Annotated in this window: 47 protein-coding genes (2 of these 47 cut by a window edge); 18 read left to right on the plus strand and 29 right to left on the minus strand. The window is 64.5% G+C overall.

Features of this window, described 5'->3' with window-relative positions; genetic code table 11:
- The 3 genes from WFP36_RS12460 to WFP36_RS12470 form a co-directional block, all read right to left on the minus strand.
- Window positions 1-1,058 carry the 5' portion of a hypothetical protein gene (locus WFP36_RS12460; protein ID WP_336980837.1) on the minus strand. The gene continues 385 nt to the left of window position 1, outside the view, so 1,058 of the gene's 1,443 nt are visible here — the first part of the coding sequence; the start codon lies at window positions 1,056-1,058; its stop codon lies off the left edge, out of view.
- A gap of 123 nt (window positions 1,059-1,181) precedes the next feature.
- The gene (locus WFP36_RS12465; RefSeq protein WP_336980838.1) at window positions 1,182-1,736 is read right to left on the minus strand and encodes a MarR family winged helix-turn-helix transcriptional regulator; all 555 of its coding nucleotides are present in this window, start codon (window positions 1,734-1,736) and stop codon (window positions 1,182-1,184) included.
- A gap of 2 nt (window positions 1,737-1,738) precedes the next feature.
- Window positions 1,739-2,971: a flavin-dependent oxidoreductase gene (locus WFP36_RS12470; protein WP_336980839.1), complete on the minus strand. Its 1,233-nt coding sequence runs from the start codon at window positions 2,969-2,971 to the stop codon at window positions 1,739-1,741.
- A 176-nt stretch (window positions 2,972-3,147) separates the two neighbouring features.
- On the opposite strand from WFP36_RS12470, the gene WFP36_RS12475 reads away from it, so the two are divergent.
- Window positions 3,148-3,765, plus strand: a complete 618-nt coding sequence (locus tag WFP36_RS12475) for a nuclear transport factor 2 family protein (RefSeq protein WP_336980840.1) — start codon at window positions 3,148-3,150, stop codon at window positions 3,763-3,765.
- 48 nt (window positions 3,766-3,813) lie between these two features.
- Here WFP36_RS12475 and WFP36_RS12480 read toward each other — a convergent pair whose 3' ends face one another.
- The 4 genes from WFP36_RS12480 to WFP36_RS12495 all read right to left on the minus strand — a co-directional run bounded on the left by WFP36_RS12480 (window position 3,814) and on the right by WFP36_RS12495 (window position 9,102).
- Window positions 3,814-4,596, minus strand: a complete 783-nt coding sequence (locus WFP36_RS12480; RefSeq protein WP_419716635.1) for a COG4705 family protein — start codon at window positions 4,594-4,596, stop codon at window positions 3,814-3,816.
- Window positions 4,597-4,678: 82 nt separating this feature from the next.
- Window positions 4,679-6,742, minus strand: coding sequence for a PQQ-dependent dehydrogenase, methanol/ethanol family (locus tag WFP36_RS12485; protein WP_336980842.1), 2,064 nt, complete (start codon window positions 6,740-6,742; stop codon window positions 4,679-4,681).
- On the minus strand, window positions 6,739-8,061 hold the full coding sequence (locus tag WFP36_RS12490) for an MFS transporter (protein ID WP_336980843.1): 1,323 nt from the start codon (window positions 8,059-8,061) through the stop codon (window positions 6,739-6,741). Before WFP36_RS12490 ends, WFP36_RS12485 begins: the two co-directional genes overlap by 4 nt.
- Window positions 8,062-8,175: 114 nt before the next feature.
- Entirely contained in the window at window positions 8,176-9,102 is a 927-nt protein-coding gene (locus WFP36_RS12495) for a helix-turn-helix domain-containing protein (RefSeq protein WP_336980844.1), read from the minus strand.
- Window positions 9,103-9,234: 132 nt separating this feature from the next.
- Here WFP36_RS12495 and WFP36_RS12500 point away from each other — a divergent pair, with 132 nt between their 5' ends.
- The 6 genes from WFP36_RS12500 (at window position 9,235) to WFP36_RS12525 (ending at window position 14,762) form a co-directional block, all read left to right on the plus strand.
- Window positions 9,235-9,696 carry a nuclear transport factor 2 family protein gene (locus WFP36_RS12500; protein WP_336980845.1) on the plus strand — a complete coding sequence of 154 codons (462 nt, stop codon included), beginning with the start codon at window positions 9,235-9,237 and terminating at the stop codon, window positions 9,694-9,696.
- A gap of 94 nt (window positions 9,697-9,790) precedes the next feature.
- The gene (locus WFP36_RS12505; RefSeq protein ID WP_336980846.1) at window positions 9,791-11,257 is read left to right on the plus strand and encodes an aldehyde dehydrogenase family protein; all 1,467 of its coding nucleotides are present in this window, start codon (window positions 9,791-9,793) and stop codon (window positions 11,255-11,257) included.
- Complete coding sequence (locus WFP36_RS12510) at window positions 11,257-11,685, plus strand: DUF3237 family protein (protein ID WP_336980847.1); 429 nt, start codon at window positions 11,257-11,259, stop codon at window positions 11,683-11,685. Before WFP36_RS12505 ends, WFP36_RS12510 begins: the two co-directional genes overlap by 1 nt.
- Window positions 11,685-12,134, plus strand: coding sequence for a DUF3237 domain-containing protein (locus WFP36_RS12515; RefSeq protein ID WP_336980848.1), 450 nt, complete (start codon window positions 11,685-11,687; stop codon window positions 12,132-12,134). Before WFP36_RS12510 ends, WFP36_RS12515 begins: the two co-directional genes overlap by 1 nt.
- A gap of 4 nt (window positions 12,135-12,138) precedes the next feature.
- Entirely contained in the window at window positions 12,139-13,740 is a 1,602-nt protein-coding gene (locus WFP36_RS12520) for a GMC family oxidoreductase (protein ID WP_336980849.1), read from the plus strand.
- A gap of 23 nt (window positions 13,741-13,763) precedes the next feature.
- Entirely contained in the window at window positions 13,764-14,762 is a 999-nt protein-coding gene (locus tag WFP36_RS12525; RefSeq protein WP_336980850.1) for an SDR family NAD(P)-dependent oxidoreductase, read from the plus strand.
- A 14-nt stretch (window positions 14,763-14,776) separates the two neighbouring features.
- On the opposite strand, the gene WFP36_RS12530 is transcribed toward WFP36_RS12525, so the two are convergent.
- Window positions 14,777-16,177: a sigma-54-dependent transcriptional regulator gene (locus WFP36_RS12530; RefSeq protein ID WP_336980851.1), complete on the minus strand. Its 1,401-nt coding sequence runs from the start codon at window positions 16,175-16,177 to the stop codon at window positions 14,777-14,779.
- Entirely contained in the window at window positions 16,174-16,704 is a 531-nt protein-coding gene (locus tag WFP36_RS12535) for a heme NO-binding domain-containing protein (protein WP_336980852.1), read from the minus strand. The genes WFP36_RS12530 and WFP36_RS12535 overlap by 4 nt, the downstream gene beginning before the upstream one ends.
- A 462-nt stretch (window positions 16,705-17,166) precedes the next feature.
- Here WFP36_RS12535 and WFP36_RS12540 point away from each other — a divergent pair, with 462 nt between their 5' ends.
- The 3 genes from WFP36_RS12540 to WFP36_RS12550 are packed head-to-tail and all read left to right on the plus strand — an operon-like array spanning window position 17,167 to window position 20,872.
- Window positions 17,167-18,216 (plus strand): polysaccharide biosynthesis/export family protein, encoded by a 1,050-nt coding sequence (locus WFP36_RS12540; protein WP_336980853.1) that lies wholly within the window; start codon window positions 17,167-17,169, stop codon window positions 18,214-18,216.
- Window positions 18,216-19,634, plus strand: a complete 1,419-nt coding sequence (locus WFP36_RS12545; protein ID WP_336980854.1) for a GumC family protein — start codon at window positions 18,216-18,218, stop codon at window positions 19,632-19,634. The genes WFP36_RS12540 and WFP36_RS12545 overlap by 1 nt, the downstream gene beginning before the upstream one ends.
- Window positions 19,589-20,872 (plus strand): O-antigen ligase domain-containing protein, encoded by a 1,284-nt coding sequence (locus WFP36_RS12550; RefSeq protein WP_336980855.1) that lies wholly within the window; start codon window positions 19,589-19,591, stop codon window positions 20,870-20,872. The genes WFP36_RS12545 and WFP36_RS12550 overlap by 46 nt, the downstream gene beginning before the upstream one ends.
- A 189-nt stretch (window positions 20,873-21,061) precedes the next feature.
- On the opposite strand, the gene WFP36_RS12555 is transcribed toward WFP36_RS12550, so the two are convergent.
- Genes WFP36_RS12555 through WFP36_RS12570 form a run of 4 tightly spaced genes read right to left on the minus strand, consistent with a single transcriptional unit; the run spans window position 21,062 to window position 25,284 of the window.
- The gene (locus WFP36_RS12555) at window positions 21,062-22,069 is read right to left on the minus strand and encodes a glycosyltransferase family 4 protein (protein ID WP_336980856.1); all 1,008 of its coding nucleotides are present in this window, start codon (window positions 22,067-22,069) and stop codon (window positions 21,062-21,064) included.
- The gene (locus WFP36_RS12560) at window positions 22,069-23,055 is read right to left on the minus strand and encodes a glycosyltransferase family 2 protein (RefSeq protein WP_336980857.1); all 987 of its coding nucleotides are present in this window, start codon (window positions 23,053-23,055) and stop codon (window positions 22,069-22,071) included. The genes WFP36_RS12555 and WFP36_RS12560 overlap by 1 nt, the downstream gene beginning before the upstream one ends.
- A gap of 28 nt (window positions 23,056-23,083) precedes the next feature.
- The gene (locus WFP36_RS12565; protein ID WP_336980858.1) at window positions 23,084-24,013 is read right to left on the minus strand and encodes a glycosyltransferase family 2 protein; all 930 of its coding nucleotides are present in this window, start codon (window positions 24,011-24,013) and stop codon (window positions 23,084-23,086) included.
- Complete coding sequence (locus tag WFP36_RS12570) at window positions 24,010-25,284, minus strand: oligosaccharide flippase family protein (protein ID WP_336980859.1); 1,275 nt, start codon at window positions 25,282-25,284, stop codon at window positions 24,010-24,012. Before WFP36_RS12570 ends, WFP36_RS12565 begins: the two co-directional genes overlap by 4 nt.
- 294 nt (window positions 25,285-25,578) lie before the next feature.
- Here WFP36_RS12570 and WFP36_RS12575 point away from each other — a divergent pair, with 294 nt between their 5' ends.
- The gene (locus WFP36_RS12575) at window positions 25,579-26,955 is read left to right on the plus strand and encodes a WecB/TagA/CpsF family glycosyltransferase (RefSeq protein ID WP_336980860.1); all 1,377 of its coding nucleotides are present in this window, start codon (window positions 25,579-25,581) and stop codon (window positions 26,953-26,955) included.
- Here WFP36_RS12575 and WFP36_RS12580 read toward each other — a convergent pair.
- The 3 genes from WFP36_RS12580 to WFP36_RS12590 form a co-directional block, all read right to left on the minus strand.
- Complete coding sequence (locus tag WFP36_RS12580) at window positions 26,949-29,042, minus strand: response regulator (protein ID WP_336980861.1); 2,094 nt, start codon at window positions 29,040-29,042, stop codon at window positions 26,949-26,951. The genes WFP36_RS12575 and WFP36_RS12580 overlap by 7 nt on opposite strands.
- Window positions 29,039-32,170, minus strand: a complete 3,132-nt coding sequence (locus tag WFP36_RS12585) for an ATP-binding protein (RefSeq protein ID WP_336980862.1) — start codon at window positions 32,168-32,170, stop codon at window positions 29,039-29,041. Before WFP36_RS12585 ends, WFP36_RS12580 begins: the two co-directional genes overlap by 4 nt.
- A 284-nt stretch (window positions 32,171-32,454) precedes the next feature.
- Entirely contained in the window at window positions 32,455-34,782 is a 2,328-nt protein-coding gene (locus WFP36_RS12590) for a TonB-dependent receptor (RefSeq protein ID WP_336980863.1), read from the minus strand.
- Between the two features lie 445 nt (window positions 34,783-35,227).
- On the opposite strand from WFP36_RS12590, the gene WFP36_RS12595 reads away from it, so the two are divergent.
- From WFP36_RS12595 to WFP36_RS12605, 3 genes are read left to right on the plus strand one after another with little or no spacing between them, the layout of a single operon-like run.
- Window positions 35,228-35,866 (plus strand): cysteine hydrolase family protein, encoded by a 639-nt coding sequence (locus WFP36_RS12595; RefSeq protein WP_336980864.1) that lies wholly within the window; start codon window positions 35,228-35,230, stop codon window positions 35,864-35,866.
- 34 nt (window positions 35,867-35,900) lie between these two features.
- Window positions 35,901-36,728: an urea amidolyase associated protein UAAP1 gene (locus WFP36_RS12600; RefSeq protein ID WP_336980865.1), complete on the plus strand. Its 828-nt coding sequence runs from the start codon at window positions 35,901-35,903 to the stop codon at window positions 36,726-36,728.
- A 5-nt stretch (window positions 36,729-36,733) separates the two neighbouring features.
- Entirely contained in the window at window positions 36,734-37,354 is a 621-nt protein-coding gene (locus WFP36_RS12605; RefSeq protein ID WP_336980866.1) for an urea amidolyase associated protein UAAP2, read from the plus strand.
- An 86-nt stretch (window positions 37,355-37,440) separates the two neighbouring features.
- On the opposite strand, the gene WFP36_RS12610 is transcribed toward WFP36_RS12605, so the two are convergent.
- From WFP36_RS12610 to WFP36_RS12645, 8 genes are read right to left on the minus strand one after another with little or no spacing between them, the layout of a single operon-like run.
- The gene (locus WFP36_RS12610; RefSeq protein WP_336980867.1) at window positions 37,441-38,682 is read right to left on the minus strand and encodes a lipase family protein; all 1,242 of its coding nucleotides are present in this window, start codon (window positions 38,680-38,682) and stop codon (window positions 37,441-37,443) included.
- Window positions 38,672-40,231, minus strand: coding sequence for a gamma-glutamyltransferase family protein (locus WFP36_RS12615; protein WP_336980868.1), 1,560 nt, complete (start codon window positions 40,229-40,231; stop codon window positions 38,672-38,674). The genes WFP36_RS12610 and WFP36_RS12615 overlap by 11 nt, the downstream gene beginning before the upstream one ends.
- Entirely contained in the window at window positions 40,231-40,983 is a 753-nt protein-coding gene (locus WFP36_RS12620) for an SDR family NAD(P)-dependent oxidoreductase (protein WP_336980869.1), read from the minus strand. The genes WFP36_RS12615 and WFP36_RS12620 overlap by 1 nt, the downstream gene beginning before the upstream one ends.
- Entirely contained in the window at window positions 40,980-42,302 is a 1,323-nt protein-coding gene (locus tag WFP36_RS12625; RefSeq protein WP_336980870.1) for a Rieske 2Fe-2S domain-containing protein, read from the minus strand. The genes WFP36_RS12620 and WFP36_RS12625 overlap by 4 nt, the downstream gene beginning before the upstream one ends.
- On the minus strand, window positions 42,299-43,435 hold the full coding sequence (locus WFP36_RS12630) for an NAD(P)/FAD-dependent oxidoreductase (RefSeq protein ID WP_336980871.1): 1,137 nt from the start codon (window positions 43,433-43,435) through the stop codon (window positions 42,299-42,301). The genes WFP36_RS12625 and WFP36_RS12630 overlap by 4 nt, the downstream gene beginning before the upstream one ends.
- Entirely contained in the window at window positions 43,432-45,183 is a 1,752-nt protein-coding gene (locus tag WFP36_RS12635; protein ID WP_336980872.1) for a hydantoinase B/oxoprolinase family protein, read from the minus strand. The genes WFP36_RS12630 and WFP36_RS12635 overlap by 4 nt, the downstream gene beginning before the upstream one ends.
- A complete protein-coding gene (locus WFP36_RS12640; protein WP_336980873.1) occupies window positions 45,180-47,228 on the minus strand; it encodes a hydantoinase/oxoprolinase family protein in 2,049 nt (682 codons plus the stop codon). The genes WFP36_RS12635 and WFP36_RS12640 overlap by 4 nt, the downstream gene beginning before the upstream one ends.
- On the minus strand, window positions 47,225-48,385 hold the full coding sequence (locus WFP36_RS12645; protein ID WP_336980874.1) for a diaminopropionate ammonia-lyase: 1,161 nt from the start codon (window positions 48,383-48,385) through the stop codon (window positions 47,225-47,227). Before WFP36_RS12645 ends, WFP36_RS12640 begins: the two co-directional genes overlap by 4 nt.
- Window positions 48,386-48,709: 324 nt before the next feature.
- Between WFP36_RS12645 and WFP36_RS12650 the strand changes: the two genes are divergently transcribed.
- The 3 genes from WFP36_RS12650 (at window position 48,710) to WFP36_RS12660 (ending at window position 51,775) form a co-directional block, all read left to right on the plus strand.
- Window positions 48,710-49,636 (plus strand): LysR family transcriptional regulator, encoded by a 927-nt coding sequence (locus WFP36_RS12650; RefSeq protein WP_336980875.1) that lies wholly within the window; start codon window positions 48,710-48,712, stop codon window positions 49,634-49,636.
- Between the two features lie 106 nt (window positions 49,637-49,742).
- Window positions 49,743-51,059 carry a spinster family MFS transporter gene (locus WFP36_RS12655; RefSeq protein ID WP_336980876.1) on the plus strand — a complete coding sequence of 439 codons (1,317 nt, stop codon included), beginning with the start codon at window positions 49,743-49,745 and terminating at the stop codon, window positions 51,057-51,059.
- 11 nt (window positions 51,060-51,070) lie between these two features.
- Window positions 51,071-51,775: a helix-turn-helix transcriptional regulator gene (locus WFP36_RS12660; protein WP_336980877.1), complete on the plus strand. Its 705-nt coding sequence runs from the start codon at window positions 51,071-51,073 to the stop codon at window positions 51,773-51,775.
- Here WFP36_RS12660 and WFP36_RS12665 read toward each other — a convergent pair whose 3' ends face one another.
- The 5 genes from WFP36_RS12665 to WFP36_RS12685 all read right to left on the minus strand — a co-directional run bounded on the left by WFP36_RS12665 (window position 51,776) and on the right by WFP36_RS12685 (window position 57,010).
- A complete protein-coding gene (locus WFP36_RS12665) occupies window positions 51,776-52,666 on the minus strand; it encodes a phytanoyl-CoA dioxygenase family protein (protein ID WP_336980878.1) in 891 nt (296 codons plus the stop codon). It lies immediately after the preceding gene.
- Window positions 52,667-52,774: 108 nt separating this feature from the next.
- Window positions 52,775-53,257 carry a hypothetical protein gene (locus WFP36_RS12670; protein WP_336980879.1) on the minus strand — a complete coding sequence of 161 codons (483 nt, stop codon included), beginning with the start codon at window positions 53,255-53,257 and terminating at the stop codon, window positions 52,775-52,777.
- Window positions 53,254-53,586: a hypothetical protein gene (locus WFP36_RS12675; protein WP_336980880.1), complete on the minus strand. Its 333-nt coding sequence runs from the start codon at window positions 53,584-53,586 to the stop codon at window positions 53,254-53,256. The genes WFP36_RS12670 and WFP36_RS12675 overlap by 4 nt, the downstream gene beginning before the upstream one ends.
- Window positions 53,587-53,910: 324 nt before the next feature.
- Window positions 53,911-54,561: a response regulator transcription factor gene (locus tag WFP36_RS12680; protein ID WP_336980881.1), complete on the minus strand. Its 651-nt coding sequence runs from the start codon at window positions 54,559-54,561 to the stop codon at window positions 53,911-53,913.
- Window positions 54,551-57,010, minus strand: coding sequence for a HAMP domain-containing sensor histidine kinase (locus tag WFP36_RS12685; protein ID WP_336980882.1), 2,460 nt, complete (start codon window positions 57,008-57,010; stop codon window positions 54,551-54,553). The genes WFP36_RS12680 and WFP36_RS12685 overlap by 11 nt, the downstream gene beginning before the upstream one ends.
- 288 nt (window positions 57,011-57,298) lie before the next feature.
- Here WFP36_RS12685 and WFP36_RS12690 point away from each other — a divergent pair, with 288 nt between their 5' ends.
- Window positions 57,299-57,671, plus strand: the 5' end (the start) of a protein-coding gene (locus WFP36_RS12690) for a TonB-dependent hemoglobin/transferrin/lactoferrin family receptor (RefSeq protein ID WP_336980883.1). It continues 1,769 nt past the right edge of the window; 373 of the gene's 2,142 nt are visible here — the first part of the coding sequence; the start codon lies at window positions 57,299-57,301; its stop codon lies beyond the right edge, outside the window.

The following is a 57,671-nucleotide window of genomic DNA, read 5'->3' on the forward strand; positions in this document are numbered from 1 at the left end:
GTGCCCGGCCCCAGAACCCGCTCCGCATGAGCAGGATCGCCCAGCAGGAAGAACGCCACGATCGGCAGGACCGGCCCAAACACCTTGATCGCGAAAGTGAAGCCTTCGGTGATGTGGTGGATCACACTCTCCATCGCGCGATGCCCGTCATGCGCGATGCAGGCCAGGATCAGGACACAGATCGCCGCACCGCCTAGCAAGGCGGTCGCCTCGCCGCCATAGATCGCTTTCTCCGGCAGCGCGATCGCGCGGTAGATGATGAGCAGGCCGACGCCGAACAGCAGCAGAGGTGTGAGGATCGCCAGCGGAAGGCCGAAGCGCCCATGCGGCGGGATAGCGGCTCCGACGCCCTCGCCCGCTTCACCGGCCATACCTTCATCCCCTCCGGCGACGACCATGCCCCCACCCGCCAGCGCCTGCGGCTTGCGGCGCATGTCACGGCGCAGGAAGATCACCGTCAGCACCATGGCGACGAGCCCCGTCACAGCGGAGAAGATGACCGTGTAGTAGAGGATCGGGGCGGCATCGATCCCGGCGGAACGGGCCGAGATACGCGTGGCGGCCTGGATAACCGGGTCAGAGGAAAGCGCGATCCCATGGGCTGCGATATTGATTGCCGCAGCCGCCCCCAAGGCGGGCAAACCCGCGCGCAGCGCCACCGGGATCAACACCGTGCCGACCAGCGCCGTCGCGGGAGAAGGCCAGAAGAAGATCGAGCAGACATAGGCCGTGATCGCCAGCACGAAGAAGGCCGACCATGGCCCGACGATCAGCTTGCGCATCGGCGCGATCATCAGTTCGTCCGCCCCTTCGGCCGCCATGGATTTGAGCATGGCGAGCATGATCGCGACCAGCAGCATGATGTCGAACAGGTCGCTGCCCGCCAGCAGCATCGCCCGGAACAGGCTCTGCATGGCGAACACGGCATGGGCGATCACCCCGCTGCCCGCATTGGGCGACATGGCGGCCAGTACCAGAATACCCAGCATCGCCGCGATGACGACGCTGCGGCGAAAGACAATAGTGAGCAGGATCGTGACCAGGATTGCAAGGAACATCCAGTGCGACGGGGTAAACAGCACACGCAATCTCCAGTACCGGCCCAGGGCCGTCCATGTTGGTTCTTGGCATAACGTCCACCCGGCGGTGTCTCTTGCGGACACACGCTCGTTTCACTCGGATCAGGGCCGGCGAGATATTTTAAGGCTCGCGCGACCGAATTTGTTATTGGCTTCAAGCAGTTTGACAAGCGTGGCCACGAAAGCATCGCGCTCGTCGGGTTCCAGGCACTCCAGCAGGCGTTCCTGCGCGCGGAGCATTCCCGGATAGAGTTGACGCAGGACGTCCTCGCCCTGCGCCGTAAGACAAGAAATCACCGCGCGGCGATCCTTCTCGCTGCGCCGCCTTTCCACCAGCCCGGCATCGCTCAGGCGTCGCAGCACATCCGCGACATTGGTGCGGTCGATCCCAAGGCTGTTGGCAATGGCGATCTGGTCCGCATCCGGGTTGGTCGAAAGGATCGTCATCAGCCCGTACTGGACCGGCGTAATGTCCGATCCGGCCAGCTCCTCGAAGAACAGGGCATAATGCAGCTGGTGCAGGCGGCGGATGAGATAGCCCGGCCTTTGCCAGAGCGGCAGCTGCTGCATCAGTTCACGCAATTCGAGATTTTCCTTGCTGGCCTTACGCTCGCCGGAGGCGGGTTTGCCGGTATTTTTTCCGCGCGCGCCGGCCATGATCAGGCGCCCTGCTTGCGGTCATGGCCGGACACGGCCCGGTAGTTGGTGCTGATGGCGGCGAGTTCCTCGGGCGACACGATATCCTCGATCCGCTCGAACGGCCGGTCGCCGCTGCGTTCATAGACCAGCTTCAGGATCGCGTCGGGCGGCCGGGTGCGGTTGGTGCGCACGACATTGGCCGTCGCCTCCAGCCGGGATTCCTCATAGGCGGCGAAAGCCTCTTCCACCTCGCCGTGCCGGGCCAGCGCATCCGCCAGCGCGCGCGCATCGAGGATCGCTTGCCCGGCACCGTTCGAGCCGCGCGGATACATCGGATGCGCCGCATCGCCCAGCAGAGTGACCGGGCCGAAGCTCCAGCGAGGCAACGGCTCCTTGTCGACCATCGGATATTCGAGAATCCGCTCACTAGCCCGAATGAGCGCGGGCACGTCGAGGAAGTCGAAATGCCAGTCCTCGAAGGCGCCGATGAAATCCTCCAGACGCCCGCGGCGGTTCCAGTCCTGCCTGGCGTGGTCAGGCGTCTCGATCTCCGCCACCCAGTTGATCAGTTGGTTGCCTTCCGCGTCGATCGCGTCGCGGATAGGATAGATCACCATCTTGCCATGGCTGAGCCAGCCCGCGCGAACATAGGAGCGGCCGTCGAGAAACGGCTTCCAGCGCGCCACGCCGCGCCACATGTTGACGCCCGAATAGATCGGGCTGCCCTCACCGGGATAGAGCTGCGCGCGCACGGCGGAATGGATACCATCCGCGCCGATCACCGCGTCGGCCCTGACCGGCGGCAGCGCGCGGCCTGCCGTGTCGATGAAGTGGACCGTCGCGGTCTTGCCTTCCTGTTCCACCTTCACGCAGCGATGGCCCGTCATCACTGTGCGAGTGCCGGTCCGGGCGACCAGCGCACCGAGCAGGATGGATTGCAGATCGCCGCGATGGATCTGGATCTGCGGCGCATCGAAGCCCGCTGCAGTGCCCAGAGCCTCGCGATAGGCGACATTGCCGAAACGGTTGAAGAACCAGGAATGGGTTGCGCTGATCCCGGTCCGCTCCAACGCCGGGCCAAGGCCCAGCTCGCAAAGTTCGCGGCTGGCATGGGGCAGGATGCTGACCCCCACACCCAGCGGCCGCAGTTCGGCCGCCGCTTCATAGACCTGCGCGTGAATGCCTGTTTCGGCCAGCATCAGGGCAAGCGTCAGACCGCCAATGCCTCCCCCGATGATGACGACATTCTGCATATTGTATACCCCTTGGCGAGCAACATAAGTGCGAACGCGAGCGCGTCAAACGAAAAAGATGTATGCTGACGGAACCGCCTCGCCCGGTTCGTGATGAGCTGCGCGCGAAGGCAAGCGGGGGCACTGCGGGGCACCTAGACTGGCGGCCCAAGGATCAGGCGAGAGGAGGATGCAGGATGGACGATATAGCTGCTTTGCGGGAGGAACTCCGGGCGCTGAAGAACGATCTCGCCGCGCTTTCCGCCAGGTCCCGCAAGGCGGACGACTATGTCGATATCTGCAACCTGCAGGCCGCCTATGGCTATTATGTCGACAAGGGCCGGTGGGACGATGCGGCGGACCTGTTCGCGGAAGATGCCACACTCGAACTGGCCGGGCGCGGCGTCTATGTCGGGCGGGAACGGGTGCGGGCCTATCTGCATCATCTGCCGCCCTATGGCCGGGGCGTGCTCTACAACCACATGCAGCTGCAGCCGGTGATCCATATCGACAGCGAGGCCGGCACGGCCAAAGGCCGCTGGCGCAGCTTCATGATGGTGGGCGCGCTGGGTGCTGAGGCCCGCTGGGGCGAGGCGACCTATGAAAACCAATATCGGCGCGTGGACGGGCAGTGGCGCATCGCGCTGCTGCATGGCTACATGAACATCTACACCGAATATGAGCAAGGCTGGCACAAGGGGGGTGTGAAGCTGCTACGCTCTATCGACGGCCTCCAGCCCGACCGTGCACCGACAATGGAATATGAAGCCTATCCCGAGCCGGTGATCGCGCCATACCATTACGACAAGGTCTGATTGCGCCGAGCTGTGCCGGGGAGGGCGACGATGCGCCAATTCCCCCTCTTACTGCCGCGTTTCCGCCCTTTGCGGGATCAGCACGATCAGCAGCACGATCGCGGTGATCAGCACGACTGAAGCCAGCGGACGGCTGAAATCCAGCCCTCCCTTCGCCACAGGTTTGTCCAGGAAATCGCCAACAGTTGCCCCCAAGGGCCGTGTGAGGATGAAGGCGGCCCAGAACAGCGCGACATGACTGACTGCGCTGCGCCAATAGAGCAGCGCCAGGATCGCCAGCGCACTGCCGAATATCGCCGCCGCCCCCAGATAGCCGAGCGGTCCATCCGCCAGCCAGTCACCCAGCGCAGTGCCCAGTGTTTGGGAAAAGGTGATGGTCAGCCAATAATAAAGCTCCGCTCGCGGCTCGTGGACGCTCTGGACCGAAATAGTCCCCAATGCGCGGTGCCAGACGAGCAGACAAATCAGCACCAGAGCAAACAGCAGCAGGGAACCACCCGGATAACCGATACCCAGAGACCGCGTGGCGAAATCCGCCATCGTCGTTCCAGCCGTTGTGGATGCGATGATAGTGGACCAGTACAGAAAGGGATGGAACCGCCGCGCTCGAATCTGGATAGCAACCAGCACGACTAATGACGTGAGGAAAATCGCGGAGCCGACCAGATATCCGTTGATACCGCCCTGCCCTGCCTGCGCGGTCGTCTCGCCAAGCCAGCTCATGCTCACCGCATCCCCGGCGGTTTCACCAAGAGTGGTCGCCAAAATCTTGATGATCCAGAAGCCCAGCGTGATCGCAGGAACTTTGCTCAGGCCGTAACGCTCAGACAAATCCATAAGGAACCTCGCACACGGTAGGCCATGAAATTACGCTTCTTCAGGAAAAATAACAGCCGAAACCCTCGCGCCTCGATCAGCGCCCCACGCCGCCCGGCCCGAAATCCTCATAGCTCCGCTTCGCCAGATAGGCCCGGATCGCTTCCGCATCTGCGCGGGTAAGCTTGCCCCTGAAGCCCGGCATTCCATTCGGCGCCAGCGCGCCGTCCAGCAGGATGTCGAAGAAGGCATCGTTCATCACCAGCGGCGAGAGCCGCAAATCGGGATAGGCACCCGCACTGACCGCGCCGCTGCCATGGCAGCGCAGGCAGAAGCGACCGAACAAGCCGTCACCTTGCGCGACGGCAGCCGCATCTCGGGGCATCGCCTGCACGATCGGTTCACGCGCCCCCTGCAGCGGGTTGAATGGAGGGAGCTTGGCCTCGCCGTCCAGCGCAAAGACGAGCAGCCGGTTGGGTCCGATGGACTTGCCTGCCTGAAGCGCCATCACCCCGCCGGTCAGTGGCCAGCCGCCGCCCCATCCAGCCATCACCGCGACATATTGCGTGCCATCCAGCGTATAGGTGATCGGCGGGGCGAGAATGCCGGTCTGCGCATCGAAGCTCCACAGCTTGCGCCCGGTCTCGTCATCATAGGCAACCATCTGGCGCGCAGTATTGCCTGCGAAGACCAGTCCGCCGCCAGTAGCCAGTACACCGCCGTTGAACGGCGCTGCCTGATCCACTTTCCAGCGAGCTTTCTGCTTCACCGGGTCCCACGCGATCAGATAGCCCTTCATCCCGGCATAGAGCGCCTTGCGGTCAGCCTCGCTCATCGTGCCGCCGCCGCTCATCGCCACGCCCGAAGTATAGACGCCCGCGATCTTTCGTTCGGCATCGTTCGGCGCGAAAGGTATGCCCACATCCTGCGCGGGAATATAGACCAGCCCGGTTCGCGGGCTGAACGCCATGGGCGGCCAGTTGTGCCCGCCACCGGAGCTGGGGAACTGAAAATGCGCCTTGCCCGTGCGGTAATAGCGCGCGTCGGGCAGTTCGACCGGGCGCCCCGTCTTCGGGTCCAGCGCGCTGGCCCAGTTCACATTCACATAGGGCTTGCCGGAAATGAACTCGCCGGTCTGCCGGTCCAGCACATAGAAGAACCCGTTTTTTGGCGCCTGCATCAGCACCTTGCGCTGTTTTCCGTCAATCTCCAGATCGGCCAGCACCATGTTCTGCGTGGCGGTGTAATCCCAAGTATCCGCCGGAGTTTCCTGGAAGTGCCAGGCATATTCGCCGGTATCGGCATGCAGCGCTACTATGGAACTGAGGAACAGATTGTCCCCCTTTCCGTCGGAACGCATGCCATGGTTCCAGGGGGAGCCATTCCCGGTACCGATATAGACAAGGTCCAGTTCTGGATCGTACTCGATGGCATCCCACACGGTGCCACCGCCGCCATATTTCCACCATTCGCCTGCCCAGCTGGAGGCGGCCTTTGCCAGCACCTCATCCGAGGCGGCACCGTCCTTCACACCGGGCTTTCCGGGCACGGTGTAGAAACGCCAGCGCAGCTTGCCGGTGGCGATATCATAGGCCGAGACATAGCCGCGCGCGCCGAATTCCGCGCCGCCATTGCCGATCAGCACCATGTCCTTCACCACGCGCGGCGCGCCGGTGATGCTGTAATTCTCTGGCGGCGGGCTTGGCTGGTCGATAGTCTGCACCTGCCACACAGGCTTGCCGCTCTGCGCGTCGAGCGCGATCAGGTGGCCGTCCAATGCTCCGAGGAAAACCTTGCCATCCGCCACTGCCACGCCGCGCGAGACCGGCCCGCAGCAGGAGCGGGCGGAGGCTTCGCGCATGTCGGGATCGTAGCTCCACAGCAGCTTGCCACTACGCGCGTCGAGCACCTGCACGACATCATAGGCACTGACGAGATATATCCGCCCGTCCACCACGATCGGCGTCGCCTCCTGCCCGCGATCCGTGCCGAGATCGTGGAACCACGCAAGGTCGAGGCGGGAGACATTGTCCCGATTTATCTCTTCCAGCGGGGAGTATCGCTGGGCCTCCGCCGTGCGGCCATGCATTGGCCAATCCGCATCGGCGCTGCCGCAAGCCACCAGCAGGCAGGCAGCCGCCAATGCCAGCAGGTGCTTCATACCGTCGCTTCAGCCCGGTGCCGCGCCCGAGCGGCAAGGAATAGCGCCACCCCGCCCAATGCGAAGAACATGGCGAAAGTGCCGATGGCCATCTGCAACCCGCCAGCCGAGGCCGCCGCGCAGGCCGATCCCGGCACCTGCCCCGCCGCGCCCGCACATTGGGCGGCAAAGTCCCCGCCATAGATCATGGAGGATGCCGTATCGCTGACCGTGCCGACCAGCGGCGGGCCCACGCCTTGCCCCACAAGATGGACGATCAGCAGGAAAATGGCCGATCCGGTCGCCCGGCTCCAGGAATCGAGATTGCCGTGCAAGGTGGCGATGGCCGGCCCCATGGCTGTGTAGAAGAAGAACGATCCCACCAGCATCACCGGAATGGCGATAGCCAGTTGCCCACTGACCAGCCCCACCACGAACAGGGGCGCACCGATCAGCGACCCAAGCGCGGGAAAGCCCAGCAGCCAGCGCTGATCCCGCCGGGCGAAATGCTCACTGGCAAAGCCACCCAGCAAGGTCCCAACCAGCGAGGCAATGCCGGAAATGGTGCCGAAGACCAGCCCCGCCTGTGCCGCGTCCAGCCCGTAGCTGCGCGAGAAGAAGGCAGGCAGGAACGTGTTCACTCCGAAGCTGCCCAGGCTGATGCAGGTCACGCCCACCAGCAGGAAGCGGATCGTGGAACTGCCCATCATCCCGGTGAATACCTGCCATGTGCCCGGCCTGCCGCCAGCCTCGAGCGCGGGCGCCACCGTGGCCCGTACCGGTTCCTTCAGGAACAGGAAGCACAGCAACGAGATCGCCCCGCCGGCCACACCGAAGAACAGGAAGGTAGAACGCCAATCGTAATGCTCGGCAATCGCGCCACCCAGAAACGATCCGAGCAGCGAAGCAACCGGCACGCCGAGCATGAAGATGGAAATAGCCGATGCCCGCTTTTCCGGCGGATACATGTCGGAAATCATCGAATGGGGCGGTGCTTCCGTGGCCGCGCTGCCCACTGCCATGCCCAGCCGCGCGGCGAGCAGCTGGCCGAAATTCACCGTGAGCGCCATGATCGCGGTGAAGGCCGATCCGATCAGCAGGAAGGCTGCGGAAATTGTGGAGCGGCGATAGCGTTCCGCCATGCGAGCCACAGGGACGCTGGCCAGCGCGTTCACAACGGCAAAGGCCGTGCCGCCCAGCAGGCCGATCTGGAAATCGCTGACCAGAAACTCCGCCTTGATCTTCTCCGCCACCAGCGCAACGACCACGCGGTCGATAAAGCCGAAGGCATTGAGCGAGGCGAGCAGCAACAGGGCCACTGCACGGTCACGTTGCGTCACTGCATTCCCCCAAGGATCGGGCCGCGCTCGAATGGCGGGCGTTTCTCCCGTTTCTAGCGGCAACACCGCGGGCGAACGTGCCTGCAAGCGCAGAAGTGCGCGTGGCAGCGAAACTCAGTGCAGCACGGCCAGCGCGCGACATTCGCGCGGGGTGCGGCCGAAGCGGGCCTTGAAGGCGCGGCTGAAATGCTGGGAATCGCTGAAACCCCAGTAATGCGCGATTTCCGTGATGGAACGGGCGGCGAAGGCCGGATCGGTCAACTCGCTGCGACAGCGGTCCAGCCGGCGGTTCCAGATGATCCGGGCGACCGTGTTCGCCTCGCCTTCGAACAATTTGTGCAGAGTGCGGCTGGAACAGCCCAGTGCATGGGCGATCAGCGGTACGCCAAGGGCCGGGTCCGCCAGGTTGCGCTCGATGAAATCCAGCGCGGCCGCGCGGCGCCTTTCCTTCATGTCCGGCGGCAGGGCCCTGTCGCCCGCGCGCACGGCGAGTTCCAGCAATTGCACCACTTGCCTGCCGATCAGATCGCTTTCATGGCCGCTCAGTTCCGCGCCGGTCATCACTGCCGCAGATGCCGTGGCGTGCAGCACCTGCACCGCGCCTGACCGATAGCTGCGCGGCAGGCCCCACCACTGGAAGCCGGGGCGCGGGGCGGCCAGGGCCTCGCAGGGCAGAGTGATCGTCAACTGCCGCGAATGACCGGGTGCCTCGAACTCGTAAGGCAGGTCCTTGCGCAAGGCACACCACTGGCCCGGACGAATCTCGATCTCGCGCCCGTGCTGCCGCAGGCGGGTGCTGCCTTCCTCCTGGAAAAAGAACTTCAGTGCGGCCTCTTCTCCCTCTCGGTCGAACCGGGGGGCCTGCGCGATGCGGTGGCGGCCGAGCGAGGCCTGGCACAGTCGTACCGGGCCGAAGTCGCTGCCCCGGATGGATGCCTCGCGGTCGTCATCGATCTCCACCCGGTCCGCGCCGGTGAAGGCCAGCCATTGCCGGCTGCGTTCGAGGCGGCTGCCCGCCCGGGTGGAAAAAACCTTCAGCATCCTGGCTCTCCGCCGGCCACGCAGGGGTCTTGCCCGACCCGCTTGTGTTTATGGCCGTTTCGGCAGAACTAATTGGCGGCGGGCATGCTGTCCAGAAGAGGCGGCGCCCCGAAATGAGAGGATCACACGACCATGGCACTCATCGCAGTGGAAGACGAACTGGCGATCAGGCAGCTTTACGCCCGTTATAGCTGGGCGCTCGATACCGGCGATACAGACGGATATTGCGATCTCTTCACCGAGGATGCCGAAGCGACGGAAGAGACATCCTCCGGCGAACTGGAAGTGCGCAAGGGGCGCGACGAGATCCGCAAGCTGGTGCTGAAGTTCCATGACCGGCCGGACTTCCCCGGACACCAGCACCAGATGGCCCAGTTTCTGTTCGAACCCGATCCGCAAGGGCGGCCCGCTCGCTGGGTAGTGCGCAGCTACGCCTGGGCCACCATCAACCGCCCACCCGAACACCCGATCCTGCACTGGTGCGGTCATGTGCGCGACGAAGTGGTGAAGGTCGATGGGGAATGGAAGATCGCCGCCAAGGATATCATGGGCTGGGCAGGCAAGGTCCTGGAACGGTTCGAGGCGCGCGGCTGACGAAAACGGCGGCTGCGCTTTCAGTCCCGAACCAACGCAGACAGGCAAGTCGGCGCGGGCCGCTGGTGTTAGCCGGATCGTGAAAGGATTCACGATGAGCCAGACTGCCCTGCCCGACTTGCCTCCTGCCCGCCACCATATCGGCGGGGAATGGGCTCAGCCATCGAGCGGGGCGACCATCCCGGTGGAAGACCCTTCCACCGGCGAGGCCGTGGGCGAAATCGCTGCCGGCAAAGCGGAGGATATCGATGCCGCCGTCACTGCCGCCCATCGGGCAATGTATTCGCCGGGAACCCCGCGCTGGACGCCCGCCCAGCGGCAAGGCGCCCTGCTGAAGCTGGCCGATGCGCTTGAAGCACGGGCAGAGGAATTCGCCCGGCTTGAATCGCTCGACGCGGGCAAGCCGATCTTCAACGCGCGGATCGTGGACGTGCCCGGCGCGATTGCCGCCCTGCGTTATTTCGCGGGCTGGGCAACCAAGCTGACCGGAGAGACGATGGAGCTTTCCGCGCCCGGCAATTGGCACGGCCATGCCCGGCGCGAACCGGTAGGCGTAGTGGGCCAGATCGTGCCGTGGAACTATCCGCTGATGGGCGCTGCCTGCAAGATCGGCCCCGCTCTCGCCGCAGGCTGCGCGGTGGTACTGAAACCCGCCGAGCAGACATCCGTTTCAACGCTTCGGCTGGCGGAACTGGCAAGCGAATGCGGCGTTCCGGCAGGCTATTTCAACGTGGTAACCGGTCTGGGCGCAGAAGCGGGCGCGGCGCTGGTGGACCATCCCGATGTCGCCAAGATCTCCTTCACCGGCTCCACTCTCACCGGGCGGCGGATCGCGGAGAGCTGCGGACGGCAGATCAAGCGCTGCACCGTGGAACTGGGCGGAAAATCGCCCGTGATCGTGCTGCCCGATGCCGATCTGGATGCCGCGGCACGCGGGATCAGCACGAGCATTTTCTTCAATACCGGCCAGACCTGCTCGGCAGGATCGCGCCTGCTCGTCCATGCCAGCGTGGCAGGCGAATTGGTGGAGCGGATCGCCACCATCGGAGCAGGCATGGCAATCGGTGCTGCAGGCGATCCCGAGACACGGCTTGGCCCGCTGATCTCCGCCGCCCAGCATGGCCGGGTTTCCGGCTTCGTGGAAAGCGCGCAGGCCGAAGGCGCGACGCTGGCGGCAGGCGGTGCTCTTTCAGGCAAGGGCCATTTCTTCCGCCCGACCATCCTTACGGAGGTTTCTGCCCGGATGGCCGCTGTGGAGGAAGAAATCTTCGGCCCCGTATTGTGCGTCGCCACTTTCGAGACGGGCGACCTCGACGAGATCGCGGCGCTGGCCAACGACACCTCCTATGGCCTCGCTTCGTATGTATGGACGCGCGACCTTGCCAAGGCGCTTGGCCTGATCGACCGGTTGCGGGCAGGCACGGTGCGGATCAATTCGGGCGGGGGGAACGACTTTTCCATGCCGGTGGGGGGCGTGAAGCAGTCCGGCTTCGGGCGCGAGAATGGCCGAGCCGGGGTTGAAGCCTATACGGAGCTGAAATCCGTGACGATGGTGTATTGATGGCACAGGAATCCGCAGCCCCCATGCCCGGCCTGGTCCCGGCCTTCAGACTGGCAGTGGACTTCGGCCCCTCGCTCGAGGTCGGACAACTGCCTATCGGTGGCGTACGCAGCCATTGGCCTGTTACTGGTGGGCACCTGTCCGGCGAAGGGCTGGAAGCACGCATAGCCGGCGGCGGCGAAACCCGCTTCGCTCGTGCCGACGGCGTGACCGTGGTGGAAGCAAGCTATTACATCGAAGCCGCTGGCGCGCTCGCCCGCGCTTTCGGCACTGGATATCTCACCACGGACGGCGATTTCACGGGCACCCGCCTGACCCTGCTGTTCGAGGGAGAGGTCGACGGCCCGCTCGCCCATCTCGCTGGCGCTGCCTATGTCGCCGAACGCGAAGCTGGCGGCACAACCCTCGCCATTCACAGGATCGTCTGATGCGGCTGGAACTCGCACTCGAAATGCAGCTCACGCTCGGCCCGCGCATGCATATCCAGATGGACGGCTATACGCGCGGTGCGGTGCTAATCGAGGAAGGCACTTTCCAGGGCCCCGGAATTTCCGGGCGGATCGTGCCGGGCAGCGGCGGCGATTTCCCGCTGGTTCAGGAAGACGGGAACGGCCGCTTCGAATCCCAATATCTGCTGGAAACCGATGACGGCGCCTTCATCCTCAAGCGCAGCACCGGCATCCGCCATGCCCCGCCCGAAGTGGTGCGGAAGCTGCTGGCGCGCGAGCCGGTCGATCCGGCGAGCTATTACATGCGCATGACCCCGCGCTTCGAAGCTCCCGCCGGGCCCTATGACTGGCTCAACCGCACGATCTTCGTCGGCGTGGGCCAACGCAACCCCAACGGCTCGCTGTTCCGCTTCTGGAAGGTGGTCTGAGCCGATGGAACAGTTCGACTATATCGTCGTCGGCGCCGGTTCCGCCGGATGCGTGATCGCCAATCGCCTGAGCGAAGACCCGTCCTGCCGGGTGCTGCTGCTGGAAGCGGGGGGCAGCGACCGGCGGATGGACGTGCAAATCCCCCTCGCCGTCTCCAAGCTGTGGCCCAATCCCGATCTGACCTGGGGCTTCTTCTCCGAGGAAGAGCCCGAACTGGGCGGACGCCGCCTGCCAGTGGCGCGTGGGCGGATGCTGGGGGGCACGTCGTCGCTCAACGGGATGATGGCCATTCGTGGTCACCGCCGCGACTATGACGGCTGGCGCGATGCGGGCCTGCCCGGCTGGGGCTGGGACGATGTGCTGCCCTATTTCCGCAAGCTGGAAAGCCATTGGCGCGGCGACACGCCGTTACATGGCGGCAGCGGCCCGCTATGCGTGCAGCCGCATCCCGCACCCAGCCCGCTGATGGCCAATGCGGTGGAAGCCGCCCGCGCCATGGGCTTTCCCATTACGATGGATTTCAACGGTGAGCGGACGGACGGTTTCGGCATGCCCGATTTCACCATCCGCGACGGGCGCCGCCACAGCGCCGCCGACGCCTATCTAAGGCCCGCCCTGTCTCGCCCCAATCTGGAAGTGCGCACTCACGCACTGGCCACGCAGGTTCTGTTCGACGAACGGCGAGCGACAGGGCTGGCATGGCTGCAAGATAGCGAAGAAAAGCAGGCCAGTGCCGCACGGGAAGTGATCCTGTGCGGCGGCGCAATCAATTCGCCGCAATTGCTGCTGCTCTCCGGCATCGGCCCGGCAGGGGATCTGGCGGGAATCGGAATTCCGGTGCTGTGCGACAGCCCCGATGTAGGCGGTAATCTGATGGACCATCCCGGGACGGGGATGGAGTTCGATCTTGCCCCCTCGCTCGCCTTCGAAAAGCAGTTGCGGCTGGACCGGCTGATGATGTCCGGCCTGCGCTGGCTTCTGCGGCGGAACAGCCCGTTCGGTGCGCCGCCGCTGGCAATCTCCGCCAATGTCGCGACCGGTGCGGACCCCGATCATGTGGACCTGCATATCCTGCTGATCCCGCTGGCGATGGAATCGCGCGTCTGGTTCCCTGGCATCGCCCGGCCTTTCGGGCCGCGCATGGGAGCCATGTGGTCGCTGAACTATCCGGCGAGCCGGGGCTGGCTGAAACTGGCGGCGCCCGATCCGCGCGCCCATCCCCGCATTCGCTTCAATCTGCTTTCAGCGGAGGAGGATCGGGCGGAAATGGTGCGCGGATATCGCACCTTGCGCAGCCTCCTTTCCCAACCGGCTCTGGCCGAAGTGACCGGTGCGATCAGGCGGCCGGAACGCTCGCCCGAGAGCGACGAGGAAGTGCTCGATTATGTCCGCGCCACTGCCGCCACCGCCTATCACCCCTCCGGCACCTGCCGCATGGGCGGTGACGAGCGCGCGGTGCTGGATGGCCAATTGCGCGTGAGAGGCGTGGAAGGTTTGCGCGTTGCCGACGCATCCATCTTCCCGTGCCTGCCGGGCGGGAACACCAATCTGCCGGTTATCATGGTTGCGGAACGGGCAGCCGATTTCATCAAGGCAATTCGGTAAGCGGCCAAGGGGAGAAGGGCGTCATGGGTATGCTTGAGGGCAAGGTCGCCATCGTAACCGGCGCAGGGCGCGGGATCGGACGCTGCCACGCGCTGGCCCTGGCAAACGAAGGCGCGGCAGTGCTGGTCAACGATGCCGGCACGGCCATCACCGGAGGCGGAAAGGACGAAGCGCCAGCAGACAGCGTCGCGAGCGAAATCAAGGCGATAGGCGGCCGTGCCCTCGCGGACACAAGCGATATAGGCAGTTGGGACAGCCCGCGAGCTCTGGTCGAACGCGCCGTCGCGGAGTTCGGGCGACTGGACATCGTGGTCAATAATGCCGGCATCACCTGCTACGATTCCATCGCCACCGAAACCGGCGAGAACTGGCAACGGGTTATGGAAGTCAACCTCACCGGCACCGCCGCCATGCTTCATTGGGCGGCCCGCTATTGGGAGACACAGGGGCCGGAACTGGGCCGCGCGGTCATCAATACCTCGTCCCCTGCTGGGACGAACCCGCCACCGGGCGCTATCTCCTATGTCGTATCCAAAGCCGGGGTCGCCGCGCTGACCATGGCCGCCGGCACGGAACTTTGCCATCTGGGCGTGCGGGTGAACGCGCTGGCCCCCATGGCCCGTTCGCGCATGAGCGATGCCATCCCCATCCTCGACGAGATCATGAAAGTGCCGGAGACCGGGCTGGACCGAATGGCGCCGGAAAATGTCTCGCGCCTGATGCTTTATCTCGCCTCCCCCGATTGCCGCTTCACCGGCCGCGTCTTCGGCGTGGATGGAGACCGCATCTACCTGTTCCAGAGCATGAGTGCCGAAACTGCGATCGACAATGGCGCAATGGCATGGACGCACCCGGGGCTGGCCGCAGCACTGGAGACGCTGCCGCAGCGGGATGCCTCGTGGATGATCGCGCCCGATCTTCACATCCAGGCAGGTGCGCCGCCGCAAGAGGTGCTCGATGCGTTCGGCCGGATTGCCCAGGGCGAGTCTGTCGAAGTCTGGAAGCCGATCGACCGACGTTAGGCCGCGGGCGCAGTTCAGCCGCTGGCGGCCTGCCAGCGTTCCAGCTTGCGATAGATGGTGGACGGGCTGATATCCAGGTCCCGCGCAGCTTCGGTGACATTGCCACCATGGGCTGCGATACTGCCCTCGATAATGATCCGCTCGATCTGCGCAAGGCTCATGCCCCGCGTCGCGTGCACCACATCGGATGGCGAAGTGGCAGGGGCGATGGCAGGCGTGACTGGCGGCAGCCCTTCACGCGGTGCCTCTCGCGCCGCGGGCGCCGTCGGGGTCTGGATGTCCAACAGCGGCCCCTCGCCCACTACCACGGCCCGGCGCACGCAATTCTGCAATTCACGCACATTGCCCGGCCAGTTGTGGCGGCGAAGCGTGGCCAGCCCTTCTGGGGAGATGCCCTCCAGCTTGCGCCCCTCATCGGCGGCAAACCGCTCCATGAACGCCTCTGCAATCAGAACCACATCCTCGCCCCGCTCACGCAAAGGCGGCATTTCCAGCGGGATCACGTTGAGGCGGTAGAACAGGTCTTCGCGAAAACGCCCTTCGGCCACTTCCCGCATGGGATTGCGATTGGTCGCACAGACGATCCGCACATCCACCGGTTCGGGCTTGCTCGAGCCGACCTTCTGGATCATGCCGGACTGGAGGAAGCGCAGCAGCTTCACCTGCAGTTTCAACTCCATCTCGCAAATCTCGTCGAGAAACAGCGTCCCCCCATGGGCTTCGCGTGCGGCGCCGGCGCGATGCTCTATGGCGCCGGTGAAGGCCCCCTTCACATGGCCGAACAACTCGGATTCCAGCAGATTCTCAGGGATCGCCCCGCAATTGATCGCCACGAAGGGCCCGCGCGAGCGGCGGCCGGCACGATGGATCGCCTCGGCGGCGACTTCCTTTCCGGTGCCGCTTTCTCCGGTGATGAACACCGTTGCGTTGGAATCCGCGATATTCTCGATCTCGCGATAGACGGCCTGCATGACCGGCGAACTGCCGATAAAGCCCTGGAACCGGTCGCGCCTCGTCGCGCGGCGGGCCACTTTCACTTCGCGCGCCAGCTTGCCGCGTTCGGCAGCATTGCGCACCGTGGTGAGCAGCCTCTCGCCTGAAACAGGCTTCACCAGGAAATCGTAAGCCCCTAGCCGCATGGCCGAGACCGCGCGCGAGAGCGAGCCATCCGCAGTGATTACGATCACGCTGGTTTCGCCAAGGCTGGCACTATGCGCCTCAAGCAGGTCGAGCCCGTTGCCGTCCGGCAATTGCAGGTCCAGCAGAATCGCCTCGTAGCCCGCCCGGAACTGGACGTCCGCTTCGGCCACGCTGGAGGCGACCTGCACTTCGAAACCCGCTTCGCTCAGCTGGGCAGAATAGCTCAGCGCGAGCGAGGCGACGTCCTCGACAATCAGGACCCGGGCGCGGCTCATCCTTCAAGCCTGAAGCGGGCATGGAAGGGATCGTCCAGATCCTCGCGCAGGATCTGCCGCTTGTCGCCGAAATGCTCGAGGCAGCCGGTCAGGAGCCCGTGGGCGATTTCTGCGAAGGGGCGATGGGAGTTATATTCAATGGCTACTGCTCCCCGATCCCACTTGGCGCGCACGCTGGGCGGCTGCGCGCCGGGATGCATCACCTGCACGTCACGATGGATATGATCGTCCACGTCGAACAGCAGATCGTCCGCATTGTCATAAAGGACCATGATCGCCCGATGATTGGCGATGAAACTATGGAAGAGATATCTGCCGAAGTCGCGCGAGAGCATGACCGGGTCGAAGCCAGAGATTTTGGCCGCCACGGCAAGCAGTTCGCTGGCCTCATCGGAGGGATATTGTCCTTCCGACGTATAAGCTCCGCCGCTGGCGAGATCCGCCTCTTCTATAACCGCCTCGACAAACACAGGCCCACCCGTCTCCTCAAGAAAAGACAGAAGCTTCCTGATAATTGCACCCTTCATTTTCGGTTTGTTCCGTTCCTGCAAATTTGTTCTGCAGGACGAGGAGCAAGGACCGTGCCGAATTGAATCGGCGGATTCCGGGCGCAAAAACCTTCGCCACCCTCGCATAACGCGAATTCCTTTGCATTTTGCGAAGAAAATTCTCGCGAAATGCAAAAGCAGCATCTGGCTTCCTTCGCAAAATGCGGTTTCCGGCCGTTTCGCGAACTGGCACGCCTCTTGAAACAGTCCTGGCCAACAGGCGGCACGGAGCCGCCCGATGGAGGCAGGATCGTGAAGTACCGCAAACAGATTGCCGCACTCGCCATTATGACACTGGCCAGTGCCTGCGCGGCGGGACCGGCGCCAGCGAACTTGTCCGGAGCCGGCTGGGCTCCCGGCCAGATAGCAGGCAAAGACCACCCTCAGGGTGAGTGGGTCGCGCGCGCACCGGCGGCACCTGCCCCTGCAACAGCCTGCCTGGTGCAACAGCCCGCGGAGATTGCCGGGCTGCATCCCGCTGCCTGGTCCGAAATCGCAGACACCGCTGCTCCGCTCGCACCGGGCGACCGCCTGCGGATCGACCTGCTGGGCGACGCGGACGACTTGTCCGGCATTTATGTGATTGGAAGCGACGGACGCCTGTCCATGCCGGGGATCGCCCCTGTCGACGCCGCCGGGCGCTCCGAGGCCGATCTTTCGGCACTGCTGCGCGAACGACTGGTGACGGCACAGATCGTGCGCCCGCTGCGCAATGCGGTGACTGTATCCTTGGTCGAGTCTGGCGGAATCGCAGCCGGGGTTTCCGGCGCGGTGTTCCAGCCGGGTACAGTGCGCGTGGGCGAAAGGTCGGCGGAGACCCGCGTGGGTCTCAAGGAAGGCCCGGTGCGCGGGGACGACAATGCCTCTCGCACAATCGGCGCGGCCATTCGCAATGCGGGCGGCGTGCGCCCGGACGCGGACGTAGCCCATGTGTATCTTCTGCGCGACGGCGCCTATCTCGCAATCGACCTTTCCGGACTGGCCGCAGGCACCGGCGCTTCCGACGTCACGCTGACTTCGGGCGACCGGATCGTGGTGCCCAGCCGCAATTGTTTCGACGAAACGCTGGTTCGTCCCAGCCCGCTGACGGCGCCCGGCATCCGCGTCTACATGTCGAACCTCACACGTGGTGCGAACAACAATGCCGGCGCGGCCATCGGCCAGGAAAGCACGTCGCTGCCCTATGGCACCCGGCTGCTCCAGGCACTGGTTTCGATGAATTGCGTGGGCGGCAGCTACATGACGTCAGACCGGCGAGCGGTGCTGATTTCCCGCAATCCCCTGAACGGCGAGAGCATCGTGGTCGAACGCGACGTTGAAAAGCTGGTCCGCATGGCCAGCCGCGACGACGCCAACCCCTATCTGATGCCGGACGACGCGATTGCCTGCTACGACAGCCGCTGGACCAATCTCAGCGAGGCCCTGGGTATGGTCTCCAATCTGGTGAACACGGCCACTCCGGCGATCATCGTCTCGCGGGTGGGCAAATAATGAACATGTACGCCGATATCGCCCCGCCTCCACGGCGTCTCGCGCGCCTCTGGCATGTGGTGCGCGATGGGCTGCCCTCGGTAGGGCGCTATCGCCGCTACATCGCGGCAATGTCGCTCCCGCTCGGGGCGATCTGGCTCGTCACGGCAGCCTATCTCGCCATGGCGCCCGATCGCTACGAGAGCCGGATGTCGTTGATCCTGCCGGGCTCCGGCCCGGGCAGCACGCTCAATCTGGAATCCATCGGGCAGGCGAGCGGCAATGCCTCATCGCCCTTTTCCAGCTCAACGCTGAGCCCGACGGAGAACTACAAGCGGCTACTGCTTTCCGACCCGGTGCTGGGCGAAGCGGCCCGCAAGGCCGGGGAAGACGAAGCCGCCTTCCCTCAGCCCTCGATCAAGCTGATAGACCAGACGAACCTCATCGAGGTGACGATGCCCGCCGGCACGCCCCAGGTTGCCCAGAAGCGCATGCGTGCCCTGCGTGGGGCATTCCTTCAGGCGCTGGACAACTTGCGCCAGGACGAAGCCCGTGCCCGCGAGGAGAGCGATGCCGAGCATATCGCGCAATTACAGCGCAAGGTGGAAAGTGCCCAGCGGGCCTTGCTCGACTTCCAGGGCAAAACCGGCCTCGTCTCGCTCGACCAGTTCGCCAGCCGTATCTCTGCGCTCGATGAGCTGCGTACCAAGGAACGGGACCGGCGAGTGCAACTTTCCGAAAATAGCGCGAGTGAAGCGTCGCTGGCCCGTTCGCTGGGCGTTTCGCTGCCGCAGGCGCGGCAGGCCATGTTGCTGAAGGCCGATCCGGTGTTCCAGGAATTGCTGACCCGCTATGCCCGTTCGGCGGCCGACGGGACGCAGCAGGGCGCGACGCTGGGCAGTGCCCATGGCAAGATGGAGCAGCTCACCGCCGAGGGCGACGATCTGCGCGAGGCAATGGCGAAGCGCGGTTCGGCCCTGACCCGACTGCCCACCGCCAAGGTGCTCGCCTTTGCGGATCTTTCCGTCTCCGAAGGACGGGCCCGGCTGATGGAATCCTATGTCCTGCACGACAGCGATCGCAGCGGAAGCGCTGCGGCGCTTGCGGAAATCCATCGCCAGATCGGGCAGGAACAGGGCGTTTCGCAAAGGCTGGTGAAGGATGCCTCGCAACTGGCCGATCTGGTACGCGACGTACGGGTGACGGAGGCGGTGTTCAGTTCCGCCCTTGCCCGGCTGGACACCAACAAGGCCGATCCCTTCGCATCCTATCCGCTTGTCCAGACACTGGAAGCACCTTCCCTGCCTCGCAGCAAGGCCGCACCGTCGCCGCTGATCGCCCTTGCGGGCGCCATGGCGGCATCCATCCTCGTCATCTTCGGGTTCCTGCTGCTGTGGCTGCGCCAACCGATCATCCGCAAACTGCTGCCGAACGCCTGATCTCGGCCACCATCCAGTCGACCTGGGTGCTGTGGCTGATCGGCGGGCTCTATCCGGCGGGCCCGGCGCTGGGCTGGGTGCTGGCCGCGATGGCCAGCGCCCGGATCTACATCGCCCCCGGCCTGCCGGAAGAGCAGCGCCCCGGCCCGCTGCCTGCCACGATCTGGCTGTGGCTGGCAGGCATGGGCGCCATGCTGCTGATCCTGTGGATCGGCCATGCGAATTTCGATCTGGGCACCGGACAGACGATCAAGTCGTCGGTCGGCTGGGCCAAGGGCTGGGCCCTACTGGCCCTGTTCCCCTTTGCCGGAGCGGTCCTCAGGCCGCGCCCGCAGGTGATCTATCGCGCGATCTGCAAGCTGGGGCTCCAGTCGCTGATCCTGCTGCCCCTGTTCCTTGCCGCACCCTATGCAGGCCTGCCGGGAACCTTGTGGGTCTCCCCGCTCAAGATCGTGGGCGGATCGGGCCCCGAATATTTCGCCGCGATCCTCTATACGCTGGAACCCGGCGTCGGCACGCCCCGCTGGCAGTTCTTTGCCCCGTGGTCCCCCGCGGCGGGAATGGTGGCGGTGATCTACGTCCTGCTCGCCGCGCGCGATGCGAAGCCTTCCTGGCGCGCGGTGGGCATAGCGGCCGGCCTCGCGCTGGCGATCTTCTCCCAGTCGCGGCTGGCTCTGGTCGCAGTGCTGGCAATCCCGCCTTTCGTGCTCCTGGCCGCGCGGATTCACCGCCCGTCGAGCTGGATGGCCGCGGCACCGGCCGCCCTCTTCGCCGGCTTCTTCGGTCCGGCGATCAACGCTTTCATCGGCCGGATGGTCAATGACTTTGCCGCCGCACGCGCGGATTCCAGCCGCGTGCGCGCTGCCCTCGGCCGGATCGCACTCGACCGCTGGCAGACCGAGGCCCCGATCTTCGGCCATGGCGTGGTAGAGAACGGCCCGCATCTGGTGGAATATATGCCGATCGGCAGCCACCACACGTGGTTTGGCCTGCTGTTCGTGAAAGGCCTTTCCGGTGCGGCCGCGCTGGCCGTTCCGCTGTTCGCGAGCTTTGCCGTGCTGTTCTGGCGCGCGCGCGAAAGCGCGCTGCAGCGCGCCGGGCTTGCCATGGTCTGCGTGCTGATCCTCTACAGCTTCGGCGAAAATCTGGAGGCGCTGGCCTATCTCATCTGGCCCGCACTGGTAATCCTGGGCTGCGCCCTGGGCGAGAGACTTCACAAGGTTCACAAGGCCGCCTGAGCCCCCGCTACCGCTCGCCCGGCGCCCTTGCCGCCAGAAGCGTCCCCTCCCCCTGACCTAAGCACCCTGAACCGGACGCCCTGATCCGGGCCCTTCCCCCAAGCCCCTTCCCCCTCCTGCCCGGAAGCAGGACAAAAAAGGACCGGCCGGGCAAGGGGAGCCCGACCGGTCCGCGGTTCACCGGCTTCGTCAGGCCCGGTTGAGGGAAACCCGGGTGAAGAGATCCCGCCAGGCGAACCGTACCTGATTGCCGATCATGCGAGCCGTCGCCCTGCCGTTGAGGCCCATCTGGTCGAGCGGCATCAGGCGGAAGCGGCGGATGGCGGCCTCTATCGCATCGGCCGTATCCAGCCTGAGGCACAGCCCCGCACCGCCGACCTGCTCTGGCAGCCCGTCGATGTCCGCTACGAGGATGGGCCTGCCCGCCAGCCGGGCCTCGGTCGCGACCTGGCCATAGGCTTCCCACAGCGAGGGCATGACGATGGCATCGCATTGGGCAAGGAAGCCCGACAGATTCTTCACTTCGCCATGGAAGCGGATGTTGGCGGCATCGCCGGCAAGGCGGCGCAATTCCTCTTCCTGCTCGCCATAACCGCCGACGAGCAGTTCGATCTCCCCCGGACGGAAGCGCTTGCACGCCTCGATCAGCGGGCCGAAATTCTTCACCGGGGCCAGCCGCCCGTAGCAGCCGAGCCGCAGGACCTGCCCGTATTCCGGGGCGACCGGGGCCAGCCGCAGCAGGGCCTCCTTGCACGACCACGGATAGATCGTGCGGCAACGCGCTGCATCGATGTCCGCTGCCTGACGCAGCCAGCGTGCCTGCGCCCGCGATACGCACACCACCTCGTCCACGGATCGCTCCGAAAGCGCGAGCCGAAGCAAAGTGCGGAACCGCGCCTTCCTGGGCACGCGGCGCTTCTCATAGGCATGGGTATAGGTGTGCTCCACATGCACTACATGCGCGTGCGGATTGCGCTGCCGCAGCGTGCGGAAGAACAGCAAATTGCTCCAGGCAGGCGGGAAATGCGTGATGATCACATCCGCCTCCGGCAGTTGCGGCGCCATGCGCCAGCGCGGATCGAACGGCATCACCATGCTGTTGACCAGCTGGGCGATCAAGGGATCCTCGAACACGCGCAGGCCGTTGGTCACGCCGCCCATGCCGAAATCGTCGAGCAGATGGTAAACCCGCAACATCACGCAGCCTCCTTCAGATAGAGCCGGGCCAGCTGCCGGAAACGGTCCGGGCCCAGAAGATTGGCGACCAGGACCGCGCCGAGCGTGGTGACGGTCTTGACCGGTTCGGCCAGCACCATGCGGGGCCCGGCACGCAGCGCCCTGATCATCAATGTCCCGGCAAATTCGATATCGCCCAGCTGGATGGCCCGGCGTGCGAGGTAGCGCAGCTGATAGGCACGCGCGGATTTGCCATGTTGCATGGCGAATTCTGGCGCATAGGCGGCAACCTTGCGCAGCATGGCTTCCCAGCTGAGATATTGCTTCACGATATTGGCGGAGAGCGCGCCGGACACGATGCGATAATCGGTCAGCAGCCCCTCGATCCCCTCGAAGGCGACCTGATGGCGCACTGCCAGACGGACCCATAATTCGATATCCTCCGACTGGCGGAAGCTCTCGTCGAACCAGCACGGACGATCGGGCTCGCCCGGCATCGAAAAGGCAGCGCGATCGATATCGCGCCGGCGCAGCACTGCCGCACTGCCATTGCCCACCGGGTTGCGCTGCAGGATCAGCGCAGACGTGATCCGGGTCAGTTGCGGCCGCATGGCCACGGCCAGCGCGGTGCCGTGCCGATCCACCATGCGCGATCCGGCAAAGCTGACCCCGATGGCGCGGTTGGCCTCGAGATGGATGAAATGCAGCCGCAGCTTGTCGGGGTGAAAACAATCGTCGGAATCGAGCAGCGCGATGTAGTCCCCGCGCGCGCAGGCGATGCCGGTATTGCGCGCACCGGCAAGGCCGCGATTGGACTGCGACACGATCCGGATACGCGGATCGAGAAAGCTCCTGACGATATCCATCGAACCGTCGGTGCCGCCATCGTCTACCACGATGAGTTCGAAATCCGTGAAGCTTTGCTTCAGGACCGAGCGGATCGCGTCGGCCACATAGGCTTCGACATTATAGACCGGCATCACAACCGAAATACGGGGATTGGCCATGGGATATGCTCCTTTGGGATTGTGGCCGTCAGGCGAACAGGCGCTGGCGCAAGGTGCGCGGGATGAAAGGGCTGAAGGCCGCCCCTGCCAGTGTCAGGGCACCGCGCCGGAAGTCCTCGAGAAAGGCATGCGCATCGGCCCGCAGGCCGCGCAGGACGAAGCCCAGTGCGATGCCTGCCGGGCCGCCCGTGCGCAGGGCGCGCCGGGCAAGGTAACGGCAATAAAGCGCCTCTGCCCCCGAAAGGTCCGCGATGTGGCGATAACGGTCCGCCAGCATTGCCCAGCCGGCCAGCATCGCGCCGAGATCGGACGACAGGCCGCCTTCGCTCATCCGATAATCGACCAGCGTTTCCCCGATGCCTTGCAGATGAAAGCCCCGCTCGATCAGGCGGGCGAGCAGGTCCTGATCCTCCGCATGGGAAAGCGTCTCGTCAAAACCGCCCGCAGAGCAGAGCGCGGCGCGGGAAACCACGAGATTGGACGTGGTGCAGGACGGATTTTCGCCCAGCACCTGCTCCAGCGCGAGCAGGCCGGATGGAACGGTAGAATAGGTCCGCGCCGGGCCCATGCCGCGCCCGGCAGGCGGGCGGAAGGCGATCCGGGCAAAGCTGCCGGCCAGATCGCCCCGGCGTTCGTGCAGCAAGCGATGGCACAGCAGCTTGTCGGCGCACCACTGATCGTCGGCATCCAGAAAGGCGATAAACCGCCCGCGAGCCAGTTCGACCCCCAGATTGCGCGCGCTCGACACTCCGCCATTGTCGCGGCTGACCACGCGGATGCGATCGTCGCGATCCGCGTAATAGAGCATGCGGTGCAGCGTATCGTCGCTGGAGCCGTCGTCGATCAGCAGAAGCTCGAAATCTTCGCAATATTGCTCGAGGACGCTCTTGATCGCCTCGCCTACGGTGCCGGCGGCATTGTAGGCGGGCAGCACGACACTGAAAAACGGTTCGTTCATGACAGCTCTCCCTTGAGTGTGGCGATGTGGGATCCGGGAAAGGCGAGGCGCAGCGCGGGCAGGCAAAGCGCCAGAGCGAGACCTGCCGAATAACCGATGCAGGCCAGGGCGATGGAGTGGCTCGCACCCAGCGCCAGGCCGCCCAGGCCGAAGACCGTGGCCGTGGCCGCCATGCGCGTTTCGCGCAGCGGTTCGCCGTCGGCGCGATATTTCGCGCCCAGCATGGCCCCGCACATCAGCGGCAGCGCAGCCAGGCACAGCAGCGAGAGAAACGGGGCTGCCGACACCCATTTCGGACCGAACAGGATCGGAACGTAGATGGGAGCCAGCAGCCCCTGACAGGCGACGAGCAGGACCAAGGGGGGTAGTCCCAGAAGGAACGCCTGGCGCAGTTGCACCTCACGCTCCCGCTCGCCGCCTGCCCGGCACAGGCTGGGGAACAGCACTGTGCCGAAGGCGGTAATCAACGATTGCGAAATGCCGAGCCCGGCATTGAACGCGAAATAGTAGAGGCCCAGCGCATCGAGCCCGAGCATGGCGCCGACAATCAGCTTGTCCGCCTGCAACCGGGCAGCGGCCAGCATCTCGGAAGCAAGCACGGCGGGGCCATAGACCGCGAAGACGCGCCAATGGGCATAGCCGGCGGCAGGGCGCGGGGCCCAGGGGCGAGCCCGGCGGGCAAGCAGGGTCCAGACGGGCGCGGTCAGCAGCTTGGGCAGAACGATGGCCCAGGCGCTCGGCCAGATGAGGACGAGACCAAGGGTCAGCACATGGTCGGTCATGGTCTGCGTAGCGCCGATCCGCGCCGTCGCCCCCATCCGGCCTTCGCGCATGAGCAGGAATATCTGCACCAGCCCGGGCGGCATCAGCAGATAGACGCCGGAAAGGACGGCGAGCATCGCGGCAGCCTCTCGCTCGCCGGTGATGACCGCCAGCGCGGCGGCGGCGACAAGCTGGATCAGGGCGACGCAGACGCAGATCAGCCAGAATACCCGCTGTGCGGTGTTGCAGACGCGATCCAACTCGTCCGCACGTGCGGCGACGATGCGCTGCCCGACCCCGGCATTGGCGAGCACGCGGATCAGTTCGAACAGGCTGAGCGCGGCCGCAGCCGTCCCCAGCAGGGCCGGATCGGTCCGGCGGGCGATCACCAGGATGGTAACGATGCGCACCACCCGCGTCGCCGCCTCGGCCGATGCATAGGCAGCAAAGCCGCCGATCATCGGCCTCAGGGCGGGCGGTATCCGCGATGTAAGCGGCGCAAGGCGCATGGTGGACTCCTCAAGTTCAGTCCACCCTTCACAAGAGCCGTGCCATTTTATCTATTCATTTGAATTTTTAGAATTTTTCCAAAAATCGCAGCTCACCATCCGCTGAGTTTCGCTCATTGCAACGTCCACCCTCGCAAATTGCGAACCCCTCCGTCGCATTTTGCGAATTTTGCAGTATGGAAAATCAAGGCCACTGACGTACTGAATGCAAGTTATTGTAATAACGTAATTTTCTGAAACGGCACGATCGTTGCTGCTCCTCCTGTGTCTCGCACATCAGAGGAGTGCCCATTTGTGAAGCCGTTCTCCCCCCGCACCGCCCACCGGATCGATCCACTGTTCGGTCTGCCGCTGGTCAATGGCAGCCGCGACGCCATGGCTGCCGAGATTGCCGCTTGCGCACAGATCGGCGCCCCCTGCGTCATCAATTTCGTGAATGCGCATTGCGTGAATACACGTCGCTCCGACCCGACCTATTCCGCCGCGCTGGAGGCAAGCGACCTGCTGTTGCCCGATGGCAGCGGCATGCGCATCGCGGCCAGGCTCGCGGGCGTGCCCATGGGCGAGAACCTGAACGGAACCGACCTGTTTCCCGAAATCTGCGCCCGGCTGGCCCGCAGCGGCGATACGATCTTCCTGCTGGGCGGCCTGCCCGGCGTTGCCAGCGATGCGGCCGATGCCATGTGCCACCGTTTCCCCGGCCTGCGCTTTGCCGGGACGATGGACGGATATTTCACCCCGCAGGAGGAAGATGCCCTGATTGCCCGCATCAATGCCTCAGGCGCCGGCATTCTGATGGTGGGCTTCGGCGTGCCGCTGCAGGAAAAGTGGATCGAGCGCAATCGCTCGCGCCTTACGGTCCCGGTGCTGATGGGCGTCGGCGGCCTGTTCGACTATTACTCGGGCCGCATCGCCCGCGCGCCTCGCCCGGTCCGCGCGATCGGCTGCGAATGGGCCTGGCGCCTGGCGATGGAGCCGCGCCGCCTTGCCAGGCGCTATCTGCTCGGCAATGCAACCTTCCTGATCCACGCTGCCCTTCACGCCGCAAAGGCCCGCGGCCATGACGAGATCGCCTCGCTCGCCGCCAAGCGTGCGCTCGATCTGGTGGCGACCTCCATCGCCCTGCTCCTGCTCGCGCCGCTTTTTCTTGCGACCGCGCTGGCGATCAAGCTCAACGACGGTGGCCCCGTATTCTTCCGCCAGGTGCGTATCGGCGAGGGTGGCCGCAATTTCTCCATGCTCAAGTTCCGTTCGATGCGTGTGGATGCCGAAGCGAGGCGGGCCGCCCTGCTCGCGCAATCGGAGCGAGACGGCACCTGCTTCAAGATGAAGCGCGACCCGCGCATTACCCGCGTCGGATGGTTCCTGCGCCGCTTCTCGATCGACGAACTGCCGCAGCTCATCAACGTGCTGAAAGGCGAGATGTCGCTGGTCGGGCCCCGCCCTGCCCTGCCTGCCGAGGTCGAAACCTATGGCACCGCCGCCTGGCCGCGCCTGCGGGGCAAGCCCGGCATCACCTGCATCTGGCAAGTCAGCGGACGCGCGGATATCGAGTTCGGCCGTCAGGTCGCGATGGACCGCGCCTATTTCGCTCGACGCACGCTGGCGACCGATCTGGCCCTGCTTGCCCGCACACTGCCCGCCGTGGTCAGCGGCCGGGGCGCCTATTGATCCTCGATCAGCCTCGCGAACAGATCGCCGCTGCCCGCAAGGGTGGCGGCGATCGCCTCTTCCAGGGGGGGCAGGGTTCTTGATGCGGACGACAAGGGCCGTTCACGCAGTTCACTCAGCTTTTCAAGGATGGCTACTGCGCCGACATTCACGGCCACTCCCTTGAGGCTGTGTGCAGCGCGTTTCACCTCTTCCTCGTCCCCCGCCTTGACCGCTTGGCTGATGGCGGCGCCATAGGTCGCGATATCGGCGTGCACGGCCTCAAGCAGAGGCTTGCGATAGGCTTGCGGCAAGGCGAGGAAGGCCTTGCGGAAGGCAACGACATCGATCAGCGCCGATGCGGCCGCCCCGGCATTGCCGGCCGAGATGGACGTCAGCAAGGCGGCACGCAGGGCATCCCTGCGCACCGGCTTGGTCAGGCAAGCCGACATGCCGGCCGCCAGCATCCGTTCCCGCTCCTCCTGCAGGCCATGGGCAGTGATCCCGATGATCGGCGTGCGCGATACCGGCCCTTCCAGGCTGCGGATCGCCCTTGTCGCCTCTTCGCCGCTCATGACCGGCATCATCACATCCATCAGGATCACATCGAAGCCGCCATGGCGCACTGCATCGAGCGCCTGCGCACCGTTTTCTGCCGTCTCGGTAATGCAGCCCATCGCTTCCAGTTGCTGCACCATGACGTAGCGATTGGTCGCGGTATCCTCCACCACCAGAATGGCAGGAGCCTCACCCGCCGCGGTCCGCAGCACGGGTTTGCGTTCCACACTTTCGGTTGGAAGATCGCATTCCCGCAGCGGAATTTCGACGATTAACTCGTCCCGGTGACCCGGCGGCACACGGAAATGCCCCCCCATCGCCAGCACCAGCCTGCAGGCCACGCGAATTCCGGGCAGGCGAATAGTGGAGGGATCGCTTGCAGCCAGATCGTCCGCCCAGCCCTCGGCGCCAGTTCCGGTGATGGAAAGCGAGAGCCCGCCCGACCAATCCGCCCGCAGGGCAACGCTTTCGGCCCCCGACGAGAAGGCCTGATCCACCAGCATTTGCAGGATTTCACGCAACCCATGCGCATCGCCCAGCACAGCGGCGGGGATTCGGGGCGAGATCTCGACCGTCAGGCCTTTCGCGGCGGCCGGATGGTTCGCCTCCCAGAAATCATGCAGCCGCCCGAGTTGCGCAGCAAGATCGAGCGGCATCGAGACGATCACACGCGGCGGCGAGGTCCCTTCCGCTTCCTCGGTCAGCGCCTCGATCAGGGCAACCAGCTGGCCGCTGGCATAGGACGCCATACGCACCTGATGAGCGGCTTCCTCCGGCAAGTCCTGTTCTTCCAGCAAGGAAACTATTCCGCTCAGCGCATCGAGCGGCGTCCGCAACTGATGGCTGATCGCGGACAGGAAGCGGGTGCGCGCGGAAAGCGCCCGCTCGGCCTCCAGCCTCGCTGCCTCCAACTGCCTGGTCAGACTGTCCAGTTCGCGCACGCGCCGTTCCGCTCGCAGGCGCAGCGCCTTCATTTCGCGCGCCGTGCGCCGGGCCTCGGTTACATCCTTGACGCTGCCATAGAGGGTGAAGGAGGTGCCGTCGGGCTCCATCTCACGCCGGACGGACCAATGGAGCCAGCGCATCTGCCCATCCGGACGGACGAGGCGGTGCTCCATTTCGTGATCCGTGACCGAGGGATCGGAGGCGAGATAGGCCTCCCACGTATCGAAGACGCGCTGCAGGTCCAGAGGATGGATAAGGTGGGCCGCATCTTCGGGCGAAACCTTGCCCTGCCCCTCCAAGCCAAGGATGGCGGCCAATTCTTCCGAGGAACTGAAATTCGCGCCGTTCTCCGAATGAAACGTGGCGATACGCGCAGTGCGCTGCGCGGTCAGCAGCTTGCGGCTTTCTACGTCCAGCCGCCGCGAAAGCGCCTGTTCCTTGCTGCGCAAATCCCGGTTGGATTGATCGAGTTCGATCATGCGCGCCAGCAACGCCGCCTCTGCGTCATGCAGGGCCTTCTCGGTCCGCCGGAGCCGCCGGGTAAGTATCTCCGCTCGCTGATCCAGCGGCAGATCGTCAAGGGGCGTCGGGATGAAATTCGTCATAGCCGGACTGCCTCGCGCAAAGCGTCGAGTTCGATGGGTTTGAAGATCATACGGATTCCGGCGTCGGCAAGCTGCTGACGCATCGCCATGTTCTCCTGCGACACAAGGGCGAGCAAATGCCCCGATGCAATGCTCGCCCATTCCTGGGGATCGGTCTCGTCGGCATCGAACACCACCAGCTCCCCTTCGCCGGTGCCATCGCAAAGCCTGGCGACGCCCTTCGTCGCATAGCCGAGTTCAGCCACCAATGCTTCGGCCGTGATACGCGCACTTGCGCTGGACGCGACGATGAGAGCGTCCTTCCCTTTGCCGGGACGGCGAATATCCGCGCCTTTTGCCGTGCCCAGCGGCAGGCGCAGGCTGAAGCGGCTTCCCTTGCCTTCCGTGCTCTCGACCTCGACCGCACCATCCATTGCCTGAGCCAGACGGAGGGAAATCGCGAGCCCCAGGCCGGTTCCGCCGAAGCGGCGCTCCGTTGAAGCCTCCGCCTGTTGGAACGACTTGAAAATTTGCGACAGCCGGTCCTGAGGGATACCGATGCCGGTGTCTTCCACTTCGATCACCAGTTCCAGTATGTCCGGCGCCTCCAGCGGCCGGCAACTGCAGCGCAGGTCCACTCCGCCCTGGCTGGTGAACTTGATCGAATTGGACAGGAAGTTGGCAACGATCTGCTGGATGCGTGCCGGATCGCCGATCAGCCGGCGGCCGCAATCGTCCGACATGGTAAGGGAAATTCCCTTGCGCCGTGCCAGCGGGCGGAACAACTCGGTTACCCGCGCCATCAGGTCCTGCGTATCGAATTCGATCTTTTCGATCGTGAAGGAACCGCTCTCGATCCGGGCATCCTGCAGCACATCGTCCAGCACGCGCATCAGCGCGTCGGCGGAATCCTCGATCAGCTTGAGCGCGAGCGCCCGCTTGGAAGCGGACTGCTCGCGCTTCATCTGGTCCAGCAGGCCGAGAATGCCGGTCATCGGCGTGCGGATTTCGTGGCTCACCGTGGCGAGAAGGTCCCGGCGCATGTCGGCGGCAGCCTGAGCGGCATCGCGCGCAGCCACCAGCCGGGCCTCGGACTCGACCCGCTGGGTAATATCGCGCGCAATGCCGAACAGTCCGCGCGGCACCCCGCCGTCCATGCCCGGCGATAAGGGGCTCGCCTTGACATATGCCGTTCGGCGGCGGCCCTGCTTGTCGATGAGATCGAACGTGGTTTCGAAGGGTGCGAGTTGCAGCCGCGCCCGGTGCAGCACTTCCAGTACCCGCCGCCGATCTTCCGGTGCGATCAGCTTCCCGACCTCGCGGAAAGTGATCTCCTTGCCGTGCGGATAGCCGTAAAGGTCGCATACCCATTTCGAAAGCCGGACCGTGAGGCGCTGCGTATCGACCAGGAAATGGCCGAGTTGCGCAGTGCTTTCCGCCAGTTCGAGAAAGCTCACGCTTTCCTCGATCTGCATCATGCGCTCACGCTCTTCGGTCACGTCGCGGATGATGTAGGCAAAGCCCAGTGCTTCGCCTTCGGGGCCGATCAGGGCATCCGCGCTGTCATTGGCCCAGAACTCGCTTCCATCGCTGCGATAACGCACCGCATCTTCCGAAATCCGCCCCTCGCGCGCTGCGCGCACGAGGAATTCCATATAGCGCCATTCGCCCCTGCCGCCCGGACCGAACACGCCGGCAAGCCCATCGGGCCGAGCCTCGGGTTTCCACCCGAGCATCCGGTATGCCCCCTGGTTGGCGCGAATGATCCGCCCATCCTTGTCGAGCAGGACGATCCCGTAATCGGATACGGCATCGACCAGCGTATCGAAGGAGCGGGAGAGGCTCGCACGCTCCCAGTCGATACGGTGCTCCATTTCCTGGAAAGCGAGGCCGAGCCGCTTAATCTCATCGACAGGTGGGTCGGATTGCGCCTTGGCATCGCTTTGGCCGGACAGGGCCGCAATGGCATCGGCCCTCTCCGCAAGGCTGGCAACCGGACGGGCGATGTGGCGATTGATGAACCACAAGGCCACCGCAATGAATACCAGGGCCCCGATCGTGCCTGCCAGCAACAGCGGCAATGCCAGATCGAACGCCGCCGCGCGCACGCGCTGCCCAGGGATCAGGGAAATGACCACCCAGTTCGGCCTTTCGAGCCGCGCCATGGAGACATAGGCATCGAGCTCGGGCGAATAATCTTCGAAATCGTTGCGCTTTTCCGCCTTTACGAAGTTCCACAAGGCCTTCAGATGCGGCTCCTTCGTACTGTCGAGATCGAGGAAACGCTCCGTCTCCCGGCTTGACTGCACGGTGTAGTCCGGATGGCGGATCAGTCGGCCGTCATCGGCGATGATGATGTTCTGGACGCCGGGAACGTCCGTCCGCAGGTCCTTCAGCAGACTGTCGAGCAGAATGCTGCTGCCCCACGCGCCCAGGTGGCGCCCCCCGGTGCGCATCGGCGTCATGCAGCCGGTGGTCCACATATAGCCGCCACGGCTGTAGAGGATCTGCGTCAGGCTGGTGCAACGCATCGCGCCCGAAGGGTTCGCCTTGGGCAGCGTGATGGCCGAGAACTCCAGGTCCTGGAAATCGAGGTCCGCCGGGGCGTTCTTGCGATAGAAATTGAGCTGGTCCTCGCGCTTGGGTGCGTACATCACCAGATCGTTATCGGTCGAAAAGTAATAGAGGCTTTCGACCGACGGCCCGAGCCCCTCCGTCATGGCGCGCAACGTGTCATAGGCTGCCAGGATCGTCTTCCGGCGCTCGGGAGGGATATCTTCGCCCGAAATGAACGCCCCGATGCCCCTTGCCGGGATACCGTTCTGCTGATCTCCGTTCCACAATGCCTCCGCGCTGCGGCGGCTGCCGTCACCCTTCTTCGGGAACAATCGGTCGAAGCGGGCAGAAGTGTCGCTCTCGTCCTTCAGGGCGAGACGCATGAGTTCACGGGCACGTGCCTCGGTCTTGCGGATTTCGCCGATATGGCGTTCGACTTCTGACTCCGCCTCGACCCGCGCGGTGCGCAGCAAATCCACCGAGCGGATAATCTCGCGGTCGCGCGCGGCATCGTAGGCCATCCAGGTCAGCAGCCCGAACGCCAGCAGCGCGAGCGGCACGATAAGCAGAATGGCTTTCTGCGACAGGCGCATCCAGGCTCCCTGCCAACCGGTTTCCCGACCTGCTCGGATGAGCATGGCCGTCGGATCAGGCCAGCCTAAAGAACAGACCTAAATTCAACTTCGTTTCATATTGTCCAGATCGAATACGGACCGTCAATTACTAACAGCCAATTCTTAATAAACACCGGCTTGACCGTGCGATCCGCAACCGACCAGGCCTCTTGTCACACGCCCTTGCGGCAATCGATGCAAGCCGAACGCAAAGGGGCGCCGGGATCGCTCCCGACGCCCCTAGCAGGCTGACTGACCTTGCCTTAGAAGCTCTTGCTCACCGAAACGCCGATGGTACGCGGCCGTACTGTAAGGCCCTGGCGGACGAACAGCACCGAAGGCCGCTGGATCACGGTCTGGTCATTGGTGATGTTCTTCACGAAGGCCGCCAGCTTCAGGCCATCGAAATCGAACCCGATGTCCAGATTGCCCACCCAGTAATCCGGGCGTTCATAGTCCAGATCGGCCGTGTTGAAGCTGCCATGGCTCTTGCCAGTATAGGTCCAGTTGGTGCTGAGATAGAAGCTGGCCTTGTCCGAAATCGGCCGGTCGTAATCGAGGCCGAGAGTGAGCGTCTTTTCAGGAACGGCCAGCACCTTCTGCCCCTTCTGGGCGGCCGAGCCTTCGGCTTCCTTGGTGATCTCCGCATCGGTGATGCCGCCGGCAGCCCGCAGGGTCAGCTCGTCGGTCACCCGCGCCATGATCTCCAACTCGCCGCCCTGGCTGCGCGCATCGCCGGCATTGGAGGTGATGACATAGCCGCAGGAGGCAAGACGCAGCTGCTGCTGGATGTTGCTCCAGTCGATCCGGTAAAGCGAGGCGTTCACCATCAGGCGGTTGCCGAACAGCGACGACTTCATGCCGCCTTCATAGGCCCACAGGGAGTCGGAACCGAAGGACTTGGCCTTGTCCGCACTCAGCCCCAGCTCTTCGATGGCGCTGCCGCAATAGGTCGGCAGGGCATTGTTCTGTCCGCCCAGGCGGAAGCCCTTGGTGGCACTGGCATAGAAGCTGAGATTGTCGGTGACGGCGTAGTTCAGGGCGAATTTCGGCGTCAGCGGGCTTTCGTCGGACTTCGCCGTCTCATAGGCGGGCGCGCCCGCGGCCAGCCAGCCGCCTTCGTTCATCTCATACTTCGTCCAGGCCTTCACCTGGCGCACGCCTGCCGTGAGCTTCAGCCCCTTGGCCAGCATGAGCGACCCTTCGGCGAAGGCAGCGATCTGGTCCAGCTTGCGGGTGGAATGGAAGTACCCCAGCAGGTCATCGGGCGCTTCGTAGCCGATCAGGTCTTCGACAGTGGTGTCGTAAAGATCGGCGACCGCATCGTTGAGGCCATAGACATATTCATCGTCGAGCGAGCGGGCCTCAAGCGAGTTGAGATAGACGCCCACCTGCCACTCGAAGGGCTTGCCGGACTTCTCGATCGAAGGCGAGGCGAAGCGCAGTTCCTGCGCCCAGTTCGAGACCTGGTCATTATTCGCCAGCACGCCCGGCAGGGCCGCAATCGTATCGTAACCGGTGCCGAAATCGGGATCGATCTCCCAAGCGACATATTCGCTGTCATAGATCGTGGCGTCGAACCGGCGGTCGAACGTGCGGTTCATGTAGGAGGTGATCGAGGTCAGCGTGTAATCGCCGAAGGTCTTCTCGATGGTCAGGCTGGGAACGTACAACTCGTCGCGGCTCGGCTCGGGCACCAGCCGGTCGACCTGGAAGCGCGGCAGGGAGAGCTTGAAGATATTGGTATCGTCGCTCTTCACATATTGCCACTGCAGCGCGGGGGTGATGGTGAGGCTATCGCTCGGCTGCCACAGCAGAGTGGCGCGCACGGCGTGGTAGCGTTCGGAATCGATATTCTTGTCGATCACGTCGCCGCTGCCGTCCACCCGGTCGACAAAGCCGCTCTGATAGCCGGTTTCGCCAGCGATACGCAGGGCGGCGTTTTCGCCCAGAGGCAGGTTGATCGCCCCGCCTACGCGGTAATTGGCATCGCCGCCTTCCGTGAAGGACAGTTCGCCCGAAGCATCGCCTTCGACCGCGCCGAGCGTCGGCTTGGAGGTGATGAAGCGCAGTGTGCCGCCCAGCGAGCTGTCGCCATAAAGCGTGCCCTGCGGGCCGCGCAGCACTTCCACCCGGTCGATATCGAACAGGCGGGGAAGAGTGGCGCCAGTGAAGAACTGGTTCGGGAAAGTGAGCGACACATCGTCGAGATAGACGCCCACAGTGGCCGAACCGGAGGCCGAGGAGACACCGCGCAAGGCGATGCGGCTCATGCCCGAAGTACCGGAATTGGTGAAGGAAAGGCCGGGAACGGCGCGGGAAAGATCGGCATAGTCAGTGACATGGCTCTTTTCGAGCAGGTCGGCATCGAGCACGCTGATGCTCACCGGCACTTCGAGGATACTCTCGGCGCGCTTCTGCGCCGTGACCATGATAACGCCGCTGTCATCGGCGGGGGCGGCGTCCTGCGCCTGGGCAATGCCCGGCAGAACGAATGTGGCAGCGCTGGCGAGAGCCGCGAGTTTCAGGCCCGGAACCGGGCGGGAACGGGTAGTGTGAAGCCGAAGCGGCCGGTTGATCCCAAGAAGCATGGCATAGCCCTCACTTTATGTAGTGTTTCAATCCTCCTGTTGCCGTCCTGCTACGTGCGCCCCACGGTCTGTGCCGCTTCGGGGCCTTATGTTATCCGCCGCGTTGCCCGGTCCGCCTTTCGGCTGCCTGCCTTGTCCCCCGGAGCCAGGTCTTTGCCTGCCTTGCCGCGGGTTTCGCTGCGGAAGTGAGGGTTACAGAGTTTGCCAAACGAAAAATGCCGCCAGCCACAATGTTAGTTACCGGTTTTGCGAAGTGAACCCGGGGCACAAGCCCACGCATTTCCATGACGATCGGCAGGTTTCCGACCTTGAGGCCCACTGCCAGCGGCGTTGCTTTCACCATAGTTGCATCAAAGCGCAAGCAACCTTGCTTCACCGGCTATTTCAGCCGCCGCTGCGTAGCGCCATCCATGGGAAGAGAATGGAATAAGTGGGGACCCGCCGCATGAGCGAGCCAGTAAAACAGCCGAAACCGATGATCGTAGGCCGCCCGGTACTGGTGGTAATCGACGTCCAGAAGGGCAGCTTCACCGATTGGGAGCCGAGCGAGCGGCTTCCCATGCTGCCTGACCGGATCGAGCGCATGCACCGCGTGCGCCCGGTAGTGGACGCAGCGCGCGCGGCCGACATTCCGGTCGTCTTCTTCAAGGAAGTCCACCGCCCCAACCTGATCGACTTCGGCCGTGAACTGGACGGTACCGAGAACGTCCACTGCCTGGAAGATTCGCCCTATAGCGAGGTAGCGATCGAGGAACTGGGCATCCGTCCGGACGATTACGTTCTCGCCAAGCGGCGCTATTCCTGCTTCTTCGGCACCGATCTGGAAATCCTGCTCAAGGGGCTCAAGGCCGATACGCTGATCCTGACCGGCGGCTTCACCGACGTGTGCGTGCACTACACCTTCGTCGATGCCCACCAGCACGATTATTACTGCCGCGTGGTGGAAGATTGCACCACTGCCTCCTCGCCCCCGGCACATGAGGCTGCGCTCAAGGCGATGGAATATCTCCAGATGGGCGCGATCCGCACTTCGGACGAAGTGATGCAGGCCTTCTCCGCCCGCGATTACGCCCCGGCGGAATGACAGGAAAGCCAACCGCAGAGGAACGGCACGCATCATGAGCAGCTCCACCGCAAATCCCTATGCCGCACGCGATCATGCCCGCGCGCAAGGGGGAACAAGGGTGGAGGCCATGCCCACCCTGCCCGCCGGCGATGCCGACGCGATCCCCGCCAATATCGCACCCGAGGCGATGATCTGGGCCGAAACCGTCGCGCCGGGTGGTTATACTTCCAAGATCGTGCGGCGAGGCGCGCGGATCGAGCTGACCGATCTGGAAGGCGATGGCTGCATTTCGCTGCTGGCCTTCAATGCCGAATTTCCGACCGAACGGCTCAACGTGGCCGATACGGTGAAGATCCAGTGGAACGGCTATCTTGAAGCCGGGCGTTTCATCCTGTCGGATATGGGGCGCGTGATGCTGTCTATCCTTGAGGACGAGGCCGGCACGCATGACACGTTCTGCGGCGCTTCGAACGAGGCATCCAATGCCCGCAAATATGGCGCGGGGGACAATTACGGCCCCCATCCCAATGCGCGCGACAGGTTCCGGATCGCGGTGGCCAAATATGGCCTCGGCCGCAAGGACATCCACCCCTGCATCAACCTGTTCAAGGGCGTGCGGATCGAGGAAGACGGCGCGACCACGCCGGTCGCCGGCCCCTTCGCGCCGGGCCGGAAATTGCTGCTGCGCGCCGAAATGGACATGATCCTGGTCATGGCGAACTGCCCCCACGTGCTCGACCCGCGCGAGAGCTATTCCGCGACGCCCGTGATGATCCGGGCCTGGCGCGGGCCGGTGACAGGCCCTGCCGACGCGATCCGCACCGGCACGCCCGAAGGACTGCGCGCCTTCCTCAACACCGAAGACTATTACACGAGGTGAGCACCATGGCCCAAACCGCTGCCGGAACTATCGTCCATGACGAAACCGTCCCCGCCCGTGCGCCCTGGATGCATGATTTGAAGGCTGGGCAGGTGCTGGAGATCATCGACCTTGAGGGCAATCAGGCGGTCGATTTCCTGCTCTACAACAGCCATGACGATGCGGAACGCTACAGCGCGCAGGATACGATCGCGGCGCAAGGCAACATCTTCCTGCGCACCGGCAGCAAGCTGCTGTCCAACGAAGGCAATCCGATGATGCGGATCGTCGGTTCCACCGTGGAATATCACGACACGATTGGCGGTGCCTGTTCCTGCGAGTCCAACACCTTGCGCTATGGCCACCACACGCGCCACCAGCATGCCTGCGTGGACAATTTCCTTGAGGCCAATTCCCGCGCCGGACGCAACAAGCGCGACATGGTATCCAACATCAATTTCTTTATGAACGTGCCGGTGGAAGCGGACGGCACGCTGGGGATCGTCGACGGAATCTCGGCGCCCGGCCTGTCCGTCACGCTGGAGGCGCTGATGGATGTGACCGTGGTCGTCTCCAACTGCCCGCAGATCAACAATCCCTGCAACGGCTTCAACCCCACGCCCGTGCGGATGATCGTCCGCCAGTAAGGCCCTGCCCGGTTCAAACCCGCACTTCCCGCCGGGCGGGAATGGCCGGGGAGACACAGAACGCCCCCCGGCTGCATCTCCCCGGCCTATTGCGGCTTCTTCAACGCATCGCAGTTACCCGCGATCTTCTCCCCATTCATCGCCGCCTTCACGAATGCAGGCGCGTCGGCCAGCGCCGCGGGCACGGCCGAGCTGTGATCTTCGCCGGGGTAATAGTGCCATTCCACAGTGGTTCCCGCCGCGCACATGGCGGAGATGAAGTTGTACTGCTTGGCCGGGATCGCATCCTTGTCCTCAAGGCCGGTGCCAGTGAATACCGGAGTAGAAATGCGCACGTCCGGGAAGGATGACAGCGAGCCGGTGGCCTTTTCCAGATCGTCGAACGGGCGCTTGTAGAATTCGGAAAAGGGCAGTTTCTGCTCATTCGCAAAGGCCCTCAGCCCCCCCATGCAGGTGGTCTGCGCCTTGGCCAGCATCGCCCAGCCTCCGGCCGAGAGATAGTCCTGCGGGCGGATAGCCTCCGGATCGGCGGAACGCGCCGTGCCAAGGAACCACAGGATCTCATAGGCGGAATTGCCGTAATCGCCGTCATCCAGATAGATCTGCGGGATCGCCACTTGCGGCGCCTTGCCCGGATTATCGGTGTGAGCGACGAGGCCGGTCGCCACCGTGCCGCGGATCGTGAGATCGGGCGCATAGGAGGGCGCGAGATAGGCTGCGGCGATTGCTCCTTCGGAACCCTGGGACTGGCCCATCGTCATCACCTTGGCCGGATTCAATTCCGGATAGCGGGCGAGCGAGGCGCGGATCGCGTCGAGCACCGAAATCCCCTCTGCCCTGTATTGCAGATAGGGATGCACACCCGGCGTCCCCAACCCGGCATAATCGGTCGCGACCACCGCATAGCCCTGTTCCAGCCAATGGCCGAGGAACTGCGTGTCCCGGCCCGAACGCGGCATGGCGGACGGAGCACAGGGATCGGCGATGCCCGTCGTGCCATGGGCCCAGGCGATTACCGGCCAGCCGCCTGCGGGCGGAGTACCCTTGGGAAAGAACACGATGCCGGAAACCGTCGTCGCCGCACGCCCATCGCGCCAATCGGTCGAGCTGTAGAGGATGCGTTCGGAGCGACCCGCCCCCGGAAGGGCCACTTCTGCCGGAGCCGTCTCGGTGCGCAGCATGATACCGGGCCGGGCAGGGATCGGCTGGTCCCAGCGGTAGAAGCCGGGAAGCCCCCCATCGCCCGCCCATTCTTCAGCCATGGCAGGAGCAGCCATTGCCGCGAGCGCGGGCGCCGCCAGCAGCGTGCCGAGAAGCCTAATATCCAAGCGCATATCCATCCTTCCTGGGATCGGTGCCGCCGACCAGCACCCCGCGTTGATGATCGATCCAGACGGCCTGCCCGCCGCCGATGGGCCGCTCCGCCCGGCGAACCGCATGCCCCCTGGCAGCAAGCGTGGCAGCCACTTCCTGGCTCACACCGCGTTCCAGCTCCAGCTCGCCGCCAAAGGCGAAATGGCGCGGCAGTTCCATGGCCTGCTGCGGGTCCAGCCCGGCATCGAGCATGGCCGAGAGCAGCTGCACCTGCCCGGTCGCCTGATAATGCCCGCCCATCACGCCGAAGGGCATGACCGGACGCCCGTCCTTCATCGCCATTCCCGGGATGATCGTATGCATCGGGCGCTTGCCCGGTGCCGCTGCATTGGGATGATCGGGCTGCGCGGCAAAGCTTGCCCCGCGATTGTGCAGCAGGATGCCCGATGCCTCGTCGTAAATCGCGCTGCCGAAATCGGTGAAGATCGAATTGATGAAGCTGACCGCGTTTCCGTCCTCGTCGACGCAGGCGAGATAGACCGTGTCCTTGTGCTCCGGCTCGTCCACCGGATCGACTGCGATCGCCCGCGCGGGATCGAGCCGGGCGCGCAGTCCATCGGCAAAGCGCGGAGACAGCAGAGTGGCGAGTGGAATGGTGGCGAAGGCCGGATCGCAAATCCAACGGTCGCGCTCGGCATAGGCAAGCTGGCTTACCTGGGCGAGCAGATGCGCCCAGTCGGCAGGGTTCTGCCAGACCTTGTGCACATCCAGACCGGAAAGGATGTTGAGCATCAGCAGGACAGTCATCCCCTGCCCGTTGGGCGGGCATTCGAGGATATCGAGCCCGCGATATTGCGTGCGGATCGGCGTGACGGCCTCGCCCTGATGGGCGGCAAAATCCTCCTCGCGATGGAAGCCGCCAAGCCCGCGCAAGGTGGCAACGATGCCCTGCGCCGTCTCGCCTTCATAGAAGGCGCGCCAGCCATTCACGGCGATGTCCTGCAAGGTGCGGGCAAGCGCGGGCTGCGCGATCCGGTCACCCGCCTGCACGGCCCGGCCCCAGAAGGACGCGGCAGTCGGGCTCCCGGCGAGCCGGGCCTGCCCATATTGCCAATCCCACGCGACGCGCGGCTGTACCCGCCAGCCGTCGCGCGCCAGCGCAATCGCCGGGGCAAGCAGCCGGTCGAGCGGCATGCGGCAGTGATCGGCATGCAGCCGCCCCATTGCCTCCACCGCCCCCGGCACGGTGACGGAGTGAACGCTTTCCAGCCCGATTGCACCGGCAGCTCCGGCGTCGAAAGCGGCGGGCATGCGGCCCGAGCCATTATAGGCGCTGACGTTCCCGCCTGCGCTACAATGAATGTAGAATGTGTCCCCGCCCAGCCCGGCATTCTGCGGCTCGGCCACGGCCATCACTGCGCTTGCGGCAAGCGCGGCATCGGCGGCGCTGCCGCCTTCCTGCAGGATTTCCAGCCCCACACGTGCCGCATCCGGGTGGGACGTGGCAATCATGCCCTTGGCGCCATAGGCCGCCGAACGGCCGGGAAGCTGGAAATCACGCATCAGCTGTAGGATCCGCCATCGATGATGAGCGCCTGCGAGGTGACGTAGCTGCTCTCGTCGGACAGGAGATAGACGAAGGACGGCGCCACTTCCTCGGGCGTGCCCTGACGGCCCATGGGGACGGTTGCCTGCACCATGTCCTCCACCACTCCATCGCCGCCGATGAAATCGATCGCGGGGCGATTGAAGGGCGTGTCGATCCAGCCGGGGCAGAGCGTGTTCACGCGAATGTCGAACGGCGCCAGTTCCGCCGCCAGCGAATTGCCCATGCCGATCACAGCCGCCTTCGCCGAACTGTAGGCTGCCCGCCCCGGTCCGCCATGCTTGCCCGCGAGGGACGACATGTTGACGATGGAACCCTTGCCGGCCCGCTTGAGGTGAGGGGCGGCATATTTCACGCCGAAGAACTGCGCCCGCACGTTCACGGCATAGACCATGTCCCACTCGGTCGCCGAGAACTGGTCCACCGGCCCGGCGCGAAGATAGCCGGCATTCTGGCACAGCCCGTCCAGCCCACCGAGCCAATCGGTCGCCGCGGCCACCAGCGACTTGACGCTTTCCTCGCTGGTGACATCCACCGGAAAGAAGCGCGCTGCATCGCCATAAGGCTTCACGCTCTCAAGCCCTGCCTCTTCGGCAATATCCGCCACTGCCACGCGCGCACCTTCGGCCACGATGGCCTTAACCGCAGCTGCGCCGATATTGGTGATCCCCCCGATGAACAGGATCCGCTTGCCTGCCAGCCTGCTCATGCGCTTGCGCCTTTTTCGTAGTGAAGCACACCTGTGGGGTTGTGCGCCTTTGCAACCTGTTCGCCATAGGCATCCTGCCAATGGGCATCCGCGTCGGCGAGGAACGCGCCGGAACGCGCCTGCTGGAAGGCCCCCACATCCTCCAGCCCGGGAGGTGTCTGGCCTTCCTGATGCGCCCGGACAGTCCGCAGCAGGCGCCGCCTCGTGACCACGATCATGTGATCGGAAACGGTCAGATGTTCCTTGGTGCGGTCACTGATCGGGCCCATGCTCTCGACGATGGCCTGATCCTGCAATTGCACCCCGATCATGCCGGTATAGCTGCGCTCGCGCTGTGCATCGCGGTCGATCAGATAGTCATTGTCGGGACTGGCCACGGCGCGCCAGCGCTCGAACCATCCGGTGCCGTTGGGCAGGTAGTCCTCATCGCGCTCCAGCCCGGGGATGGGCGAGCCGTCCTTCAGCCTGCGCACGCCCGCCGTGCGGCGCTTGTACATCCAGGTGAAGATCATCGTGTGCTCGTCATCCATGGGGACAGCGGCATCGAGCACGATGTTCTCCCGGAAAACGCCATCGGGGAACTGCGTGTAGAAGGGCAGCAGGTAATGGGCGACGCGGTAATAGATCTGCCCGTCCGAAGTATCGCGATAGGCGGCATACATCGCGCCCGCCGGTGTTTCCGCCACGTGATAGCGCGGCGCGCGGTCACGCAGGGACACGCTGTTGAGGTCTTCCGGGTCGAGGTCTTCCAGCGCGACCGAACCGCCATGGAGGAACCCGAAATGGGAGGTATCGATCTCCCCCTCCAGCACCTGCAGGTAATTGCACCGGCGCAGCGAACAGCTCAGCCGCACTTCGCCTTCGGGCAGCAAGGTCGCCTCGATCCCGGTCAGGGGCGGCGGGGTCTCGCGCTTGCCCATATAGGCCCAGATCACCCCGTTGCGCTCGACGCAGGGATAGGCATTGGCCTTCAGGCGCTTGGCGAAGCTGTTTTCCGGCGGCACGTTAGGCTGTTCGAGACACTGCCCGTCCGGCGCGAATTTCCACCCGTGATAGACGCAGCGCAGCCCGCCGGATTCATTGCGGCCGTAAAAAAGCGAGGCGCAGCGATGGGGGCAGGCGTGGTCCATGATGCCCACTTCCCCCTCCGGCGTGCGGAAGGCGACGAGCTTTTCGCCCAGCAGCATAAGGCGCATGGGTTCCCCGCCGGGCTCAAGCTCCCGCGCTAGGCAAGCGGGTAGCCAGTATTCACGCATCAATTCGCCCATCGGCGTGCTGGGGCCCACCTGTGTGAGCAGGGCATTATCGGCAGCGTTCATGCGGCGGCTCCCTCGAGCTCGAGCGGACGGGCGGCGCAATAGGCAGTCAGTTCGGCATCGCCGATTTCGCCGCAGAGCCCGGCCGCAAGCCGTTCCGCCACCAGTGGGGCGAGCTTGAAGCCATGGCCGGAACAGGCGCTGACGAAGTGGCCTTTCGCGCCGAGCGGCCTGACGATGAAGGCCTCGTCCTCGGTGACGGTGTAGTAACAGGCCTTGGCTTCCAGCGGGCGGTAGCTGGCCGGATCGTGGAAGCCCTCGGCAAACAGGGTGCGTATCTGTTCGATATCCCGCGCGGTCGGCACGCGATTGCCATCCGGGTCCCCCTCGCGAGAGAAGCGGTGATCGCCCACCTTGAAGCGCATGCCGTAGCGCGGCGGCATGGTGTAGAGCCCGCCATCCTTGCCCCGCGTGACGATCACCGGCGCGCGCGACCAGGCATCGGCCAGTTCCGCCGGCGGCGCGAGATACAGCACGGCCTGCCGGCTGGGCACGGCCACGCCCTTCATTTCGGGCACCAGCCGGTCGATCCAGGCCCCGGTGCAGACGATCAGCCTGTCCGCCTCATAGACGGTCTGCCCCACGCGGGCAGTGGCCTTTTCCGGATCGATGGCATCCACATGGGCGCCCGTCACCAGTTCCACCCCGATACGCGAAAGGTGGACCACCAGATCGTTGAGGATGCGGGCCGGAAACAGCATGCCCGCCCCTTGAGTCTCCACAACGGCCTGCACCCCGTCGAACTCGATCATGGGATAGCGCGGCGCGGCCTCGTCAATCGGGGTGATGCTGTAACCCACCGACATCTCGTCCAAAGCGCGGATGGTGGGCTCGAACCAATTATCGTCATGCCGCACGAAATAGGTCGCCCCGATGGGCGCGACGTGGCGAGTGCCCAGATCGGCCCACAGCACGTCCCACTGCTCGAAGGCGGCGGGCATCAGCCGGGCATAGCCTTCCAGCTTGCCATAGGCATGGCGAATGATGCGATGCTCGTCATGCGAGGAGGAGCGCGGATTGGGCAGTGCCTCGGCTTCCAGCACAGTCACCTTCCAGCCGCGCCGGGCCAGCGCCCAGGCGGTCGTGAGGCCGTAAATCCCGCCGCCCACGATCAGGGCCGTCTGCTGCGCGCTCATTGGGCATTCTCCATCGGGCGCACATCTTCTGTGGCGCCTGCTTCGCTGAACTGGGGGTAATGGCTGGCCAGATAGGCCGCGCTGAACTTGCCGGAGGCGAGGTCTTCCGCGATGGCCACCGGATCGCGCCGGGCCGGATCGCCATAACCGCCCGCCCCGGCGGTCTCGACGATCAGGGCCTCGTCCGGGTGGATCTCCACAAAGGCCGGCTTGGTGGGTAATACTTCCTCGCGCCCGTCCGCCCGGCGGACGAGGAAGCGGCCGGTGCCGCCCTTCGTCCCGCCGAACACGCCCCAGGGGGCGTTGCGGAAGCGTTCGCCCTGCCCTGAGAACATGGCGACATGGCCGCGCGGCCGCAGCACGCGGCGCAGGCCCAGCCCGCCACGATAAGTTCCCGCCCCGCCCGTATCGGGGATCAGCTCGTAAGCTTCGACCAGCAGGGGATATTCGGTCTCGATCGCCTCCACCGGCAGGTTGGAGGTGTTGATCAGGTGGACCTGAACCCCGTCCTTCCCGTCATGCGTCGCCCGGCCGCCGAACCCACCGCCGACTGTCTCCAGATAAACATAGCGCTTGCCGTCCGCCCCGCGGCCGGAAAACACCGCCATGGTGTTGGCGCCATTGGCCGCGCCTACTGCCTCGCCCGGCATCGCCTCCGCCAGTGCGCCGATCACCGTATCGATGATCCGCTGGCAGGTATTGGCCCGGCCCGCCACGGCGGCAGGGAATGCCGCGTTCACCAGGCAGCCTTCGGGCGCGATCACTTCCATCGCATCCAGCATGCCCTGATTGATCGGGCATTCCGGGTCCACCATCGCCCGGAACACATAGGCGACCGAGGATTGCGTGGCGTAATAGGGGCAATTGATATTGCCCTTCACCGCGGGCGAGGTGCCGGTAAAATCGAAGCGCAGCCTGCCCGCGTCCGCCAGATCGCCGCAGGTGACGGTCACCGCGATGGGCATGTCTTCCGCGCCCTTGCCGTCATCGTCCATCAAATCGGTGAAGCGATAGATCCCGGCCGGAACCTTCAGCGCGGCACGTGTCATGCGGTTGAAGGTGCGCTCGACGATCTCGTCATAGGCGGCAAGCAGAGTTTCGGCCCCGCGCAACTCCGCCAGTTCCTCCACCCGGCGGGCGCCGAGGCGGCAGGCGGCGACCTGCGCATTATAGTCCCCGCGCCGTTCCTCCGGCACGCGGACGTTCAGCAGGATCAGGTCCAGCATATCCCGGCACAGCACTCCGCCATCGAACAGGCGGACGGGCGGAATGCGCAGTCCTTCCTGGTAGATCTCGGTCCCGCCCGACATGGAACCGGGCGCCATGCCGCCGATATCGGCGTGATGGGCAATGTTGCACATGAAGCCCAGCAATCGGTCGCCCGCGAAGATCGGCATGGACATGTTGACGTCGGGCAGATGCGATCCGCCCGCGGCAAAGGGATCGTTGCCCACGAAGATGTCGCCGGGCCGGAAGTCGGACAGGCGGTATTTCTCCAGCAGGTGCGTCGTCAGCCCCAGCATGGAGGAAAGATGGATCGGCTGGGCAGCCTCGCACAGGGCGATGAGGCGACCTTTCGGGTCGATCAGGGCAGTGGAATGGTCGTTCCGCTCCTTGATGTTGGTCGAATAGGCCGACCGCATCAGCGAGATATAGGTCTCGTCCGCCACGGATCGCAGGGCGTTGAGCAGGATCTCCAGCGTCACCGCATCGAGCCCGGCGGCGCCGGTTGGGGCTGGCTTGTTCATCGGTTGACCTCGATCACCAGGTTGAAAACGGAATCCACATGCGCCCGGTCGCCAGGGTAGATCACGATGGTTGTGTCCAGCTGGTCCACGATGGCCGGGCCATGGAACCAGTCGCCGGGATGCAGGGCCTCGCGCTCGAACACGGCGGTCATCACTGCCTCGTCGCGAGCGAAGACCACGCGCCGCTCTCCCGTCGCGATGGCCTCGGAAGGCTCGGGAACTTCCACGCTGGGTGCGGTCTGGCGGTTATGGGCAATCGCGATCAGCCGCAGGCAGACGACTTCGATCGCGCTGTCAGCGTCGAAGAAGCCATAGGTCCGCTCGTGCGCGGCGTTGAATGCTTCCGCGATCCGCTCGATCTCCGGCACTTCACCGGGATGAAGCTGCAAGGGCAGCGACAGTTCGAAGTTCTGGCCGATATAGCGCAGGTCCAGCAGCAGTTCGGTCGAACGGCGATGAGGCAGGACCTGCTCGGTCACGAACCATGTTTCCGCCTGCTTGCGCAGCGCCTCCAGCGAGGTGGAGAAGCTGGCGCCGAAGCGCTCGTCCGCCAGTGGCATGGGCATGGGCTGGACGAGGTTCTCGCGGTCGTCCGAGGCCAGCAGGCCCTGCGCGCAGAGCAGGCCGGGGCTCGGCGGGATGAGGATGCGCTTCATCCCCAGCGCCCGCGCAACCGCCGAGGCGTGGAGCGGCCCCGCCCCGCCGAATGGCATCAGCGTGAATTCGCGCGGATCGAAGCCGCGCTCGATGGAAATTTTGCGCACTGCGCGGGCCATGTTCGCCACGACGATATCGATCACGCCCATGGCCGTGTGTTCCACCGGCAGGTCGATCTCTTCCGCCAGATCGCCGATCACCCGGTGGGCCGCGTCCACATCCAGCGCCATCTCGCCCTTGAGCAGCCCGCTTGCAGGCAGGCGCCCCAGCACCAGATTGGCATCGCTGACCGTGGGCTGCGTGCCCCCGCGGCGATAACAGGCCGGGCCCGGAACGGCGCCGGCGCTTTGCGGGCCAACCTTGAGCAACCCGTCCAGATCGCGCCAGGCAATCGAGCCCCCGCCCGCGCCCACCGCGTGGATATCGATGGCCGAAAGCCGCACCGGATAGCCTTCCACCCAGCGTTCGCGCGTCATGTCGGCGGCATAGTCGCGGATCAGCGCCACGTCGGCGGAGGTCCCGCCCATGTCGAGAGTGATGACATCCCCTTCGCCCGCGCGCCGGGCAATGTCGATGGCCCCGGAAATCCCCGCTGCCGGGCCTGAAAGAGCCGTGCGGATCGGGAAGCGCCTTGCCCGGTCGACCGAGATCAGCCCCCCGGAAGACTGGTTCACACCCAACCGGCAATCGGGCGCGGCATGGTGGAGTTCGGTTTCCAGCGCCGTCAGATACTCCGCCATCACCGGCTGGAGATAGGCGTTGAGCACGCTGGTGGAGAGCCGCTCATATTCGCGGAATTCCGGCTGGACTTCGTGCGAGAGCGAAAGGTGGATACCCGGCAGCGCGCTACGCAGGGCATCGCCGATCCGCTTTTCGTGCTCGGGCCGGGCAAAGGCGAAGAGCAGGCAGACCGCAACCGCATCGACATCGGCTTGGCGCACTTCTTCCACCAGCCGCGCGATCTCTGCATCGGAAAGGGCCTGCACCAGCTCGCCATCGCAGGTCACTCGTTCATCCGCCTCGAAGCGGCGCGGACGGGGGACAAGGGCCGGCGGGTGATCGACCTGGAAATCGTAGATTTTCGGCCGGACCTGCCGCCCGATCTCCAGCAGGTCGCGAAAGCCCTTGGTGACGATCAGTGCCAGCTTGCCGCCCGAATGCTGGATCAGCGCATTGGTGGCCACGGTCGTGCCATGGCACAGGCGGGCGATATCAGCCTTGCCGATCCGGTTGGCGATGCACAATTCGTCGAGCCCGTTGAGGATCGCCTCGGCCGGGTTGTGCGGCGTAGAAGGCCGCTTGTGCACATGGGTGCGGCCGGTTTCCTCGTTCCAGGCAGTGAAGTCGGTAAAGGTCCCGCCCACATCGACGCCGACGATCCAGCTCATGCCCGTGCCTCCGCGACCGAAGCGGGATCGAGCCCGGTCAATTCCCGGTAGCCGGCGGCATCCACTGCCCCTTCGGTGACGATGGTGAGCACAATGGACTGGCTGCCCAGCCCCAGCTTTGCCCGGAAATCATCGTCCCTTGCGGCAACGATCAGCCCGGCGAGCCCGGCCGAACCGGCGTCGCCCACCAGCAGCGGGGTATCGCCGAACGCGCCCTCGCCCAGCGCCTTCATCGTTTCGACCGCAGCACTGTCCGGGATGACCAGATAGTCGCCCACGATCAGTTCGATGGTCTTCCATGCCGTCAGCGAGACTTCCCCCACCGAAAGCCCGCCCATCACTGTGTCGAGATCGCCCTCGATCCGCACCGGGTGACCGGCAATGGCCGATTGATAGAGGCAGTCGGCCTTGTCGGGCTCCACCATCACGAAGCGCGGCCCGGGGCCCCAGGCATCGAACAATGCGCCAAAGGCCGCAGCGGCGAGCCCGCCACAGCCGCCCTGAATGAAGACGTGGGTCGGCACGACATTGTTGGCGGCGAGATCGGCCACGATCTCGTCCATCATCACCGTGTAGCCGGCCATCACCACGCCGGGCGCCTGGTCTTCCTCGGTGATCGCGGTATCGGAGACCAGCACCCAGCCATTGGCGAGAGCATCTTCGCGGGCCTGGTGCGTGGAATCGTCGTAATTCCCGGCGATCCGCACCACTTCGGCACCCTGCGCACGGATCAGTTCGGCCCGGCTTTCGGCCACGTTCTCGTGCAGATATATCTTGCAGGCACAGCCGATACGCCGCGCGCCCCAGGCGACCGAAAGGCCATGATTGCCGTCGGAAGCCGTGACAACGGTGGCCGCCGCGATGGCATCGGGAGCAAGGCCTTCCAGCGCCTGCGCTGCCGCAAAAGCCCCGCCCAGCGCCTTGAAGGAACCGAGACCGAACCGCCCGGCCTCATATTTGGTCAGCACCCTGCCAAGACCAAGCGCCCCGGCCATACCCGGCAGATCGATCAGCGGGGTTGGCTGATACCCCTCCCACTGCGGAATATCCGCCTGTGCACGCAGACGCATGGCACGCGGCACGCACAGGTCGAGCGGACCGGGCCTTCCTTCCGCTGTCGGAGTCGGTTCAATCGCCTTGCTGAATATTGCGGCCATTCGCAGCGCTGCCCTTCATTCACTTGCACCGGCGCGCAACAAACCGGCCCCCGCTTTGCCGCGCGCCCAAACCTGTCACCAGCCCCCGCCCGCATGAGCGGCAAGCACTTGTTGCAGCGCGGCAATTTTCTCGAGGCAAACGAACCCCGTCACCGAAAGTCAGCTTGAAAGCTCGCTTCCGGAAAGATCAGCCCAATGCGGCACTGCAACAATTTCGTAAGATTCCGCTTGATCGAAAGCGGCAATCTCGTGACATAATGAAGCCCGTCCAGGCGGCGCGGGAAATGTCGCCCTCGGCAATGTTAGTTGCGCGGAGATCGAAGTATGGAACTGGCGGTCAAAGGGTTTACCGGGCGGATCAGCGATAACGACCTGCGCCTGCTGCGAACCTTTTGTACGGTGGTGCGCCATGGCGGCTTCGTCGCGGCCGAGTCCGAACTCCAGATCGGCCTTCCTTCCATCAGCCGCTACATCAAGGATCTGGAAGTGCGCCTCGGCCTGCGCCTGTGCGACCGCGGGCGCAGGGGCTTCACGCTGACGGCAGAAGGCAAGCAGGTGCACGAAGCCTGCATGACCCTGTTCGAAAATCTCAGCAATTTCGAGAACAAGGTGCGCCACATCCATGCCAATCCGGCAGGCGCCCTGCGGATCGGCATGGTGGATTCACTCGGCAGCGATCCGCATTTTCGCCTGTCAGACGCGGTGCGCGCCTATAAGCAATTCTATCCGAACGTCTCCTTCAAGATCGTGACCGAAACTTCCAACATGATCGAACAACAGGTGATCGAAGGCGAGTTGGACGTAGGGCTGGTGTTCGAGCGGCGGCACATGGAACAACTGACCTATCACCTGCTCTATGAAGAGGTCAGTTGTCTCTATTGCTCGGTCGGCCACCCGATCTGGACCGAGCATGGCGGCAAGATCGGCGATGTTGACCTCTCCGCTTATGAAATGGCCGGATATCCGATGGTTCACATGATGGAGAAGATGGGCGTCAGCGGCCTGCTCAATCGCACTGCCACTGCCAATCACATGGAATCCATCGCCATGATGGTGAATTCGGACGCCTATCTGGGCTTCCTGCCCAATAATTATGTCGAGGCGCTGTGGTGCGGCGACCGGTTCCGCGCGATTGCACCGGAAACCTTCAATTTCCATAGCCGGATCAGCGCAATCACTCGCCACGGCGCCGTTTCGCCGCTGGTTTCCGCCTTCGTCGAATGCCTCCTGCCTCAGGTCGAGCTTGCCTGATCCCTCCCCAGCAGGCGGCGCGGCGGCCATTCACCTTCCCACCAGCGCAACCATAGTTGCCGAGAACTCCATTCAAAGCTCTGCCCTCGTGCGAAACGATGGCACCATGACAGAAACTCGCCAGGACACAGCCCTCCCCTCATCGCCTGCCGCCGCCGGGCTTGCCGCTGAGGAAGACGAAAACCCCACGCGCTACGCCTGGTTCGTTCTGGCGATGCTTACGGCAGTCTACAGTTTCAGCTGGATGGACCGTTTCCTGCTGGTGATCCTGATCGATCCGATCAGCAAGGATCTCAATGTCTCCAACACCCAGATCGGCCTGCTGACCGGCTTTGGCGCCTCGCTGCTCTATTCGCTGGCGGGTTTCCCGATTGCGCGCATGGCCGACCAGAAATCGCGCAAGTGGATCATCACATCCGCTCTCGGGGCATGGAGCAGCCTAACCGCCATGATCGGCGTGGCCGGTTCCTTCTTCAGCCTGGCCTTTGCCCGCTTCGGCATCGCCATTGCTTCTGCGGGCTGTTCACCGGCGGCCTATTCGCTGATTTCCGATTACTTCCCGGCTCGCCGGCGCGGCACGGCGATCGCCATCTATTCGCTGGGCATTTCCATCGGCACCTGGGCCGGGCTCACCCTTGGCGGCATGGCGGCGGACAGTTTCGGCTGGCGGGAAGCGTTCCTGCTGCTCGGGTTGCCCGGCATCGCCTTTGCGGCGCTGATGGCCTTAGTCATGCGCGAACCGCGCCGCGGCACCTATGACGGCAGCCCCGCGGAAAGCGAGCGCCACTACAGCCGGGGCGAAGCGTGGAATTTCTTCCGCAAGAACCGCCCCTTCCTGGGCATCGCCTTCGGCTTCGGTTTCATTTCCTGCGCAACTTCGGCCTTCGAGAACTGGATTCCCACCTATCTGATCCGCGCCCATGGGCTGAGCGCCACGGAAGTCGGCTCGATCAGCGGGCTGTTCCAGGGGCTGACCGGAATCTTCGGCGCTCTCGCCTTCGGAATCATGGCTGATCGGCTCGCCCGCCGCGACCGCCGCTGGTATCTGTGGATTCCGCTGCTCTGCTCTGCGGCCTCGGCACCTTTGATCCTGCTGTTCTTCAGCCTGCCGGTGAACCTTTCCTATGCGTGCTATTTCGCAATCGAATTCTGTGTTTCGGGCTATTCCGCGCCGCTCTTTGCAGCCAGCCAGATGCTGCTTCCGCCGCGCCTGCGCGCACTGGGCATGGCGACGATCCTGTTCGTGCTCAACATCATCGGCCAGGGCATGGGGCCGACGCTGACCGGACTGGCAAGCGACCTCATCGGCGGCAGCGGGGCGGCGGGCGGGCTCGCCCCGGCAATCATGGCGATGCAGGTCTTCGCGGTGATCGGCGCCCTCGCCCTGATCGATGCGGCCCGCACATTCGAGCGGCGCATCTGAGAGGCGCGGCGATGATCCCGGCCAGCGAAAGATCCGACCGGCTCATCACCGAAACGCTCGAATTCCTGCGCCAGACCTTCAGTGTCCGCGCCGTGATGTTCTACTGGATCGAGCCGGAGCTCGACACGGTCAACGATGCCCTGCTGGGCCTGCCAGAAGGCCTTGCCGAACATTACCGGCGGGAAATGCGCCCCTACGATCCGCTCCTCGCCTCGCGCCTCGTGGAGGGCGGCAAGAGCATTGCCGAACTGCATAGCGAGGCCAAGGCCATCCCCGCGCAGGATCGCCGCCGTTATCTCTCCTTCCTTGGCGAATATAACGTGACGGGGAACCTGGAATTCGTCTTCTGGTCCGGCGAAGGGCAGGAACGGCGGGCATTCGGCGGGGCCAGCCTGCTGGGGCTGGAAGGCGATCCGCCCTTTACGGGCGATTTCCGCATGATCGATGCGATCTATCGCTACGTCGCGTTCAACCTGCAATCGCATGAGCGGGTACGAACGGAAAAGCGTGGGCGGATGCTGCGGGAACGCGTCGGCCTGACGGCCCGCGAATGCGCGGTGTGCGAATATGTCTCCGTGGGCGCCAGCAATCAGGACATTGCCGATTGCCTCGGCCTGACCCTGTCCACGGTGAAAACCTATATGCGCCAGATCTTCGACAAGGTGGGCGTCGATACGCGTACCGCGCTCGCCGCCCGCCTGTCGTCCTTCACCTGATCACTCGGCGATATCGCTAAGGAATTCGGCAATGGCGGCATTGCCGCCCGCCGCGCTTTCCTGAAGCAGCGAGATACCCAGCGGCGGCACGGTGGAAGGATCGCGCACTGTCACCATCGGGTCTTCGAAATCGCGGACATAGCCCATGCCCAGGCAGCCCATCTGGTATCCCATCAGCTTCAGCAGATCGTCCGGCAACTCGCGCGCCACTTCGATCGGCGTCGTGAGATACTGGTTCTCCTCCTGCCGCAGCCAGCCTGCCGCATAAGTGACGTTCAGCGCCATGCGCACTCCGTCCGACTTGTTCTGGCCGGCGCCGTGGAACACCTTGCCGGTGTAGAACAAGGCGGAACCCCGGCTCATCTCGGCAGGAAGGCTCTCCGAAATGTCGTAATGGCGGCCCTTCTGATCCTGCGAATTGGGCACGATGCGGGTCGCGCCGTTTTCCTCGGTATAGTCGCTCATCGCCCACAGCAGGCTGCACTGGGGGTGATAGTCCAGCGGAAAGGGGAAGAAGTCCCAGATGGTCTCATCCTGATGCAGCTTCTGCGCCGGGGAATCGGGATAGACGCTGATGATCTGGGTCAGCTGCAGCTGAAAACGGCTCGCGCGGTGGAGCAGACCGCCGCAGGCACCCAGCACCAGCGGATGCTGGATCAACTGATGGGAGGTAGGCGAACGGGCGATCAAGGCGCCAGTGCGCCGGGTCTTCTTGCCCAGGTAATTGTCATAGCCAAAGGCGGTGTTGTCGATGAAGGGCTGCATCTCGGCGATGATCGCATCCATCGTCTCGGCCGAAGCGAGATCGTCCACGATGGCATAGCCATCCGTCCGCAGCGCCTCGATCACATCCTCGACGCTTACGGTATTGGGAAAATGCTTCAGGGACATGAGGGTCTCCTATCCAGTGTCCGCGATTGCGTGACAGCAGGATGGGAAGAGCGCCCGGACTCCACAAATCCACTTTAGTAGGGGGCGGGTGCGAGGCCGCGTCCGTTCCTATTGCGGAAGAGCGAAGGCGCCGACCCTGAAATCGGGGCGAACCCAGCAGGCACAATCGTCACGGAAGGCAAGCGGGCCTGTGGGCACAAGATCGCCCTCCGGCCCGCGGCGATAGGACCCGCCGGCATCTTCGCCGGGCCGGTCGACCTCGACCACCACTTCGGTGATCCCGTCCAGAAATGCCTTGCCGTCTACTCGCCGGATCGAGAAGCTCGGGCCGCCCCATTCGACCCGCTCGCACGGGCCGTCATAATGGCCCTTGGGCGTATCCAGCACGCAATTCTCTACCTTCCTGACCGTTTCCCCACTCTCACCCGCAACGAAGACGCTACCTTCTTCGGCACTTGCGGGTACGAGTTCCGGAGTGCCCGATGCGGACGCCTCCGCGGCAGCACTTTCCTTGCCCGAATCCGCTTCTCCGCAAGCGGACAGCAGAAGGACGGCAGCAAGAGCGGTCACAGCAGCACTGACACTCCTCATTTCCATTCCTTGCTCCGCAACGGATGAGTGGATCGCCTGCCCCCGATGGCGGGCGCGGCGAAAGTGGCTGAACGGTTTTCGCGGATTTCGCTTTTCGAAGAGGCGGTAACGAACAGCATGCCGGCCAGCACCGGAGCGCGGGCGGCAAAGCGCAGCAAATTTCCGCGCTCGCCGTGGGAAAGCCCGACGAGAGAATTGAGCGGGTGTTTTTCGGGAAGTTGCCCTGCCTCCATCCGACAATGATCGGCCAGAGCTTCCTCACCGGGGGTTGCCGGTTCACGGCCGCCATTGCAGCGCGGCAGCGCTGTCGGGTGCTCCCGGCGGCGCAATTACCGTCTCCGGTGGCGAATTAGTCCGCCACCTCCAACGGCTGCCCCTGCACCGCTGAAGGTGGCGTCACCGGCCGGCGCGTGCCCCTTTCGCGCCAATCGGATCACGCAATCCCGTTCCATAGCCGCCAGGCGGCTGCATTTGCCGCGATCGCGGCGTGCGAGATTGCAGTCAGATAATTCCCGTTAGGTTTCATGCATTTGCCCCCATGAAACGCAAGGCGACCGCAGTCCCGCTTCGGATCGAGAGGATAGGCTCACGCGCGCCAAGCGGAACTGACCACACGGTCAGTCACCCCTATACGAATGTACAGGATCGGTGGGTCAGAAGTCGGCGTCGTCCACCAGCCGGTTGCGTGCCGCGAGCGCGGCCGCCTCGGCGCGATTGGAAACCCCCAGCTTCAAGAGGATTGCGCTGACATGATAGCGGGCGGTGGGCAGCGAAATGCCGAGATAGGATGCAATCTCGCCATTGGTATAACCCTTGGTGAGCAGCGCCAGCACACGCCGCTGCTGCCCGCTCAGTGTCACTTCAGCCGCGCTTGTGGAAGCAGCCGCAGGCGGATCGGCCTCGGCCAGTCCGGCCACGACAATCCTTTCCCCCGCATGGACCCGGCGGATCGCATCCGCCAGTTCGTCGGCCGAAACCGTCTTCGGCAGGAAGCCGCTGGCACCGGCGGCCAGCATCTGGGCTACTGTCTCGCTATCGGCAAAGGTACTGAGGCCGATCACACGGGCGTCCGGGTGATATCGACGGATGGACTCCGTGGCCCCGGTGCCCCCCATGCCCTGCATGCGCACGTCCATCAGCACGATATGCGGCCGATGAAGCTGGCATAGGAACAGCGCTTCCTCGCCGCTCTCTGCCTGCCCGACCACTGTGAAGCCCGCCATTGCCCCGATGACCTGCGTCAGCCCCGCACGCACGACCATGTGATCGTCGACCAGGAGGATGCGGATCGGGTCAGCCGTCATCTTGTTCCATCCACACCAGCGTTACGGTTGTGCCCCGCCCGGAAATGCTCTCGATCTCCAGCGTGGCCCCGATGCGCTCTGCCCGCTCCCGCATGATCTGCAACCCAAGGTGGTCGCCTTCCACACCGGCCGGATCGAAGCCGCATCCATCATCGTCAATGACGAGCAGGGCCTGCCCCGGCAAGCCCTCAAACGTCACCCGCACGGCACTTGCGCCTGCGTGGCGAGCAATGTTGTTGAGGCATTCCTGCGCGATGCGATGGAAGGTCGAGCGCACCTCAGGCGGAAGCGCGCCGCCGCCATTGACCTCCACATGCATGCTCGCGCCATGTTCCTCTTGGAATTCACCGGCGAGCGCCTTGATCCTCTCGCCCGGAGGGGACTGGTCCACGGCCCCGCTGCGAAGCTCCGCCAGCAGCAGCCGCATTTCGGAGAGCGCGTTGCGATTGAGTTCGGCAAGGCGCGTCAACGCCTGCGTGCCCAGCTTGGGGTCGCGGCACCATTGCTCCGGCACTGCATCGGCCAGCAATGCGGCTGAAAACAGCGTCTGACTGACGGAATCGTGCAGATCGGCAGAGAGGCGGGCGCGTTCCTCCAGTTGAGCATTGCGCGCGGCGATGTCGGAAACCTCCTCCACACGCTCGGCCACCATCGCCTCCAGTCCGTTGACCATATCGTGCTGAGAGCGTGCCATGGCGTTGAAGGATTCCGTCAGATAGCCGATCTCGTCATTGAAGCTGACATTCACCTGCGTGCCCAGTTCGCCGTCCCGGAACCGACGGATGCCGCGCAACAACCGCTCTAGCGGGCGCACTAGGAAGCCGCGGAACAGCAGCGGCATGCCCACCAGCACGATGAACACTGCTGCGATCAGGAATGGCACGATCGGCGCATAGAGCCGGTCGAGATGGGTCAGGAAGTCGCGATGATAGTCCCGTATTATCGGCCGCGTGTTGGCGGGAATTGCGGCATCAGCCGAATGACCCGGCGTTATCCCCATGAGCCATGGCGCAGCGAGCGGCTCGAACGGCTGGAAACGGGGCTGAGCCGGCATTGCCAGATAGGCGAAGTCGATCCGGCCATTGGCGTGGAGCACTGCCTGGAAGCCATAGCAGCGTTCCTGCAGCGGGGCGCAGCGATCCCGCCGGGTGACGACGATGCGCCGGGGATGTACCCTCACCCGCACGCTGGTGCCGCTTTCCGGCACGGCGACGAGCAAGGGGTAGATCGCTGGCCGCGCACCATAGCGGAAAACGACATCGGTCGGCTGGGGAAGATGTTCGAAGCCGATGGTGCCGTCGCCCGCCACCTGGATCGTGCGATAGACGCGGCCGTAAAAGCGGAAATCGAACGGCAGGGGCACCTGTGCCCCTTTGGGCCCGACGATCCTCCCTGCCACAGGTTCCGGTGCGAGCGGCACGTCACCCACGGCATAGCCGCCATCCACCTTGGGTGAGAAGCGCACTTCCTGCCCCGCGACGACCATTCCCGGAGCCCTGAACTGGGAGAAATAGCCCGGAGCGACAATCCAGCAGGCGCCGTTCACCGTGGCCAGCAGCAGAACCACGCTGATCGTGGTCAGCTTGAACAGGAAGGACGAACGTTCCGGCAAATAGCCCAGATAGACGAGGGTGAAGCCGGTCAGCTGGGCCAGCACCGACCAGCAGATAAGGATGTCCATCGGATAGGGGCCCAGCAGCCCCTCGCTTTGCAAGACCAGTGCGGTCGTGTGGACGATCGGCAGCAAGGCGAAGATCAGGAAACCGCGCGCTGCCTTCGCCTCGCGATTGGCAGGTGCGCGGACGCAAGCTTGCAGGTTTGCGCGGATGCCCGCCAGAATACCGGTTGGCTGCTTTGCCAGCACCACGCGCTGCGCCTGAAGATATTGGCGCACGAAAAGCGATCCGAGCCACAGGGTGCTGACGTTCAGCCAGGTTGCGAACCAGTCGGGGCGCATCCACGGATCGTCGGAAAGCAGCGCGATATCGGTGCGAATGGCGATACCGACCTCGACAAGCAGCATGGCGACCATGATCGCCCCGACAATCAGGCTTTCGCGTTTCGTCCCCGCCAGCCGCCGAGGGAAGCGATAGGCGAATTGCACGAAGGCCGCCGCCGCGCAGCCGCACAGGAACGAAATCCACGGCATGGACAGCAACGGAAAGGACGGCTCGGACAGCCAGGGCATCGCATAGGCCAGCCAGCCGCCGCCGGACATTGCATGGAAAAGTGCCGTCACCAGCGCGGGGACGAGGAAGCCGATAGTGAGGCAGAACAGCAAGGTGGGCGCAAAATCGCGGCCCTGCCGGCGTTCAGCCTGGACCCGCCGCGCGAGATAGGCGGACAGCATGAACGCCAGAAGGAGCTGCGACAGATAGCTGATCGCGCCCGGGTTCCAGAAAAGGCCAGCGCCAACGGCCAGGTTTTCCGGCGCCACTGGTTGAATCATCGCATGCCCCCGCATCTCCATGCGCAGGCTTGGCTGCATGGATCAAGGCGTTCCTCACCCCCGATACCTGAGGTGGCTTCAAAGAGCTTCTCTTCGGCTTTTCCGACCAGCTCCTTGACGAAATCCTCGCCTCCTTTTAATCGCTACTGCGACTCATTCTCATTTGCAATTCAGGAGGAACTTTTGGCAACAGGGGCAAGCGAAACTGCAGGGGGCTATCCGGCACGCGGTGCGAGCAATCTGGCGCGTATTGGAGCGGTCGCGACGGCTCTTCTCGCGACCACTGCGATGGCTGCGCCCGCCTTCGCGCAGGACAACGACGGGCTCTATTGGGCAGAGCGCCGGACTTCGATCACGGTAACCGCCACTCGCCTGCCGACCGACGCGGCCAATGTTCCGGCAACCGTTTCCGTCATCACGGCCGAAGACATTGCCGACCAGATGGCAACGGATATCAAGGACCTCGTCCGCTTCGAGCCAGGCGTCTCGGTCCAGCGCCAGCCGGCCCGCTTCGGCGCCGCGCTCGGCTCCACCGGCCGCGCGGGCAATGCCGGCTTCACCATTCGCGGCATCGGCGGCAATCGCACACTGATCATGGTCGATGGCGTGCGCGTGCCCGACGGGTTCAGCTTCGGCGCGCAGGATGTGGGCCGCGGCGACT

The sequence above is a fragment of the Fulverythrobacter fulvus genome, assembly GCF_037154085.1.
Classification (GTDB): Bacteria; Pseudomonadota; Alphaproteobacteria; order Sphingomonadales; family Sphingomonadaceae; genus Andeanibacterium; species Andeanibacterium fulvum.

Excerpts from the sequence above, each read along its gene's own strand:
- WFP36_RS12645 (WP_336980874.1), bottom strand. The coding sequence starts at position 48,385 with ATGGCCGCAATATTCAGCAAGGCGATTGAACCGACTCCGACAGCGGAA.
- WFP36_RS12510 (WP_336980847.1), top strand. The coding sequence starts at position 11,257 with ATGGCACAGGAATCCGCAGCCCCCATGCCCGGCCTGGTCCCGGCCTTC.
- WFP36_RS12620 (WP_336980869.1), bottom strand. The coding sequence starts at position 40,983 with ATGAGCAGGCTGGCAGGCAAGCGGATCCTGTTCATCGGGGGGATCACC.
- WFP36_RS12475 (WP_336980840.1), top strand. The coding sequence starts at position 3,148 with ATGGACGATATAGCTGCTTTGCGGGAGGAACTCCGGGCGCTGAAGAAC.
- WFP36_RS12655 (WP_336980876.1), top strand. The coding sequence starts at position 49,743 with ATGACAGAAACTCGCCAGGACACAGCCCTCCCCTCATCGCCTGCCGCC.
- WFP36_RS12625 (WP_336980870.1), bottom strand. The coding sequence starts at position 42,302 with ATGAACGCTGCCGATAATGCCCTGCTCACACAGGTGGGCCCCAGCACG.
- WFP36_RS12495 (WP_336980844.1), bottom strand. The coding sequence starts at position 9,102 with ATGCTGAAGGTTTTTTCCACCCGGGCGGGCAGCCGCCTCGAACGCAGC.
- WFP36_RS12485 (WP_336980842.1), bottom strand. The coding sequence starts at position 6,742 with ATGAAGCACCTGCTGGCATTGGCGGCTGCCTGCCTGCTGGTGGCTTGC.
- WFP36_RS12665 (WP_336980878.1), bottom strand. The coding sequence starts at position 52,666 with ATGTCCCTGAAGCATTTTCCCAATACCGTAAGCGTCGAGGATGTGATC.
- WFP36_RS12635 (WP_336980872.1), bottom strand. The coding sequence starts at position 45,183 with ATGAACAAGCCAGCCCCAACCGGCGCCGCCGGGCTCGATGCGGTGACG.
- WFP36_RS12650 (WP_336980875.1), top strand. The coding sequence starts at position 48,710 with ATGGAACTGGCGGTCAAAGGGTTTACCGGGCGGATCAGCGATAACGAC.
- WFP36_RS12505 (WP_336980846.1), top strand. The coding sequence starts at position 9,791 with ATGAGCCAGACTGCCCTGCCCGACTTGCCTCCTGCCCGCCACCATATC.
- WFP36_RS12545 (WP_336980854.1), top strand. The coding sequence starts at position 18,216 with ATGAACATGTACGCCGATATCGCCCCGCCTCCACGGCGTCTCGCGCGC.
- WFP36_RS12670 (WP_336980879.1), bottom strand. The coding sequence starts at position 53,257 with ATGAGGAGTGTCAGTGCTGCTGTGACCGCTCTTGCTGCCGTCCTTCTG.
- WFP36_RS12535 (WP_336980852.1), bottom strand. The coding sequence starts at position 16,704 with ATGAAGGGTGCAATTATCAGGAAGCTTCTGTCTTTTCTTGAGGAGACG.
- WFP36_RS12600 (WP_336980865.1), top strand. The coding sequence starts at position 35,901 with ATGAGCAGCTCCACCGCAAATCCCTATGCCGCACGCGATCATGCCCGC.
- WFP36_RS12585 (WP_336980862.1), bottom strand. The coding sequence starts at position 32,170 with ATGCGCCTGTCGCAGAAAGCCATTCTGCTTATCGTGCCGCTCGCGCTG.
- WFP36_RS12615 (WP_336980868.1), bottom strand. The coding sequence starts at position 40,231 with ATGCGTGATTTCCAGCTTCCCGGCCGTTCGGCGGCCTATGGCGCCAAG.
- WFP36_RS12515 (WP_336980848.1), top strand. The coding sequence starts at position 11,685 with ATGCGGCTGGAACTCGCACTCGAAATGCAGCTCACGCTCGGCCCGCGC.
- WFP36_RS12595 (WP_336980864.1), top strand. The coding sequence starts at position 35,228 with ATGAGCGAGCCAGTAAAACAGCCGAAACCGATGATCGTAGGCCGCCCG.
- WFP36_RS12605 (WP_336980866.1), top strand. The coding sequence starts at position 36,734 with ATGGCCCAAACCGCTGCCGGAACTATCGTCCATGACGAAACCGTCCCC.
- WFP36_RS12555 (WP_336980856.1), bottom strand. The coding sequence starts at position 22,069 with ATGTTGCGGGTTTACCATCTGCTCGACGATTTCGGCATGGGCGGCGTG.
- WFP36_RS12520 (WP_336980849.1), top strand. The coding sequence starts at position 12,139 with ATGGAACAGTTCGACTATATCGTCGTCGGCGCCGGTTCCGCCGGATGC.
- WFP36_RS12465 (WP_336980838.1), bottom strand. The coding sequence starts at position 1,736 with ATGGCCGGCGCGCGCGGAAAAAATACCGGCAAACCCGCCTCCGGCGAG.
- WFP36_RS12570 (WP_336980859.1), bottom strand. The coding sequence starts at position 25,284 with ATGCGCCTTGCGCCGCTTACATCGCGGATACCGCCCGCCCTGAGGCCG.
- WFP36_RS12660 (WP_336980877.1), top strand. The coding sequence starts at position 51,071 with ATGATCCCGGCCAGCGAAAGATCCGACCGGCTCATCACCGAAACGCTC.
- WFP36_RS12580 (WP_336980861.1), bottom strand. The coding sequence starts at position 29,042 with ATGACGAATTTCATCCCGACGCCCCTTGACGATCTGCCGCTGGATCAG.
- WFP36_RS12500 (WP_336980845.1), top strand. The coding sequence starts at position 9,235 with ATGGCACTCATCGCAGTGGAAGACGAACTGGCGATCAGGCAGCTTTAC.
- WFP36_RS12640 (WP_336980873.1), bottom strand. The coding sequence starts at position 47,228 with ATGAGCTGGATCGTCGGCGTCGATGTGGGCGGGACCTTTACCGACTTC.
- WFP36_RS12525 (WP_336980850.1), top strand. The coding sequence starts at position 13,764 with ATGGGTATGCTTGAGGGCAAGGTCGCCATCGTAACCGGCGCAGGGCGC.
- WFP36_RS12680 (WP_336980881.1), bottom strand. The coding sequence starts at position 54,561 with ATGACGGCTGACCCGATCCGCATCCTCCTGGTCGACGATCACATGGTC.
- WFP36_RS12630 (WP_336980871.1), bottom strand. The coding sequence starts at position 43,435 with ATGAGCGCGCAGCAGACGGCCCTGATCGTGGGCGGCGGGATTTACGGC.
- WFP36_RS12565 (WP_336980858.1), bottom strand. The coding sequence starts at position 24,013 with ATGAACGAACCGTTTTTCAGTGTCGTGCTGCCCGCCTACAATGCCGCC.
- WFP36_RS12560 (WP_336980857.1), bottom strand. The coding sequence starts at position 23,055 with ATGGCCAATCCCCGTATTTCGGTTGTGATGCCGGTCTATAATGTCGAA.
- WFP36_RS12590 (WP_336980863.1), bottom strand. The coding sequence starts at position 34,782 with ATGCTTCTTGGGATCAACCGGCCGCTTCGGCTTCACACTACCCGTTCC.
- WFP36_RS12685 (WP_336980882.1), bottom strand. The coding sequence starts at position 57,010 with ATGATTCAACCAGTGGCGCCGGAAAACCTGGCCGTTGGCGCTGGCCTT.
- WFP36_RS12530 (WP_336980851.1), bottom strand. The coding sequence starts at position 16,177 with ATGAGCCGCGCCCGGGTCCTGATTGTCGAGGACGTCGCCTCGCTCGCG.
- WFP36_RS12470 (WP_336980839.1), bottom strand. The coding sequence starts at position 2,971 with ATGCAGAATGTCGTCATCATCGGGGGAGGCATTGGCGGTCTGACGCTT.